The organism is Roseiarcus fermentans, from assembly GCF_003315135.1.
GTDB classification, from domain to species: Bacteria; Pseudomonadota; Alphaproteobacteria; order Rhizobiales; family Beijerinckiaceae; genus Roseiarcus; species Roseiarcus fermentans.
In genome coordinates this window covers 1-56,255 of sequence record NZ_QNRK01000035.1, presented here as the reverse complement: position 1 = coordinate 56,255, position 56,255 = coordinate 1, and the positions used below count along the sequence as shown (strand labels likewise).

Genomic DNA, 56,255 nt, shown 5'->3' with positions numbered 1-56,255 from the left:
GCCGGGCGCATCCAGCTCGCGATCGTTCCGATTTCGATCCTGGACTACGAGACGAACGGCCAAAGCACGCCGGCGGCGGAGTCTCTGTTGAGCCGGGACCCGGCGCGCATGGCGGAAGCGTGGGATCATCAGAGTTTTCGGGCACCCGCGTCGCAAGAGGCCCCCGCGCTTCTGCAGAAGAACAACCGAATCGCCGAAGAGATTGGGCTCAAGGGCACGCCGACACTCGTCTGGCGCAAGTCGGATGGGACGGCGGGAGAGATCGACGGCATACCGAAGAGCTGGGAGGCTTTGATCGCCGAGGTCGAGGGAGCGCACAATGTCTCCGCGCGCTGAGGATCGGGGCGGCGATGCGCGACCGCTTGGCGTTTTTCGCCGCATGGGGCGCGCCGCATTCGCACCCGGGCGCTTCCTCCGGATCGACGACAGCATGGCTGCGATCCGCCGGGATTTCGACGATCTCAACGCCGGCGGACGGGCAGGGGCCTCGCGCATACGGCTCGATGAGACCGGCGCGTTCGATCTCGACGCCTCTGGGTTTCTGCATGGCCAGCGGCGCGCGGCGTTCGAGGATGCGCTCGCCGTTCGGCAAGGGTCGACGGCTCGCAACGCCTGGATTTTTCTCGGGCTCGGCGCGCTGTTCTTTCTTGGCTGGCTCTACCGGCTCATGACAATGACGTGGACCGCCAATGCGACGCTGACCGCGTTGCAGTTCACGCCGGCCTGCGCGGTCTTCTTCCTGCTGGCGTTCCGGTTCGGGCTCGAGAACTACCAGATCCGGATGCGTCGCAAGGTCACGGTGATGGAATATCTCAGCGCGCCCGGCGGCTTCTGGCCGCGCTGACGCAGCCCTCGACCAAGCGGCTTCGCAAAAGGGCGGGCGGCGCCAATGGAGCGCCGCTCACGGAGTGCTCAGAAAGCGTCAGAAAGTGCCGGGAGGCCGTAGCGTCGATCCTCCGCCAGCCCCCGTCGCCCATTCCGCCCCCTCGTAGTCGGGGCGTGAGGCCTGCGAAGCGGGCTCGACCGGCTTCACGATCGTTCGTTGAAGGTCGTAGACGGGCGGCCGCCAGATCGCGTCGGAGGAGCCATAGGCAGCGTAGGGGTCGTACCAAGGATTTCGGACGGGGGGAGAGGCGAGGGCGGCGTAGCTGCCGGGCGTGCGAAGGTTGCCCTGCGCGCAGCCGGTCATAGTCATGGCGCCGAGGACGAGGGCGAGCGGATAGAGGGGTTTCATGATGGGCTCCTTGGGATCCGGAGCCCATCTTCAGGACGATCGGCGCGAAGACCACGCTGTGATCCGGCGTGGAAAAGTGACCCCTGAGGCGGGGGATCGGCGTCCAAAATTGGCTCTGACTCACTTTTGATGAAGTTGAGGCGCCGTTTCGCCTGGTTCGCAGGGAATCAGCGCCATGCCATCTCTCCACGCCTCAAAGTTGCTCCCGCCCGGGTTCTCCGCTGTCGCTACGTCTAGCGATCGCGACAGCGCCGCCATTACGATCCGTGCGACAGGCGCAATCAGTGCGTGCCCGTCCTGTGGCGTCCTTTCGGATCGGATTCATAGCCGATATCTTCGACGCTTGGCGGACTTGCCGATCGCGGGACAGCGCGTCGTCCTGAAGCTCCTCGCCCGGCGGTTCCGTTGTGACGCGGCTTTGTGTGCACGCCGCATCTTCACGGAACGCTTCGACTGCAACGTCCTCGAGCCATGGGCGCGGCGCACAGTTCGGCTCGATCAGGTCGTCCATTGCCTCGCGCTCGCCCTGGGCGGGCGCCCGGCGGCGAGCTTCGCCCGGCGGTTGAGCATGCCGGTCAGCAACGACACCCTGCTTCGCGCCGTGCGCAGGCATGGCAGCCCAAGTTTCCCGCCCCCCGCGATCATCGGGATCGACGACTGGGCCTGGCGTCGCAACCAGCGATACGGAACGTTGATCTGTGATCTCGAACGCCGAAAGACGATCGCGTTGTTGCCGGATCGAGAACCGGCGACCGCCGAGGCGTGGCTGACGAACCAGCCTCAGATCGCCGTCGTGGCTCGGGATCGAGGGGGCGGCTACGCGCTGGCAACCCAAAGGGCGCTGCCCAACGCGGTGCAGGTCGCCGACCGTTGGCATTTGATGGAAAACGCGAGCCACGCGTTCCTCGACGCCGTGCGCAAATCCATGCGCCAGATTCGGGCCGCGATCGGAGCGGCCACGATCAATCCGGCCCTGCTCACCGCGGCGGAGAAGCTCCAATATGAAGGGTATCTGCGCCGTGAAGAAACCAACGCCGCCATTCTTGCGATGGCCAAAGAGGGCGCGACGATCAAGGAGATCGTCCGGCGCACCGGTTACAGCCGCGGTCTCGCCCGAAAGGTGCTTCGTGGCCAGCGGTCCGACATCTTCCGCGTTCGCAGCAGCTCGCTCGATCCCTATCTCCCCTGGTTGGACGAGCAATAGATAGCGGGGCGTCGCAACGGCTCTGAGCTCTGGCGCTCGCTGAGGCGGCAGGGATTTCGCGGATGCCTTCGCGTCGTCAGCGAGTGGAGCGGACGGCGACGGCGATCGGAAAAGACAGATGCGAGCGCAATAAGCCGCACGCCGTCCGCTCGAACCATCGCCCGGTTGATGACGGTCGGGCGCGACCGTCTCACCAAGGCCGAGACCGTAACCGTCGCTGCGATTGAGGACGGCGTTGAACTTCTGGTCGAGGCGCGGGCGCTCGTGGAGGAATTCCAAGGCATGATCCGAAGACGGGCGCTACCGGAACTCGATCCGTGGATTGACCGCGCAAGGACGAGCCTCGTCGCGTCATTCGCGAACGGCGTCATGAAGGACAAAGCGGCCGTGAGCGCCGCGATCTCGACGGGCTGGTCAAACGGCCAAGCCGAAGGCCAAATCTGCAAGCTGAAGCTTGTCAAGCGCCAGATGTACGGGCGAGGAAAACTCGATCTGCTCCAAGCCCGCGTCATCGGCGCCGCGTAGCCGTCATCAAAAGTGCGTCAGAGCCAATGTTCGACGCCGATTGACAGACCACGCGGGATCTACGGGCGAAGCAACTCTTCCAGCAGCGCCTGAAGCCGCGCCTTTTTCTCCGGCTCGTCTTGGTAGCCGCGGAAAGGTTCGCCGCGCTCGATCGCATCGGTGACGTCCTTGGCCATGTCGCGCATTTCGGCGAATGCTGGTCGGTCGCTTCGGCCGGCGATATGCGCGTTGATGAGCCAGGTCGCGATCAGCCGGAAGAGGTTGAGACCCCACTTTTCGTCGTGGGTCGACTGATGGGCCGCCAGTTGCTCGGCAATCGCCGCCTGCGCTTGGTCGAGGGCGTCGGTACGCTCGGCGAGTTGGGCTTGAAGCGAGGCAAGCTGGGCCTCGAGAGCCGCCGCGCGCGCCTCATGGCGCTCGGCACCCGCTTTCCATTCAAGCGCCTCCGATCGAAACATCCGCGCTTTGCCCAGATTGTGATCCGAGGTGGATCGGAGCGTTTCAATAACGGACGTCAGCTGATCGAGGTAAGACTGCTCGACCTGAACGGGCCGATGACCATAGATTACCCGTGCGACGAGCTCCTTCGTCTCGCGCTCGTCTTCGGCAGAAGATCGACCTTGGCTATAGCCGATAAGATAGTCGCTCCCGAACATCACGCATCCTCGGGCTCTGGTGAGCCGCCGCCCATATCGGTTGTCGCCTGCAAAGTCGTGTCTAACCCCGAGTTCGGTGGCGAAGTGGTTGTTGAAGCATCGTCGCGTGTTGGAGATCCTAACAACTTTTGACTGCCCTGTCCTCCGCCGCTTCCCCCGCCCGACGTGAGTTGCTTCGGGCTGAGGCTTTTCCGCACCGTGGACAACGTCTCGTTGGCCCCGATCAAAGCCGCGCCTCTCGAAAACTCGTCCATGTCGACCCGGTTCGCAGACGAGAACCCGATCATGCGCGGGATGTGGTGCGGGATCAGGGTGATCATGCGGAACGATGCGATCGCCGCCACGACATGCGTGAGCACAAAGATCGACAGCAGAACGAAGAGGCCGAGCCAGTTAGTGACGAGCCAGCCGTCGCCGAGCACAAAGGCGGCCGCGATCCCGAACGACATCCGGATCAGCCATGAGATGCAGGTGAAGATGAAGTAGCCGAGGAAGAGCCCGATCAGCATCAGGACCGGCCGGAACAGGATGTTGAACAGAAGCTCGTAGCCGGCGAAGCCGCGCCCGTGCAGGCCGTCGCCTTCGAAGGTGAGATGGGCGAGCATCCACAAGGGGACAGCGACCATCGCCTCGCAGACGAGGATCAGGTAGCCGGCGACGCCGGCGATCCACATGACCCAGGGGATCATCGGCAGGACGAAGGCGATCGTCAGGCCCGGGATCAGCAACGCCATGCAGCCGATGAAGATCGGCGTCGCGAAGAACTGCATGAGGACGCTGAGGCTGAGGGTGGCGACGGCGCCCGCCCAGTTCATCGTGAGGGCGTTGAACAGGGTGGTGGCGGCCGTTCCGGTGGTGGTCGAGGCGATGCCGGCGAGGCCGAGCGCCGTCATGGCGACAAGGATCATCTGATTGCCGAGCGCGATCAGGCCGCCGAACGGATCGGCCCAGTTCTGCGCGGTTGGGGAGAGATTGTCGACGAAGCTCTGGAGGAGGGTCGGGGTGAAGTTCAGCGCCCGGAACAGCTTCTCCATCATGCCGCTGCCATCCGTTCCGGTGAACGTGCCGGTCAGGGTGTCGGCGTTGCCGCCTGGCGAGGTCAGGCCGTCGGCGGTCGCGACATAGGTTTTGAGCTTGTCGAGCAATGAGCTCGAGGAGGTGAAGAGGGGCGCGATGTCGGCCTCAAGGGACGGAGACAGGCCCTCGAAGCTCGGCATGTTGACCGTTGGCGTGCCGCTCGCGAGCGAAAGCGTGAGGCCGTTGAGGCGGGCGAAGCCGAGGTAATAGGCCGCCGCCGAGGTCCACCCGAGGGTCGACAGCTGCACTTCGTTCTTGCTCAGGCCCAGATTGCCGTTGCGGGCGTCGGTCGAGCTCAGGCTCGAGCGCAATTGCGCGGTGATCGCCTGCGCGGCGCTGGTCAGCTGCTGCGTGTAGGTCTGGGTCGCGCTCTGATAGAGGCCGAGAAGCGGCGACAGCGCACCTTGAGTCTTGTTCTGCCAATAGGACTGCGCGATCGAGTCGATCTGGGGCCTCAGCGAACCGACGATGCCTTCGAGAATCGAACGCTGCTGGGTCGCCATGTCGACCGTCACGCTTCCAAGTGTCGCCGGCGCGGCGGAGGAGTCGGCAACCGAAACCGAGCCGCATGTCGGAGACCCGGTCCCGTTCCCGGCCGCCAGCGAATAGGCGTAGGTGACGACGGCCCCCTTGCCGCTGTTGACGACAGTCGCGGACGGGGCGGGAACCAGGGTCGTGGCGGTCGCCTGGTTGATGAGGCTGCGGCAGAGTTCGTCCTCGATGAGGCCGAGGACGATGGTGCGGGTCCCGGGAATGATTGGATCGGCGATCACCATGGCGTCGGGGCCGATCGCCTGGACGGCGTTGGCGTAGAGGGTGCGCGCCATGCCGATTCCCCACCCGGCTACCTGCATCACACCCGCCTGCCCGACCGAGAAGCCCGACGACAGCGGGAACATCATGATCGCCGCGAAGCCGATCCGCACCGCGGCCATCGAGGTCATGGCGCTCGTCAGGATCTGCGCCGATTCGGAGACCCGGTGGATGTTGATGATGGTGAGGTAGCAGAGGAAGAACATGGCGAGCGCCATGACGAGGCCGGTGATCTGGCCGAGCAGGGTTCCGATCAGGGTGGCGGCGGTCCCGGTGTTGGTCGGCGGGGTTCCGCTGACCGGAAAGACGCTTTGCAGCATCTGCCAGGTCCAGTCATCGCCAGGATCGAGCGCCGACCAGCTGATGTTGAAGCTGGACGAACCCGTGGTCGAGGACGTCTGGGCGAGAGCCGCGTCAATGGACAGGAGGACGAGGGCTAGGGCGAGAAGGAGGGACCGGCGACGGATCATCATGGGCGGCCTCGGGGCTAGCGGATTATCCGAGGCTGCCGGATGACGGCGCGAACGAGACCCGTCCGAAAACGGAAAGAGTTGGCCGCGCGAAGCGCTCCGACTTCGAGAGCAAGGCCTATGGAAGGCCTATGGAAGACTACGGCCCGAAACGTGGGCTCGGCGAAGGGCCGCGCACGTCCGCGTCGCCAGTGAACGCCTGACGGATGGCCGTGAAGGCTTTTTCGACTGCCTCTCTGCCGCCCTCGAGCGCCTCGTCGAGAGCGTTCTTACCGTCCTTGAGCCCGGGGAGGGTCCTGGCGGCCGCGCCGATCTCCTGATCGAGGGTTTCGAGGCGGGCGAGGTTGACGTCGGCGCGCGGACGGGGCGCCGAGATCATGCCAGCCCGCGTCTCTGCGTAGCTTGAAAGCGCGCCCGACGCTTTCTCGTAGGCCGCCGCGAAGCCCTCGTCGTGAGAGAGGGCGACGTTGAACTCCTTGCGCAGATCCTCGAACGCGCCGCCGGGGCGCATTTCGGAAAGGACATGCTCGATGCCGCCATTGGCGCTGGCGGCGTCGCGGATCTTGGTGAGGATCCCGGTCGTTTCCTGCCGCTCAAGAGCCTCCAGCGAGGCAAGAACAGCGGTCCCGGCCTGGGAGGCGCCCTTGATCTCTTTCGCGTCGCGTCGCGCTTGCATGCGGTCGGCGGTGAAGACGTCAAGCTTGTCGCGGAGACCGCCGGCAGGGGAGGCTGCCTTCGCCGTGGCGTCCGGCGCAGTCGAGGCTGCGGTGGAGGCGGAGGCAGTCGCGCCGGGCGTGGGCGCCGTCTGCGGCGCGGGGACCCTTGCCTCGGGCCGGCGAAGGTTGTCGAGGATGCTTTTGACGGCGAGCCGATCAAGGAGGGAAGGCGTCGGCGCTCGCGCGTCGCTGGAAGCTGCGGCGTTGGAAGTTGCAGCCTTGGAAACCGCGGCGGGAGCCGCCGGGACAGGCGGCTCAGGGCGACGGAGACCGCCGGTCAGGGCTGCGGCGACCATCGCCGCCCCGTTCAGCGGGGCCACGCCCTGCGGGCTTCGCGAGGCCTCGTTCGGATGGTCCTGGGCTTTCGGGGAAGAGGGGACGACGGGGGTTAATTGGCCCTGCTGAGGCTTGACGCCGACGGCCGCGGAACGGTCCCGTGACGCGGCGTCGGCGGCGCGGGGCGGCTCAGGCGGGGACGCGGGTTCGCGCGGCGCCGGAGGCGAGATCGGCGTTTGCGCGGAGTCGGACGGTGTGGCGGGCGCGCGTTTCGTTGGGTCGTTCGCGGGAACTTTGACCGCTGGCGCAGTTGTCTGGAAAGGCGCCATCGCCGTGAGAGCGTCGATTTGCCGGCCGCTCGACGCGTCGCGATCCTCGGTCGGGTTGTCGTCCTCCGGTTGCGAAATCTTGACCGGTTCGCCGCTCAACGCGGCGATCTGGTCGGCGGGACCGACGCGACTCTCAGGGCCGGCGGGGAGGGGGGTAGAGGGAGCCGGGTCGGCCATGGAGATGGGGTCCTTTGTTCGGAGAGTGGAAGCGGGGTCAGTTGATGTTCGGCGTAGACAGGGGCGCGGTCGGCTGGAAATCGTGCTCGACGTCCGCCGCCATGTGCGCCGCTGACGTCGAAGCGTGCATGATCCCGACCCGGAGAAGCTGGGTCAGGAGATAGTTGGTCGAGGCGAGTTCGAGCGCGATCTCGCGATTGACCGAGGCCGGCGGCATCGCCTGCAATTGCGCGGCATAGTTCACGTCCGAGTAGCGGCGGTTGGCGTCGAGCATGAGGACTTGCAGCCATGATCCCGTGCCGACCGGCGTCAGCCCTTCGTTCTGCATCTGTGTCTGCTGGGCGCTGTTGAGGGGCACCGAGGGGGACTGGATTCCGACCGCGTAGTCGAGCACCTGGCGCGCGAGAGAAATCCTCGCGTTATAGGCGTGGCGACGAATGCTGGCGTCGCGGCCGACTTCCGACGTCAATTGGTCGCCGCGCAATGCGGCGGGGACGATCGGCTGGACGAGGTTGGTCACATAGTCGTTGGCGGCGGTCACGCCCGCCTGGCCGGAGAGCGTGCCGGTTCCAAACAGGGTCGAGGCGCGCTGGTCGGCGTTCGGGGTCGAGGAGAGGGAGCATAGCCCAGCCGTCGCCTCGGGCGGCGCGCAATAGCGTGCGAAATGCAGCTGCGCGATCGCCGCGATCGCTTGCGACTGTCCGTAGAAGGCAGGCTGGTTGGGGCCCGCTTCGCCGCGCGTGTCGGCGACGTCCTGGATGGACTGGGTGACTTTCCAGCTCTGGCCGCCGCTGACGGTGACGGTCTGACCGCTGTCGAGGGCGGCGCAATGAAGCGAACTCGTCGTGTGCTCATCGCGGATGCCGGCGTTGCGGATGTCGCGCTGGAAGCGGGCGTTAGAGGTCAGCGCGCCGTCGACAATCTGGCTCTGCGCATCGACCTGCGCCTTGGCGTAATTGGCGTTCTGGGTAAAGCCTTGCTGGAGAAGCGCGGTCACGCTTCCGAACTGGGCGCTCCCCAGCAAGGTCCCGAGCGGCCCCGTCGCGGTGAGTTGGTTGGTGATCGAGGTGAGCGTATTGGACATCGTCTGCTCGATCGCTTTGATTGCGACCTGCACGGCGTTGTTGGCCCAATCGAAGACCGCGATCTGGGCGAAGGCGGGCGAGGCCCCGAACACGAGCGCGCCAACCAAAACGCCCGAGGCGGACGAAAGCAGCAATCGGGATTTGGGCATGGACGCTCATCCTCAATAGAGACCGAGAAGGGATGTGATCGAGTAGCCGGTCGGGGCGACGGCGTTGCCGGTGATCGAGATTTTGCCGCTGCCTGTGCTTCCCACGCCGATCGACATGATCGTCGGGCCGCCGCCGCCGATCGAGATCTTCGGGCAGGAAAGGCCGCCGCCGAGCGTGCTGCCGCCGAGGAAGCCCATCTTGAATCCGGTGAGGGTGATCCCGCACTGCGCCTTGCCGATCGTGCTTTGCCAGATCGAGGTCAGCTTGCTGCAGATCTGGCTCTCGATGGCGTTCAAGAGGGTCGTCGGGTTGAGGAGGTTGATGACGACATTGAGGCCCGCGCCGTTGAAGAACTTGTCGAGGCAGGTGAAGTTCTTGACGCTCTGCGGTTTGGGGATGTCCGTGTCGTCGGCCGAGACTCGAGACGTCGCGGCGTTCGCGGCGCTCTGGATCAGGGTTGTGCAGGATTCGCTGCCGGTGGTCTGGGCGATCGCCGGGGATGCGGCCGCGAGCGCGACGGCGAGGAGGAGGGCGCGGGGGGCCTTCATGGGCGGTCTCCGGCGCGGTCAAGCGCAGCGGCCTTGCAAGCGCGTTGGAGCGCGGAGAGCCGGGGAGCCATGGTCACGCGCCGAAACAATTGCGTCCGCGCGATACGATCGGCGACGCCGGAGGCGGCGATTCCGGGCATCAAGGCGGCCGGCGCCCCGGAATCGCGGCCGCTCTGGCGTTCGAGGAAAGCGATCAGCCGCGAGGCCGTCAGTTGCGAAAGGACTTTTGCGGTTTTCGATACGGCCGGGGTGCGCGCGAAATGGCCCGCCATGCTCCGCCGCTCTCCGTCGTTCGCCCGCGTGATCGCGTCGGCGAGCGCGTCGAGCGCCTTGTCGATGTCGTCCGGCGGGTCGGTCGACGGGGCGAAAGGATAGCGCGCGTCGATCCAGTGGTCATGGAGTACGGGGTCGGTCATGGCGGTCTCTGCATCAAGATGATGAAGGCGAGCCTGGCGCATCGCGGCGCGAACGAGATCGGGCTCTCGTCAAGAAAGTTGGGGCTTCCTCAGCGCGGAGTTGGGATTGGCTCGATTGTCACCGCAGCGCCGACCACGGAAGCGGTAAGACCGAGCGGGCGGAGAGCGTCGGAAAGCGTGGGGCGCCACGCCTTGCCGCCTTTCCAGTCGACCGACGCGTCCCTATCGACCGTTTCGCCGAAAGCGACGAGAAAGCGGGCGGGAACAATCTGGCGGACGGCGAAGCGCAAGGGAACATGGGTACCGAAGCCGACGAGCGCAGGGTCGGGCGCGGCGGGTCGGATTTTTGGGTGAGGTTTTGGCCTCATCGGCGCTGTCGAAGGCGCCGCGGGAGTCGCGGCGGCGTCCGTCGCGGGCGGCGAAACCATCACGAATTCGGCGGTCGCCGGCGTCACGAAGCCGACAGTCGCCAGGATCAAGCCAGTCAAGCGCATGATATCCTCCATCGCACTGCAGGCGGTAGAGCGCTGCGGCGCGAACGAAGGTGATAGAATTTGGGTGGGATGAGTGCGGCTTCGGATCACGGAATTCTAAGGCGATGTGAATATCCGATCGAACCGTTATGGTGCGGCTCCGCCGGTCACGCTAAACGACGGCGATGAGCGGCTGAAGGGAGGGCGGATGGGTCATGACGCGTCGTGAAGGGGGCACTTTTGAGAACAGCGAGGCGTTTATCGAGGCGCAAGGAGCGTTAGGGCGAAAGATCAAGCGGCTGCGCGAGCAGCACGGACTCAGCCAGCGCCAACTAGCCAGCATCGCCGACGTATCGGGGCCGCATTTTGGGCTGATCGAGGCCGGCGTTGGTAATGTCAGCTTGCTCGTGCTGGTCAAGATCGCGAAGGCCCTCGGTGTTCCTGTGTCGGATCTGTTTGAGGGGATCGGCAGTTCGAAAAGCGCCATGGACAGCGCGATCGTGCGTCTTGCGGCGAATCTGGAGAAGGCCGTGGATCACCTCCGCCGCCGCACGGACGAGATTGCCCGCTTTGCCAACGATTTCGAGGACTTCATGCAAGCGTATGCGGAGCGCAAGGAGCAGGAAGAGCCGCGCCCGGCCGAAGGCGAACGCGACCCGGATGTCGTTCGGAAGAGGGGAAGACAGCGGAAAGCCAACCCCCCCGAAGAAGGCTGACCGCGCGGCCGGGGAGGCGCTCGCCCGGCGGCGCGTCCAAAGATTGCATAAAGCAGCGTTGGGAAGCGCTGCGCGCAGGGCGGTCCGCCTCCGCTGTTTCCTTCAAACACCCTCAGGCTGCGCACGCGCTCATGTAAACCCTTGCGGGTCGCTTCGAACTCGACATGACAAGCGGCGCGGCCTCCCGCGGGCGAACCCGGTCGAAAGACGGCGAAAGGGTCAGATCAGCGCTCCTCACTACGGCTCACGGCGGCGTTGGGCCTCGAATGGCCTGTGACCGAAAAACCACAGTTCCAGACAAATCATTGTTCCCTGCCAGGCGGGTCGCTCCGCAGACGGATTAACTACGGCCCGCAACCATCGCAAATGTAGATGTTTTATCTGCGTTCATGACGGTGGGTTGTCACGTGTTTTGCCGCTGCTTTTGTTTCTTCGGTAAAGTTGCGTGCTCGTTATGCCGCACATAGTGTGTCGTCATCGCGTCAGAAACGAGGCCCGCCATGCTCGCCGTCCATACTTTCGCCGATCGTTCTCCGATCTCTATCGTCAGCGTTGAGACCGTGCTAGCCGGCTGTTCCGAGGAGTCGCCGGTTTTCGTTCCCCCGAAGTGGTCTCGGCGATTGATGCGCCCCGCGGGCGATCCGGGAGGGCATGTGGCGACGCTCGACCTCTTGCTTTCGGGAATGGCGGGCGCCGGCCACGGGGTGGCGGCGCTCTCGTTCTATCTGGGGCTCGACGAAGAGGAAGTCCGCGAGCGAGCAGCGTCCCTGGGGCTTCCGGAGCCGGCGGAAAAGCCGCTTCGCCGGCCGGCCTCGGCGAAGCCGTGGTCGGTCTGGGATGTGCGTCTCCTGATCGCGCTCTGGCTCGATAATGTCTCGGCGGCGTCGATTGCCGCGACCCTCGGTCGGTCCCAATCGAGCGTCCATGGCAAACGCCGCTGGCTCGGCCTTGGCGTGCGAGACCGGAAGCGGCTTACGGAACGTCCAGTCGTCGAATGTCGGGCGACCGCTTTGCCGTGGAAGCCAACCTTCGACGTCGGCGCGATCGTCGCGCGGCTGTTCAGTCCGACGCACGGCCGATTGCCGGTTATTCCCGAGATGGATCCGCGTGTGCGGTTCCCGGTCGACGTCAAGTGGGTGCTTGGCCGGGACAAGGACAAGGACGAGCGGTTCTCCATCCTCGGCTTTGCGGGTTTGAAAGCCGCGGCGATCGCTGAGCGCATGCTGGTCGAGTTTGGCGTGCGTCTGACCGAGTCGGCGGTCAACAACCGGATTTCGCGGTTGCAGATCGTGCGCGATCGTCGCGACATGATCAGCGAATACGACGAAGGCGCCGTCGAGCGCCGCGCGGCCGAGGCGATGAAACGTCTCGGGGCGACGTTGCGCACATGCTCCGAACTCAATCGCTCGTTCTGGTGGTGCAAGGCGAAAGGCGGAAACCGTTCGACCTGCCGGGAATTCGGCACCAAGAAATTCCAGGCTCGCAAAGCCGAACGCAGCTGCTGCGAAGTGACGGCGCTGGCCTGAGCCGGTTGTTCGGCGCCAAGGGGGACTGAACGCCGCCGACGTGAACACCACGATTATCGACGCGCGGCCCTGACGCCTCGAACCTATGCGTTCGATCGCGGACATGACGGTGTGCTGCCATGTCGGAGCCTTAGGGGTTTCAGGAGCGGCAGAGTCCAACTGGCCGGCGCGTCTCATGATCTTGCTTGCCTGTCGACCTCACGCGCTGCGCCGAGGGCGCTTAAGCGTTGTCCACAAGGTCGCGATCGGCGCCGAGCGCGGCTCTGTTTTTTGCCTGCCCGACGTTCCTGTTCGCGCCGTGACCCCTGAGGCTGCAGCCCATGGAAAACCAGCGCGCCGCCGTCGCCCGAAAACTGTCCGATCCGGACTTTCAGTCGTCGCTCGTCAATAGGAGCCTCGGCCTCGTCATGGGCCTCTCTGTGGCCCTTGCGGCGTTCGTGATCCACGACGCCTATATCTGGGCCAATCCGCCGACGCCCAAATATTTCATTGTCGACGGCGAGCATGCGCCCCGACCGGTCGCGGCGCTCGACAGTCCGATCGTCAACGACGCGCAACTGCTCGATTGGACGGTGAAGTGGGCCTCCGCGCCCTACAACGTCAATTATCACGACTATCCGGAAGAGCTGAACACGGCGGGGCGTCACTTCACCTTGAACGGCTGGCGCACGTTTGCGGAAAGCTACATCAAGTCGGGCAATTACGAAGCCATGAAACAGGGCATGATGCTCTGCTTCGCGCAGGCGCAACGTGCCGCCGTCATCATCGAGACCAGGATCCAGTCGGGCGCGCTCGCCTACCGCATCCAGTTCCCGATCCTTCAGACCTGCCAGAACAGCCAGCAGGCCAACACCCAGAAGATGATGCTGACGGCGCTCGTCGTCAGGACCAACGACGAGGATCATCGCGACGGCATCGCGATCGATCAGCTCGTCGCCGAAGCCCGGTGAGGAGGCAGTGGTGATGTCGCGCAGAACGTTTCGCTTGGCTTGTGCTGTCGTGGCGCTGTCGTGCCCCGCATTCGCCCAACAATCTCCGCCGCAACCGGGCAATGCGTCGGCGCCGTCCGCCAAAGCCGACGTCGAGCAGGCGATCCCGCTGACGCCCGGCATGATCCGCGATCTCGGGCGACGGGTCGGCGACAACAGGCGCGCCGAGGAAGAGGTCAACACGGAGATCGCCTCGCCGATCAGCCGGCGCGTCAATGTCTCGTTTGCTCCGGGACAGTCGACGCCGATCGTGCGGATCGTCAAGGGCTACCCGACCGCGCTGAGCTTCTTCGACCGCACCGGCCAGCCGTGGCCGATCGAGTGGGACACCAACTCCAATCCGGCCGGACAGGCGAACAACGGCAATTGCAACCAGGGTCCGGCTGGCGGCGGCGGCCCTGCCGTCGCCAGCGCGGGTTTCTATGTCTGCACGCCGACGCAAGGCTCGAATGTCCTGCAGGTGGCCGCGGCGTCCTTGCAGCCGCGCGGCGGGCTCCTGGTTACGCTGAAGGGCGCGCCGAAGCCGATCTCGTTCATGCTGGTCGCGGGCGGAGGAACCTACGACGCCGATCTCACGGTGCAGGTGGGGGAGCGAGGGCCGAACGCCAAGGGTCCGGCGACCGGCCCGGTCGCGCCCGACACTGCTTCGCCGTTCCTGACCGCAATGCTCGATGGCGCGCCGCCCGCCGAAGCGGAGCCGCTCGCGGTCAGCGGGGTCTCGCCCGATGATCTGCGCGCCTGGAAGGTGGGGAACCGTGTGGTGTTGCGCACCCGCTTTGCTTTGATCTCTCCGGAATGGCTGGCCTCTCAGACCGGCGAGGGCGGCGTCACGGTCTATTCCCTGCCTGTCACCCCGATCGTGCTGCTCTCGCAGGACGGTCGAACGATTTCCGCATCTCTTTCGGAGCCATGACGTCAATGACCCTCATTCCTGCAAGCCATTCGCGTTTTGCGTGGTTCCGGAGCGGCCTTCTCGGCGGCGCCGGTCGAGGCGGCCCGCTGCGGCTCGTCGGCATCGTCTCGGTGATCGCTCTCGCCGTCGGCGTGGCGATCTTCGCTTCGACGCACAGCAATCGGTTCCTGCCGCAGTCCCAGGTCGTCAAGATGAAGCCCGGCAATCTGCTGCCGGGCGGCCTGCAGGGCACGCCGACGCAGGATGCGCTGCTGAAGACCGATTCGCAGGAAAAGGCCCACAAAGCCGAAGAAAAGCACGAGTCCTATACGCCGCCCATACCGAGCTCCTATCCGTTCAACGGCCCTCCGCCAGGCGAGGTCGGCGTGGGCGCGTCCCCGGACTTCCGACCGACGCTCACCAAGATCGATACGCCTCCCCCGCCGGCGATCGTGCCCGAACCGCCGCCGGCCTATACACCGCCTGAGCGGCTGTCGCCCGAGCACGAGATCAACGGCGCCCGCGTCGAGCGGATCGCCTCTGACGACAGCGCCGCCGAGGCGGCCGCCGCAGACGCGCAGGGCGCCCATCAGCAACGCCAGAAGGCGATCGGCGACATGCTGGGCTCCTGGAACACGAGGCCGCCGCAGACGACGGTCGTGCTGGAGCCGGCGGTCCTGAAGGAAGGCGCGGGGGATCCTCCGGCGCTCGGCAAGGGGACGGCAAGCGGGACGCTCCTCGAGAAGGTGCTGGTCCCGGCGGGGCGTGGCGTCTACGCCCATACGGTCGTGGCCGTCGATTCCGACACCAACGGGCCAATCGTCCTCGAAGCCGACACGGGACCGATCGCGGGCGACCGGATGATCGGTTCGTTCTCGAAGTCGGGCAACGACCGGCTGATCGTCAGGGTCGAGACGGTCGAGCATCGCGGCAAACCGCTCGAGGCCAACGGAATCGTGGTTGCGCCGGATTCGATGGAGGAAGCGGTCGCGACCAGTGTCGATCAGCATTATCTTGAGCGTTTTGTCTTGCCGGCTGCGGCGGCGTTCGTTCAGGGACTGGGGACGGCGGTCGCGATGGGGAACTCGACCACCACGGTCAGCCCATTCGGAGGCACGACGCAAACCTTTGGGCCTCTGACCGTCAAGCAGGAAGCCATGGTCGCCGGCGGCGCGGCGGCCCAGGCGGTCGGTAACGCCATGACCGCTTCGATCCCAAAAGGTCCAACCGTTCATCTGGCGGCGAATGTCTCGGTCGGGGTGATGTTCCTGTCGAACGTCTCGATCAAATAGATCGCGCTGTCAGACCGACATTGCGATTGGCGGCCCCGTGGTTGGGGCCGCCCTTTTTCTGTTCGGTCTTCGCGCCGTGCGCCGTCACCCTCGGGACTCATGATCTCGCTTGGGAGATGGCTCGATGAACGCGCATATCCGTTTGGTCTCGTCCGAGACTGTGGCTGAAGACGTCAACCATCATGACGCTCATGAGAACGGTGAAGGCCGCGACGAGGCCACGATCGGGCTTCCGGAGGAAGGCGGGTCGAACCGGAACGACATCCTTGGCGACGGCCCGCCGCCCCTCGTCGCCGAGCCCGAGGACCGCGCGGGCGGGGCGCGCAACGCCGAGAGAGGATCGAAAAAGGTTGTCGCGAAGCTGATCGCGCTCATCTGGCCGCCGAAGCCCAAGGCGTCCGCGCTTGTCGACTGGGAAGATAAGGGCGAGGGCGGAGGGGAGGGTGAGCCGAAGGAGGAGGCGCCGGCCAGCGCTGCGGAGGGGAGCCAAGGCCCTGACGGCGAGCCTGAGAACCCGGCCGACGCAGAAGGCGATCGTGCTATCGTTGACAGCGACCGTGATGGGGACGGCGCCGCGCTCGCCGCCAAAGCAAAGCGTCCGGTCCCGAAGCGCAAGGGCGCGCTCGCGGTGGCGCTTGTAGCCAGCGTCGTTATTCCTGCGCTCGTCGTCCTGAATTGGCCCCGGAGCGCGCCGCAACCCGTCGTTGAGCCTGGCATGCTGGCGGATGGACAGACGAAGGTGATGGCTCCGTCCGCCGCGCTGGCGACCGCGCTGCCGAGGGAGGAACCCAACGTCTCGCGCGACCGGCCGCGGGTAGAAGAGACGCGGCGCGACGAACTCACCAAAATGATGTCCTTCAAGGGCGGCGACAGGGCTGCGGACGGATCATCGCCGAAAGCCGACGCGCCGGCGGCGGCTCCGTCTGCAATCACCGCTCGCCTGAAGGCGGAACCCTCGCCCGCGACAGCCGCGCCTGCGGCTCAGCCGCCGGTCGTGGCTCAGGCGCCCGAGACGGCCAGCCCCGCGCCAGCGCATCCGGCATCCGAGAGAACCGCTGTTCCTCCGGCCGCCCCCGAAGCCAAAGCGCCGGGGCCGGCGGAGCAGACGAAGGCGGTGGACGTGGCGCGAGCCCTCGCACCCCTTCCAGTGACTCCGCCGCCCTCGGCGCTGATCGAGACGGCGAGAGCGGCTGACGCCGCGCAAGCGCCCGCGCCGAAGGCGGTCGACGTCGCGCGGCCGCCGGCGTCCCATCCGGCCACGCCGCCGTCCTTGGCGCCGACGCCTAGCGCTGTCACCCCTGCGCCGTCGGAACCCGGTCTTGGCGAAGCCGCGAAGATCGAAGTGCGACTGGCCGAGCTGGAGACGGCGGTGCAGGACCGTTCGAACGACGCGCGGGCGCGGCTCGAAGCGGAGAAAGCCGAAACGCATACGCTCGAAAGAATCGCCGAACTCGGGGCGCTGGTGACGCGCCTGACGGGGCAGGTGAAGGACTTGCAGGACAAGGTCCAGACCCTCTCGACAGGCGCGGAGGAAAAGTTCGCCGATCTGACGCGCCGGGTCGCGCTCGGCGAAGCCGATCGCGCCGTCGCGAGCGCGGAGAATGCCGGGTCGAGGGGTTCGGCGGCGTCGCCGAAGGAGAAAGGGTCGGCGAATGGTTCCGAGGCTCAAGACCGGACGCACATGAAGGTCGCAGCCGCGGACGTGAAGCGCACGTATCGCATCCAGGCGGCCTCTCCGGGACTCGCCATGCTGACGGCGGTCGACGGCAGTCCTGACGACAGGCCGGTCGAAGTGGCGATCGGAACGGAACTGCCCGGCTACGGCAAGGTCGTGAGCATCGAACAGCACGGCGAAGCCTGGGTGGTGAAGGCCGATCGCGGCTCGATCGAGTAAGGGGCCGGGATCCATGCAAGGGCTCGTCGATTTCGCCAGCCAGATCGGCGAGGTGTTCGCCGTTCTCCTGCCAACCTTCGCCTATCTGGCCGCCCTTGGGTGTTTTCTGTTCGCGGCCTGGGGCTTCTGGATGCAGGCCCAGCCGCACAATCCGTTCCGGGGCCAGCCATGGATACCGTTCGTGTCGCTGTTACTCACGGGCGCGTTCGCGAGCTTCGACAAGATTCTCTCCATGGCGCTCGCCTCGGGGGGATCGAGTCTCTCGGCCTCGATCACGTCGCTGTCGAGCTATTCACCGCCGAGCGTGTCAGCCACTTCGTCCCTGATGGGCTCGACGCCGAGCGCGACGCTCGTGAACGTCGTGACGCTGTTTCAGGGGTTCTTCCAGAGTTTTGGGGCGATGTGCGCCTTCTTCGCGCTGCTCTCGTGGCGCGCGGTGATCAACGGCCATGCCAACCGAAGTCAGATGGGTTGCGTGGTGCAGTTCGTGTTCGGGATCATGCTGATCAACATTCTCGCGATCACCAATGCGCTGATCGCGATGTTCGTCGCCTGAAGATTTTCTCCAAGCCGTCGCTTTTCTCGCACTTGTTCGCGCCGCAGGCGGCGAACCTTGGCTCCCGAGGGCAAGGCGGAACGCAATCGACCCTCTGATTCAAACCCTGGAGCAAACTCGTGACACATCGTTCGTTCATCAACCCAAAGGCGCGTTCTCTCGGTTCCTGGAAGGTCCTTGTCGGAGCCTCGGGGCTCGGCGGCTCCATGGTCGCCAGCAATGCCGCCTTGGCACAGGCCGCCGGCGGCACGATCGGCGCGCAGGTCCAGACCATGGCGCAGGAGTTCTCGACCGCCGGCGGCTTCGCAGCCTCGACCGCGATGTATGTTGGCGCGCTGATCTGCTTCATCGCGGGCGCGTGGTTCCTGTGGCAGTCGCGCCAGCCGGAGAACCGCGAGGCGGGCAAGGTGGCGGCCGGCGCGGCGGGTCTCGTGCTGACCGGTCTTCTCGTGACCGGCGGCGCGTGGATCAACAAGGCGGCTGAGACCGCGACCGGCACGGCGGCCTCGATCTCGAGCACCGCTGGCGCCGTAACGTTCCCGTAAGGCATCGGGAAGAGGGTCGCCAACGTGCGCCTCGCGCCGCTCGTCCTCTCCGTTCGCGAAAGCGGTCGAAAGGCTGGCTGCGCCCAAAGCTCCTGTCCCTTCTGCGGAGTGCGCTTCGCAGAAGGGCAGGAGCCTTTCCTCTGCCCGGACGGGAGCGCAGACTTCTCATGCGCCCCCTGCCACCTCGTGCGTCATCTGGAACGAGATACGATCGCCGAGGAAGCCGTGCTGATCTGGCTACCGGAGATGACGCAAGCGGCACTCAATGCTCTGGCTCATGGCGCGCACAAGCGGCTGGCGCGCGAGGGCGCGCTCCGCTGGGCGAGTCCGTTCGCTCTCACCCCTGATGAGGTTCCCAATGGTGCGCTCGAAACGATCCGCGCGCTCGAGGCGCGAAGCGTCGAGGCGGAAACGCGGCTTGGCGCATCTTCGCCCCGCGTGCTCGGCGCCGCGCTCATGCGCATGAAGCCCAGACTTTATGAGGATCGCGCCCGGTTGCTCGGGGGCCTCAGGCTTTGGCCCCGTGGGCGGTTCTTTGTCGACGGCGAGGACATTTATCCGCAGCTGATCGCCGATCGCGTCGCGGCTTGACCGCGCGCGACCATCCAATATTTCCCGGAGGAGTCGGATGCTGAGCGCCGTTTCGAGCTTGTTGGCCAGCCTGTCGCTGGCGCTGAAGCAGCCGCTCGCCGGGTATTGCGACGTCGAGACCACCCATGGCGACGCGCTGGTCACGAAACAAGGGGATTACTGCACCTTCATCCGAATCGGCGGCATGAAGCGCATGGCGACGCGCGACGACATCACACGGCTCTCCAATGCGCTTCGCCTCGATCTTTCGGGAGCCCTCGAAAGCAAAGGCCATGCGATCGTCGGCTGGTATCTCTCCGATCCCGACATGGCCGCGCGCGAGATCGAGCGGATCAACATGGACTCTTGCCGCCGCGTCGGGCGCGAAGTCGGTCTCGATCTCTCCGATATTCTTGACGAGCGGCTGCGTCTCTGGAGCGAGACGATGCGCTGGGAGACCTCCTGCTTCATCCTGTGGACGCGCCGCGCGGTCCTAACGAAAGAAGAGTTGAAGCAGATGAAGGAGGAGAAGGCGGCGGCCGCGAAAGAGGTCCCGCGGATCGGCGACGCGCAACGCTTCTTCCTACGCTCCGAACTGATGGCGGCGCATCATACCGGGTTCGTCAACCGGGTCATGGCGGCGCTTCGCGGGGCCGAAGTCTCGGCGACCGAACTCTCTGCGCGCGACGCGCTCGTCCTCGCGCGCGAGGCGCTCTACCGGGAGACCGCGGGCTCGCAATGGAAGCCGACCCTGATCGGCGACAAGGTCATGCCGCGCCTTCCCGAGGACCACGTCCAGAATCCGAGCAAGGAAGGTCTCCTGTGGCCATCGCTGCGCAGCCAGATCTTCCGGATCGACGCCGTGACGCACGGCGGCCAGCGGGTCGAGATCGGCGAGAACGAATACGCAAGCGTCGACATGATGATCGGGCCGGAAGATCCGCGGCCTTTCGTCGAACTCGCGAGCTGGCTTGGCCAGGATCGGCTGCCGTGGCGCTGCTCGTTCATCCTCGAGGGCGGCGGTAAGGCGGGCATGGCGTTCAAGGAGGTCGGATCGTCGTTCCTGTCGATCTTTCCGGCGAACCGCGACCTGCAGCGCGCCTTTGCGTCGCTGCGCAACTTACGCGAACAGGAGAACCACATATCCGTCAGGCTCCGCGCCTCCTTTGCGACCTGGGCGCCCCTTGGCGAGACGCGGAAGCTCAGGCGTCGGGCCTCCACGCTGGCGCAAAGGATCGAGGGATGGGGCAATTGCAAGACCGCCCGCGTCGCCGGCGATCCGCTTGATGGCGTGATGAGCTCCGTGCCGGGCCTCGCGCTCGCCTCGACCGGCAATCCCTCGCTCGCCCCGATCGGCGAGGCGTTGCCGCTCCTTCCGTGGTCGCACACGATCTCGCCCTGGGAGCGGGGATCGGTGCTGTTCCGCCTGCCGAACGGAGCAATCTGGCCTTACGATCCTTCCGGCGGCTTGATGCGGCCGCTGGTGATCGACATTTTCGTGGCCCCCCCGGGCTCCGGCAAGTCGGTGCTCGCCAACACCATCAATATCGGTCTCTGCCTGTCCTCGGCGGTCCTTGGAAGCGCCAAGGCGAAACTGCCGCTGATCGGCAAGCTCGATATCGGCTCGTCGGCGGAAGGGTTCGTACGCCTGATTCAGGAGGCGGTCGGGCCGGAGCGCCGGCATGAGGCGATCTATACGACGATGCAGTTTGCGCCGGGCTACGAATTCAACGCCTTCGACCTTCAGGTCGGCTGCGAATACCCGCTGCCGCTTGAAAAGGCCTTCTTGCAGAACTTCCTCGCGCTCCTGACCCTGCCGCCGGAAGAGACGCGGCCGTTCGAGGGCATGGCGCAGATGATCTCGCTGGTGATCGACGAGGCCTATCGCCGCTGTACGGAAGTCCCGGACGGCGCGCCGAAGCGCTACCGCAAGGGCGTCGAACCGCTGGTCGACGGGGCCATCGCCAAATATCACATCAAGCTTGAGGGCGCGGATGCGATCTGGCGGGACGTGGTGACGGCGCTTTGCGAAGTCGAGGAGTTCCGTCTGGCCGAGATCGCGCAGCGGTACGCCGTGCCGGCGCTCGAGGACCTGATCGCGGCGTCCCGCTCCGAACAGGTCCAGGACATGTTTTCTGAGCTCAAGATCCAGACCACGGCGGAGACGGTCTCGGCGGTGTTCGAGCGCTACATCTACGATGCGATCCGCAAGTATCCGACGCTGAACCAGCCGACGAAGCTCGATTTCGGGTCGGCGCGGATCATCGTCCTCAACCTTCAGGAAGTCGCCCCGACCGGCTCGGCGGCGTCCAATCGCCAGACCGAGATGATGTATCTTCTCGGGCGGCATATCCTCGCCCGAAACTTCTTCCTGCGGCCGGACTACGTGCATCACGTCCCGGAAGCGGTCCGGCCTTATCACGCGAAGCGCTTCCGGGAGGCCTACGAGACAGTCAAACGGCTCGACTATGACGAGTGGCATCGCACCCAGGGAAGCCCGCAGGTGCGCGCTCAAGCCGAGCTCGATTCGCGCGAAGGCCGCAAGCACAACATTCAACTCGGTTTCGCGAGCCAGCGTCTCTCGGACATGGGCGATGCGCTGATCAGCCAGTCGACCGGCCGGTTCGTGCTGCGCGCCGGCGACGAGCGCGAGGCCGAGGAAGTCATCGAGCGGTTCAACCTGACGCCGGCGTCGGCCGCCGTTGTGCGCCACGGCCTGCATGGACCAGGCCCCAAAGGCGCGCCGTTCCTGGCGATCATGCAGATCGACAATTCCAAATACGAGCAGCTGCTCGTCAACAATCTGGGACCGATCGAGCTCTGGGCGCTCTCGACCACGCCCGACGACGCGGCGTTGCGCAATCGTCTCTATGAGGCGGTCGGATTCCAGGAGGCGTTGCGGCGCCTCGCCAAAGTGTTTCCGACCGGGTCGGCGCAGAAGGAAGTCGAGCGGCGGCGCTCCGAGCGCCTGCGGGGCGGCGAGATGGAGGCGCACGCCACACAAAGCGTGGTCGAGGGGCTGACCGCCGAACTCATCGACGGTCGCGGCGTCGCCCTCATGTTGCGGCCGCACGACGACATGGCGGCCGAATACGCCGTCGCGGCGCAATAAGGGCCAGGGCGTCAAGTCGCGTGCGAGATGCCCGCCTAAAGAAACCAGCGATAGGCCAAATTGAGGTGGACCTCGTCGCACAGTCGCCGTTCGGAGCGAATACCGAAGCAGTAGCCGACGATCAGCATCCGGATCATCAGCTCGGGATCGATCGAAGGCCGACCCGTCTCGCTGTAATAGGGCTCCAGATGCGCGCGAACCTCCGAAAGGTCGACGAACCGATCGATCTTGCGAAGCAGGTGATTGTCCGGGACATGCCGCTCGAGGCTGAAGCCGTAGAACAGCGACTCCTGCATCACTTTCCGCTCGCCGATCATCGCGAAAGCCCCAGAATCATTAAGAAAACTGAATCAGAGCCGAGTCTACGAAGCAAGCGAGTTTTTCAACAATATCCGTCGAGACCGGGCTTTGCGGGCCGCTAGGATTTTGAGGCGTCCGCCGCGGAGAAACCGACTAAACGACTCCGTGGTCAGGACCACGTCGACCGGCCAAGCGTAGGCGCTCCGCTACCGGCTGTCGTCTCCGCCGCGCCGCAAGATAAAGTTTCGGCGGCCCGTTCTTGTTCGCGCCGTGGGCGACGAGGCTCCCATTTCGAGAAGGGACCCGGTGACCATGATCCTGAGTTCAAAAGTGCGATTGGCCGGCGCCGGACTTGTGGCCCTGTCGCTCGCCGGCTGCGGTGTGACGCCGGTCGCGCCGAATGTCGATACGCCCGGCATGCCGAACGCCGAGGTCGCCCTGCAAAAGAGCATGGACGACACGGCGCGCGAGATGGCCCGGATCGGAGCGATTGAGCCGAGCGCCGCCGTCGCATCGAAGCCGGCGGTCGTCGCGGGCGAGCTCGACCGCGTGGTTTCGATGCAGTGGAGCGGCGCGCTCGACGGCGCGGTCAGACGCCTCGGCGAGACGATCGGCTACCGCACGGCTGTCACCGGCAACGCGCCGCAGGCGGGCGTCAATGTCGCGGTCGATCCGGCCCCGCGGCGCGTCTACGACATCCTTCACGGCCTCGGCGACCAGGCCGGCGACGCCGCGACGGTGCGCGTCGATGAACAGCATCAACTCCTCGAGGTCATCTATCATGGCTGAGCGTCGTCCCTTTCTGCTCGCGGCCGTCTCCCTGGCCGCGCTCGGCCTCACGGCTCCGGCCGAAGCCGCCGACACAGCGACGTGGCCTGCTCCGGCGCAACCCTATCTCGCGCCCGCGCCCGCCGCGGTTCCGGTCACAACCAATGCGCCTCCGGCTCGCGACAACAGCCTGATCGTCATGCCGATCCCGCCGCAGCCGTCGCCGGCGACGGTCGACGCGGCGGCCCGTCAAACGGGCAATCCGATCAACAAGCCGGTCACGGGCGCTTCGATCGAGCCGGAAGTGGTCGGCGGCGACCGGCCGCTGTCCCTCGAGTCTCTGCAGGCGACGAGGGCGGGAAGCGGGCTTCAGGCGGAGGGGCTGGAGCCGGGGCGTCAGGACATCCTCTATCAGTCGGGCCTCGCCTATGGCGCGCGGGGCGGGCTCGCAGCGCGCGCTTTCGCCATCAATGAGATGCTGCGCCGCTACGAAGGCACGCTCGATAGCGTCTATAATTTCGATGACGTGATTCAGCGGCGGCCGGGCAGCCAGATCATCATGCGCCCGCCGGTCATCTCGGAAGCCGAAATGGCGCTGGCGCTCGGCGACGGCGGCCAGATCGCCCGCGAGACGGCCTGCGTCTATTCGATCTCCAAGCTGGCTCAGCTCGGTTCCGCGCCGCCGAACTGGCGGACCTACCTCGTGCGGACCTGGGAGCAACCGAGCCGTCCCGCAGACGCCGTGCTGCCGCGCACCGAGCAGGAGGTCCAATACTGGAACAAATATGTCGCGGAAGGTTGGGGCGAGGGCGAGCGGCAGGCGGTCGAAATCTTCCTCAACGACCTTGGACGGCTGCAGCGCGACATCACCGGCATGGCCCGGTACCGGGTGCTGCTGCGCGCCGGCGTCGTCGCCAAACCGAACGTCGCGACGAAGCAGAGGATCGTCGACGGCGGCGGCGGCGAACTGCGGGCGGGCGACCGGATCGTCACCATCACGGCGCAACCGGGCCTCAGGGCGGACGCCGGCGTGTGGCGCGGCGCGCGCCATTGCCCGAAGTGAGGGGGACGACCCAATGCTCGATCGCCCCTCCCGCGAGCCCGAGACTCCGCATGACCCTTATGCCTGGGTCGATGCGGGCGAGCGCTGGGTGAAGGAGCCGCGCCGCGCGGCTCCCGCCCTCGATGCGTACCTGACGCACGCCCACCGGCTCGGGGCGGAACAGGTGATGTTCTCGACCTTCCAGCCAGCGTCCTTTCGACTCTGGGGGCGGAACCGCAAGGTCATGACACGCGACCCGCTCGACGAGAACGACGCGAGCCTGATCGTCAATCACCTCTACGGGGCGGACGGGATGGCGCGGCTTCAGGGCGGCGGCGACATCAACGTCATGTACCAGATCGGCTCGCCGCGGAAAGGCACGCTGCGCTTTCGCTGCAACGTCACGGCGATCATCGCGAGCCGGGGCGCGGGCGCCAATGTCGTCATCCGCCCGGTTCGCGATCTGCCTCAGCCGCTCGGTGAGCAGAATGTCGAGCCGGAAATCCTCGCCCACTACCGGATGACCAAGGGCATGATGATTGTCTCGGGCGCGACCGGATCGGGAAAGTCGACCCTGATCGGCGCGATGACGGTCGAGAAGCTCCGCGATCCCCACGCCCATCGCAACATCATCGAATGCGCCGAGCCGGTCGAATTCCTGCTCGATCGCGTCCAGAGCGTAACCAGCACCATCTCGCAGAGCGAGATTCCCCGCAACGTAAAGTCCTTTGAGGACTTCATGGCGGGGGCGATGCGCCGCCAGCCGACCGACATCATCATCGGCGAGTGCCGCAAGCCCGAACATATGATCGCGACCATCCAGGCGGCGATCTCAGGTCACGCGACGGCGACGACGATCCACGCGGAAACGGTGCCGCTGACCATGCAGCGCGTCGCGAGCCTGCTTCCGCCCGCCCAGCTCAAGGATGCGATGATCTCGTGCGCCCAGGCGCTGAGGCTCGTCATCAACCAGCGGCTGGTCAAATCGAGGGATGGCAAGTGGACGCCGTTGCGCGAGTTCCTCGTCTGCGACGCGCTTTATCGCAAGCGCTTGGCGTCCGCCCGCGCCGACGACTGGCCGCAGATCACCGCCGAAGCCGTCGATGCTCAGGGGCAGTCCTACACGAAGGCGATCGAAATCGCCCTGGCCGAAGGCCGGATCGACGAAGAGACGGCGGAAAAGGTCCGCCAGGAAATCGGATAACAAAGCAATTGGATAGGAGCAAAAGCGATGTGGCGTGACACCGGGCGACCGGTCAGGGTCGTCTTTCTCGACGCGCGGGCCTGTCTGCCGCTGCTCGTCTTCGTCGTCTACTGGAGCTGGACGACCTTCTACATCGCGGCGACCGGCGTGATCGTCTTCTCGGTGATCAGCTGGGCCGGGCTCACAGTCCCCTCCACGCTGAGAATGATCCGCCGCGCCTTCGTCGGCCCCTACCGGCCTGCGGTCCCGGCCTGGAAGCGGCGGAGGTTCGCATGAGCGCGATGGAGACGGCGCTCTTGAAGACGCTCGACGTCCTCTTTGTGTCGCAGGTCGTTCGGGCGCTGCTGAACGAAGCTGGACGGCAAATCCTCGTCGAGGACGGGCAACGGCAGGATCTCGTGCCGATCCCATTCGATACGGCCGCTGCAGAGGACGGTCTTCTGCCGGTCTTCCTGGTCGCTGGCGAGGCGATCTGGCGGGACGTCACGGGCCGGGGTTTCGAATTGAAGCTCCAGCGCGACCTCGGCGCGCTGCTCTCATGGCGGATCGAGGCGATCGAGGCAGAGACGTTCTCGTGCGTCCTCCTCTCGGTGATGGAGGCGATTGCTCAGGTCGCGGTCCCTGAGGGGGTGATGGTCCTCGATCTCGCGCGCGTGTTCGACGAGGCGACCGCCAGGGCAGAAGCCAGAAGGAGGCTGCCGTGAAGGGCGCTCGCATGAAATGGCGTCGAGATGCTCTCTCCAGCGTGGCGCTCATCCTGGCAATGATCGGCCCGATCGGGCTCGCCTCGGCAAAAGCGGACGAAGCCATGATCGAGGGCTGTCTCAGGGCCGCGGCCGAATTGCATCAAGTCCCGGCCGGGGTGCTGGTGCTCCTCATGAGCGTCGAGGCCGGCCGCCTCGGAGAGGTAAGCCAGAACACGAACGGCACCGTCGACATCGGCCCGATGCAGGTCAACGACACATGGGTTCGAAAAATCGCCGGGCATTGGCGCGCGTCGCCTGACGCCGCCTATCGAGCGTTGCGCGACAATTTCTGCGCCAATGTCGAGGGCGGCGCGTGGATCCTGCGCCAGGAGCTCGATGAAGCTCATGGCGATCTCTGGAAGGGGGTCGCCCTCTACCACTCGCATGACCCCGTCCATAAGCTCGAATATATGCGGCTCGTCTATGCGCAGGCGATGCGTCTCAAGCGCGAGTCCGCGCGGGAGCTGGCGAGCGCCGATCCCAATGGGGGAGGGCGCTGACCATGGCGCGGTCTCCCCGCGCTCCGGGCGCGATCGGCAGCGACGACTACACCGGCTTCAGCCTGATCCTGATTTGCGTCGGACTCGCGATCCTCGGTTGGGCAGGGTGGAAACTGTGGCATGCGGAAATCAGCGCGGGCGCGCTGATCGTCGCTCATCGCGAGATGCAGGCGATCGCATGGTTTTCGGATCGCTTCTCCCGGGCCGACATCGGGGTTGAGCGCGCCGATCCGACCGGCGTCCAGTTCAACGATCTCGTGCGACTCTATCGCAATATCGGGGCCGAATTCCTCTATCCGGCGATGGCGCTTGTTCTCGGGCTCGCGGGGCTTTGCTTCGTTCGCGCCGGCAATGCGAGGTTCACGCGCGCCTTCGACCTCGAGAAGCTTATGGCGGAACAGGCGAAGACCTCGCGTAGCACGGCGGCGTATGTCGGTCGGCGCTTGACGCTCTCGGGCGTCCGGGCGGGCGACCCGCGTCCCGCTGATCCCGCGCTCCATGTTTCCGAATGGATCGCCAGATACGCGCAACGGGATGGCCGTTTCCACGAGGCGAGCGCGAGACGTGAGCTCGTCCGCCAGCTGGGCGCGGAGTGGAAAGGGCGCTCAAGCGCCTCGCCGACGGTGCGCTGCGTTCTGGCGGTCTTCGCCCTGCATGGCGCTGAGCGGCGGGATGAGGCGGCGGGCCTTCTCGGCCTCCTGTCGGAGGGCTTGCCCGTCGACAAGACCGACAGCGGCGACGGTCCCAACGAACCGCTCCCCTTCGATCCCAAGACGCTCGCCGTCGCCGATCGGGTTCTGGCGGAGACCAAGGCAGCCGTCTGGGCCATCGAGATCATGGACGCGCATCACTTCACCACGCCCGGTCTGATGTCGGTCCTGAACGCGGCGCGCTCGAGGAGCGGCGTCTTGGCCCCGGCGCAGTTCGCATTCCTGAAGCTCGTCGATCGCCGGCTCTGGTACGCCCTGCATGCGCTCGGGTTCGAAGCGGACGGCCTTCTCGCTCATCCCCATCCGAGCCAGCGGGTCGAGGCGATCGGCGCCAGCGCCCATTGGGCGGCCGAGCGCGCGGTCGGCGCGCCCATCTCGACGCCGGAGTTCGACGCGGCGATCGCGGCCATTCGGCCGAAGACGGTCGCGAAGGCGGTCGAAACTTAGCCCGCTTCTCGTTCGCGCCGTGCGCCCGCACGCTCTGGCCCATGAGCGCGCCGGCGCTCCCTTCATGAAAGATGAGGTCACGCGATGCTGGTCAAGGATTATGCGAGCGTCGAAGCGGGGATCGACAAGGGCGACCCGCCGCGGCTCCTGATTGAAATTGCGCTTCGTCCGGCTTTCTTCGCCGGACCCGTGGCCGCCTGCGACCCGGGCGAAGTCCAGCGCGCAGTCCGCGAAGGGTTCCGTGAGGTTCTGTCGCAATTCGAGCTCGAGCGGCTCGCCAGGACGACGAAGCCGCCGAAATCGCGGGCGAGGCGATGGCTCGGCCGAGCCTTCGCATTCACGCTCTGCGCGGCGATCGGCAGCGTGACGACCCTTCTTCTGTCGGCGTCCCATACCGCGCCTCAATATGCCGTCGAATCCTTTGCGCCGCCGCCCCCCGGTCAGGCGGCGCCATCGATCGAAGCCTCGAGCCCGTATTCGCAATCGACCGGCGCGCCCGCGACGTCGAGGGCCGCCCCGGCCGCGCCGCCGACGGGTCCGGCGACGTTCGGGCTGCACGAACAGTAGGGCCAAGCGGAGGACGAGGCTATGACGCAGCGGGAGATCGTCGGGCCGCAGGAACGGTTCGAACGCTCGGGCGCCCAACGCCTGCGCGACATCCGCCCAATCACGACCCGCCTGTGGTCGGCGATGATGAGCGAGTTCTCGGGCGTGGTCCTCGCCGGGGGAGCCATGGCGATGTTCGTTGAGCCGGCGCTCGTCAATTTCGTGACGCCGGCTTCGCTCCTCTACGCCGGGATCGTCATGAGCCGTCGCGTGACGCTGCCGCTGCGCCTGCCGCAGACTGCGGGTATCAGGGACTGGAACTATCCCTCGCCGGTCGGCCGCCGCCCGCGCATGGCGGCAGGCTCGATCTATCTGGGCCACGATCTCAAGGGTAGGGAGCTTTGGATCTCCTCCGAGGACGGCCGCCAGCACGCGACCGTGCCGGGCACCACCGGGGCAGGCAAGACGACGGCGCTGCTGTCATTCCTGGCGAACGCGCTGACCCACGCCTCCGGCTTTGTGCTGGTCGACGGCAAGGCGGACAACAAGCTCTACGGCGAGGTTCTGGCGCTCGCCCGTCGCTTCGGCCGCGAGGATGACGTTCTCTGCCTCAACTTCATGGTCGCGTCCGGCGTCAAGGACTCGAACACCTTCAATCCCTTCGCGGTCGGCAATGCCGACGCCATCGGCGAAATGCTGTCGAGCCAGCTCGGGGAATCGGCGCCGGGGGACAGCAACCAGGTTTTTCGCGATCGCGCCGTCGCCCTCGTCGGTACGCTGGCGCCGGTCCTCGTCTGGATGCGCGACCATAAGGGCGTGCCGCTCAACATCGAGACGATCCGTCTCGCCTTCGAACTGCGCTGCATCTGGAAGGTGGCGATGAAGCGCGCATTCGAGGTCCGGAATCCCTCGACCGGCGAGAAGACGGACATTCCGGTCCCGAATATGCCCGAGGACATCATCTACCCGCTGAAAGCCTATCTCGGCGAATTGCCCTCCTATGATCTGACCCTCGACTGGAACAAGCAGAAGACCGAGGAGCCCTCGAAGCAGCACGGCTTCGCCCAGTTTTATTTTACCCGCACGTTCGAACTGCTCGGCGTCTCGCTCGGTCATATCTTCAAGGTCGAGCAATCGGACGTCGACATGCGCGACGTCGTGCTGAACCGGCGCATCCTCGTCGTGAACCTGCCGGCGCTGGAAAGCTCGGACGAACGGCTGGCCGCGCTCGGCAAGATCGTTGTCGCTTCCCTTCGAGGCATGATGGCGCAGATGCTCGGCGCCCGCCTCGAGGGAGACTCTGAGCGAATCGTCGCCAACAAGCCTGGGATGGGCTCGGCGCCGTTCCATGTCGTCCTCGACGAGGTCGCCTATTACGCGACGAGCGGCATGGACCGCATGCTCGCCATGGGGCGGGGCCTCAACTTCATGTTCTGGCTCGGCTTTCAGGAAGTCTCAGGGATCTGGGCGCGGCTCGGGGAAAAGACCCAGTCGCTGTTCGGCAACGCCAACCTGACGATCGCGATGCGGCAGCAGGACGCCAATCGCACCCGGCAATGGATCGAAGACACGGCCGGCAAGACCTATGTGACCCAGGCGACCAGCTATCAAGGCGGCGGGACCGGCGAATATGCCGAAACCCGCTCGGCCGAGGTCCGCGAGGTCGCGGGCGTCGACTGGCGCGATCTGCAGAGCCTGATCGAGGGCGAGGCGATCATCCTGTTCGGCGGACGGCGCATCTACGCCAAGCTGTTTCACGCCGAGATTGATACGCGCGGGCCGATGCGGCTGAACCGCCCCGTGGCGCTGGCGCAGCCCGACGTCGAATCCCTGAAGGCTGCGAACGAGCATATCGGCGCAGTTCTGAAGGCTCTGGAAGGCGGACTCGGGACGGGGAAGACCAAGCGTTCGGCGACGCTGGCCGCGATGCTGGGAGCCTTCCAGCACGCGGCGGCCGCGGGGCAGGGGGGTGAAGCCTGCGTCGAGGCGGCGCTCGAGGCGGCGAAAGATCGTCCGATGGCGCGCGACGAGATCGAGACGCTTGCGCCGGCCTCGCCGCTCGAAGCCATGCTGACCGCCGCCGCCCGCCGTCCTCCGCAAGCCCCTCACGGCCCCGTCTCAGCGTCGGTCGGGGAGCCAGCCGAGGCCGCGCGCGAGACGCTCGAAAGCATCGAAACGAGCACGGGAGCGTCGCGGGCTGGCGCCCGTGCGGCGGCGACGGCGCTGCTCGCGGCGGGGCAGGCGATCGAGGTGGCCTCCGGATCGGGCGGGGCGCCGCAAAAGCGCGTGCGGGAGATCGAGATCGTGCGGCAGATCGAGGCGCTCTCAGAGGATATTCGGGCTGATGGCGCGCTTCTGTCGGCGGGAGACGCGCCGACGGCTGATGCTCAAGTCGAAGCCGACGACGAGGCGGCGCCCCGGTCTCACGGGGCGGCGCCATGAACGTGTTTCTCGATGCGCTGTCGGACGCCTGAAGTCAGATGACGGGAACGCTGGCCTACGTCGCGCAGGCGTTTGGTGAGAATTCGCGAACGGGCCTCGCCGCGCTCCTCGAGCGCCCGGCCGCCCTGTTCTATGTCGTGGGGGTCGTCTCGGTCCTCGCCCTGGCGCTCAGGGGCCTCAGGGCCGAGAACCGGGTCGGCTATCGACGCGGCCGGTTCCTGAGCGCCAACGAGAAGATTTTTCTGCGGACTCTCGATGCGGCGCTCGGCCGCGGCTATCGCGCGTTCGCGCAAGTGCGGTTGGCCGAGATCGCGAACCCTGCCGACAGCGCCAACGTCCACCTTCGCCGCCGGGCCCTCAACGCCGTCATGGCGAAGAGCGTCGACTTCGTGATCTGCGACGTCCTGACCCTCGATCCGGTCGCCGCGATCGAAGTCGATGACCGCAGCCATCTCCTTCCCGAACGCCGCGACCGCGACGCGTTCGTCAACGCGGTCTTCGCGGAAATCGGGCTGCCGTTGCTGCGGGTGAAGGCGCAGCGAACATATTCCGTTGCTGAATTGCGCGCTCTCTTCGCCCGCGTGGACCTGTGCGTCCCACCTCCAACTCACGGAGCACCTTCATGCGACTCCTCATCCTCGCCGGACTAGCCGTCGGCGCGATCGCGGTCTTTGAGCCCCAGCAGGGCTCCGGACTCGTGCGGTCCGTGGTGCATGGATTCGGCTAGGGGATCGGGCGCGAGATCGCGCATAACATGTTTGGCCCTCGCCATTGGTGGCGGCGATCGCGGAGTCGCCTGGAACGGTGGAAGAGGACGGGAGAGCGGACCTCCAGCAGCGGATCGGAAACGGCAAGGATCCGCCCGGAGCCGGTGTTCGTCGCGAGCACTCCAACAGGCGGTGTCGACGTTTAGCGGTCCTCGCGGATCGCCGCCTCGTAAGCGGATTGGGTACGAAAGCGGGCCTTGCCCTACACGTGGAATCCGCCTGAAGCAGGCATACATCAAGACGCGATTAGAACATCGAGAAGGGCAGATCGGGATCATTCTAGGCCGCCACTCGCATCAACCGGAGCTGCAAAGCGCTCGAAATAGGACATACCGAGCAGCGCTCACTGGGTAAGCGCTTTGACCATGAGAACGGCCGAGGCCGGGCACAAGCCGGCCGCCTGGCGCGTCGCGAGAATCTCCGACGGAGCGCTCTTGCGATCGATTGCCGTAAACCCGAGTCTTTCGAAAAAGGCTCGCGCGTCCGTCGTCAGAAGAAACGCCCGCCGAACGCCCCCACGCGCCGCGGTCATTAGCAAATGCTCGACGATCCGCCGGCCGACGCCGTGGCGTCGGGCGCCTGCATCGACCAAGATCGAACGGACAAGCGCGCTCTCACCGCAAAGCTCCAGTCCGCCATACCCGATGACGCCATCGCCTTGGGCGAAGGCGTAGAGGGTCAAGCCCTCGGCATCGAGGTCATCATCCAGGAGACCCGCGGCGCGCAAGGCTCTGCCCAGGGTAGCCAACTCGCCGCGCGCGACCGGCGCGGCGTCAAGGTCATCGCCGATACCATTCGTCGTCGTCGTCGCCGGGCCCCTCACTTCCCGCAGCAGGTCGGCGCACAGCAGGCGCCGACGGTCTCCGCCGTGCTAGGGCCGGGCTTCTTCGCGCGTACGAACGCGCTCATGAACTTGCCGTCGACGGTGGGCGCTATGGCGTCCACGTCGACGCCCTTGCCCGACAGGAACTCGCGCGCGTCGTCGACCTTGTAGACGCGGGTCGGCTCGACGCCGATGGCCTCGAAGCCGGCGACGGCAAGCTTGATGCGGTAGTCGCTTTCATCGAGCGCGCCGGCGCGGAGCCGTTTATGGCGGTCAATTGCGCGGCGATTCCGTCCGACCTCCTCGAAAGCGAGGTGTTCGGCCACGAACGGGGTGCCTTCTCGGGCGCCCATCAGCGTCATCTGGGATACGCGGAGCGCGCGCGAAGCGGAATTCTGTTCCTCGACGAAATCGCGGCGATGCCGCTCGCGCTGCAATCGAAGATGTTGCGGGTCCTCGAAGAGAGGTCGTTCCACCGGGTTGGCGGCGAGGCCTCCGTTCCGCTCAGGGCGCGCATCGTCTGCGCGACCAGCGAAGATCTGGTTGAGCAAGTCCGTCGCGGGGCATTCCGGGAAGATCTGCTCTATCGCATCAACGCGGTGACCGTCGTGCTGCCGCCTCTTCGCGAGCGTCCCGAAGACATCTCATGGTTGCTCAATCGCTATTTTTCACTGTTCGCAGCGCAGGAGGAAACAGAGTTGCGGGGGATCAGCTCGATCGCGGAAGGAGCCGCGTTGTCCCACCCGTGGCGGGGCAACGTGCGCGAATTGCGAAATCGGCTCGAACGCGCGATGACTCTGGGAACCGGTCCGTGGCTGATGCCCGGCGATCTGTTCCCCGAGCTGCGCAATGCGGCAGTCGAGGCCGGTCCGAACCTGCCGCTTGCAGCGGTGCGCGATGCGGCGGAGAAACAGCAGATCCTGCGGGTGATCCACGAGACGCGCGGCCACCTTGCCGAGGCGGCGAAACGGCTCGACGTGTCTCGCACGACGCTGTGGGAGAAGATGAGACGCTACGGGATCGAACCCGACCGGGCGATCGGGTGACGCTTGTGGACGGGCCGGGCCGCGCCTCGCGTCGCGTCGAACTGGGCGCCGTCGGTGACTTGTTCGGATTCCCGAACGTCCGGCTGGTGAAAGCGTCCGGAGTTCCGCACGCCGCTAGGGTGGGCCAGCCTCTAACTATCTGGTTTCCTTGATCTGTTGGTCGGCGGAGACCGCGGCATAGCTGTTGCGTGCAACTTCCAACGTTCGAAGGAACGATGGGAGGAACGTATGAAGCGATGCGATCGCCAGGTTGATATCGGCCGTCGGTGGTTTCTTTCGGGAGGGGCTGTCGCCGCCGCGGGCGCCGCCGCCGCCACCGTCATGCCCCAGAAGGCGGATGCGAGCCCACAGCTTGCGCGGCTGCGCTATCCGTCGAACCGCCTCGCGAACGTCGCCGACCTCAAGCCCAACGAGCCTCTGCAAGTGGCCTATCCGGACAAGGACGCACCCGGCGTCCTCCTCAAACTCGGCAAGGCCGTCCCCGGCGGAGCCGGCCCCGACAGCGACATCGTCGGCTTCACGACGACATGCCCGCACAAGGGGTTTCCGCTCGCCTACAATTCCTCGGACAAGACCCTGAACTGCTCTGGCCATTACTCGCGCTTCGACGCCGAAAACGGCGGCCAGGAAATCTGGGGGCACGCGACCCAGAACCTTCCCCAATATCAGCTTCGGATCGACGCCAAGGGCGACATCTACGCCGAAGGCGTCGACGAGCTTCTTTATGGCCGTCTCTCGAACGTGTTGGAGGGCTGAACCATGACTTTCAAGCGCAATATTGATCGCCTTCCGATCATCCCGGCGGATGCGAAAGAGCACAACGTCACCTGTCAGTTCTGCATCGTCGGGTGCGGCTACAAGGCCTACACCTGGGGCATCAATGATCAGGGCGGCGTGAGCCCGAACGACAACAAATTCGGCGTCGACCTCGCGAAGCAGCAGTTGCCGATGACGCCTAACTGGTACTCCCCATCGATGTACAACATCGTCAAGCAGGATGGGAAGGACGTCCACCTCGTCATCAAGCCCGATCCGAACTGCGTCGTGAACGCGGGGCTTGCGTCGGTCCGCGGGGGGCGCATGGCGGAGGAATCCTATTCCGAGGCGCGCTCGACGCAGCAGCAGCGCCTCACCGAACCGATGGTCTGGCGCTATGGGCAGATGCAGCCGACGAGCTGGGACGATGCGCTCGACCTGGTTGCGCGCGTGACCGCGGCGGTGATCGACGCGCAGGGCGAGGACGGGCTTTTCGTTTCCGCCTTCGACCACGGCGGTGCGGGCGGCGGCTACGAGAACACGTGGGGGACCGGGAAGCTCTATTTCGGCGCGATGAAGATCAAGAACATCCGGATTCACAATCGCCCGGCCTATAACTCGGAGGTACACGGCACCCGCGACATGGGGGTCGGCGAACTCAACAACTGCTACGAGGACGCCGAACTTGCGGACACGATCGTCGCCGTCGGCACAAATCCACTGGAGACCCAGACCAACTATTTTCTGAACCACTGGATCCCGAACCTTCAGGGCGGGACGCTCGACAAGAAGAAAAAGCTGATGCCGGATGAGCCGCACCCCGCCGCCCGGATCATTTTTATCGATCCGCGACGCACAGTGAGCGTCAACGCGTGCGAGGTCGAGGCCGGCAAGGACAATGTGCTTCATCTGGCCATCAATTCGGGCACCGACCTCGCCCTGTTCAACGCCCTCTTCACCTACATCGCCGACAAGGGCTGGGTGCAAAAGGACTTCATCGAGAAGAGCACGCTGCGCACGCCCGTCGACCGTCCGCCCCTGTTCCCGGCGCGCGGCAATTCGCCTGCAATGCCTGGCCATCTCACCAGCTTCGAGGGCGCCCTCGAAGGGTGCAGGATGTCGATCGACGATGCAGCCAAGATCACCGGTCTGAACCCCGCCGACATCGTCAAGGCCGCCGAATGGATCGCCATGCCGAAAGAAGGCGGCAAGCGGCGACGCGCGATGATCGGATACGAGAAGGGCCTCATCTGGGGCAACGACAACTACCGCACGAACGGCGCCTTGGTGAACATCGCGCTCGCGACCGGCAACGTCGGTCAGTTGGGTGGCGGCGTCGTGCGTCTCGGTGGCCATCAGGAAGGCTACGTGCGTCCCGACTATCCAGGATCGCGACCGGCTCCCTACATCGACCAGCTCATCATGGACGGCAAAGGCGGCGTCCACCACATCTGGGCCTGCGACCACTACAAGACGACCCTGAACGCCGACCGGTTCAAACAGAACTACAAGAAGCGGACCGACATCGTGAAGGACGCGATGTCCGCGGTCGCTTATGGCGATCAGAAAGCCATGGTCGCAGCCATCGTGGCCGCAATCGGTAAGGGTGGGCTGTTCGCGGTCGACGTAGACATCATCCCGAGCAAGATCGGCCAAGCTTGCCACGTCTGGTTGCCGGCCGCGACGGCGGGCGAGATGAACCTCACCTCGATGAACGGTGAGCGCCGGCTGCGCCTGACGGAGCGCTATATGGACCCGCCGGGCGAAGCCATGCCCGACTGCCTCATCGCAGCCCGGCTCGCCAACAACCTGGAGCGCGTCTTCCGGGAAATGGGCAAGTCATCGGAGGCCGACAAGTTCAAGGGTTTCGATTGGAAGACCGAGGAAGACGCCTTCACGGACGGCTATCACGGCAATGCCAAGGGCGGCCAGTTCGTCACCTATGACCGGTTGCGCGCGATGGGCACCAACGGCGTCCAGGAGCCAGCGATCGCTTTCGACAACGGCAAGCTGGTCGGAACGCAGCGCCTCTACACGGATGGCGTGTTCTCCTCGGAGGATGGCAAGGCCCGGTTCATGGATGCGCCGTGGCGTGGGCTCGAGGCGCCGGGCAAGGAGGAGGAGTCGAAGAAGTTCGCGTTCCTCATCAACAACGGCCGCGCCAACCACGTCTGGCAGAGCGCCTATCTCGACCAGGAGTCGGACTTCGTCATGGGGCGCTGGCCGTATCCGTTCATCCAGATGAATCCGGACGACATGAAGGAGCTGGGCATTTCGGCGGGCGATCTCGTCGAGATCCACAACGACAACGGAGCGACGCAGGCAATGGCGTATCCGACGCCAACCGCCAAACGCAAGCAGACCTTCATGCTGTTCGGCTTTCCGATGGGCATCCAGGGGAACGTCGTCTCGCCGGGCGTCAACGAGCTCATCATCCCCAACTACAAGCAGACGTGGGGTGATATTCGGAAGATCGCTTCCGTGCCCGGCGCCGCACGCGGTACGAGCTTCAAGTCTTGGGAGTACAAGGCCTGACGATCGCTGGATTAGAGTCGGCTCGGGCGACGGCACGCCCGAGCCGATCAAACAACAAAGGCCCGACCCCTCCTACATGGGACGTAGAGCGGCTCGCGCCGGTCCGACGGGGGGTCTGGGTTGGGCGTGTCGTGTCCGTAATCTTCCAGCGAGGTCAATCATGGCAGAGCAGATTTCGATTGGGCGTCTGCGAGACGCGACCCTCGTCGACCCCCATGGCCGCGCGATTACCTACGTTCGCGTGTCGGTGACGGACCGGTGTGACTTTCGCTGCGCCTATTGCATGGCGGAAGAGATGACGTTCCTGCCAAAACGCGAGCTTCTCACGCTTGAGGAGCTTGACAGGCTCTGCTTGGCGTTCGTCGAGATGGGAACGCGCAAGATTCGAATTACGGGCGGAGAGCCTCTGGTCCGCCGCGGGATCATGGAGTTGTTCCGTTCATTGTCCGGGCATCTCGAAGCCGGAACGCTTCAAGAAGTCACCCTGACAACGAACGGCTCACAACTGGCGCGGTTTGCCGGAGAACTCGCAAGTTGCGGCGTCCGCCGGGTCAACGTGTCGCTTGATACGCTCGATCCTGGGCGATTCAAGGCGATCACGCGGCGTGGGGATCTCAGCCGCGTCCTCGCCGGCATTGACGCCGCACAGCGAGCTGGCCTTGCCGTGAAAATCAACGTCGTCGCGCTCAAGGGGGTCAACGAGGACGAGTTCGAACCGATGATCCGCTGGGCGCATGTGCGCAACATGGCGATCACATTCATCGAGGTCATGCCGCTCGGCGAGATCGAGGCCTCGCGGTTCGATCAGCATTTGCCGCTGACGAAGGTGCGCGCGGAACTCGCCCGCCATTTCACCTTGCACGAGACGGATCACCGCACGGGCGGCCCCGCGCGCTATGCGCGGGTGGGCGAAACCGGCGGCCTGATAGGATTCATCACTCCGCTGACCCACAATTTCTGCGAGGCCTGCAATCGCGTGCGGGTCACCTGCACCGGAACGCTCTACATGTGTCTGGGGCACGAAGACGCTGCCGACCTACGCAGCCCCCTCCGCGCTTCGGAAGGGAACGATCTCCTCAATGCGGCGATTCGCGACGCGATCGCACGAAAGCCAAAGGGGCATGATTTCGATATCAGCCGGGCCAATCTTGGCCCCGCCGTAGCGCGCCACATGAGCGTGACTGGCGGATAGAGAAGTTCGCGGAAGACAATCGCACAGCGACTTCTTGCCGCTGCGACGGTAGAATAACTGATTCGCACGGTCCTCTCCGTCATCTGGATCGCCTATTACGGTTGCGGGGTCTACTGTGCAGGTCTTCACGTACCAACTCCACCGCGAAGGGCAGAAGAGGGTCGGATGCCGCCCGTTCGCGAAGCCGTCGAGCGACGACCGGAATGTGCGCAGTGCGGGCGCTCCCGAGGGCCGGCCAAATTCGCGCTAGTGGCGCTTCCTCCCTGTTCATGGTGCCGAACTGAATGTCCGCAATTTGTGTGTGAGGACGGTCCTTCAGTTCGGTCATGCTTATAGGCTGGGACCGTTAGGGGATGGCGAACGCGGACTTGGAGGTTGCGGTTCAGCGGAACCGACCGCGTCGGCCCGGAGTCGAATGACCGCGGCGACGGCTCTCGCGTGTTCGGCGATAAGGTCTGCGGCCTGCTTCAGGCGCTCGAACGCGACCTCGGCAATGGTTTCGAGCGCGACGCGTTGCTGAGTGAATGCCTCGCGCGCAAGGCCGATCTCGTAAGCCGCCTTCATCTGGCCCCCTGCATCCGGCCGCGCTCGCGCCTTCTCGACCTGGTTATGCGACGAAAGCCCCATCTCGACCGCCTGGTCGTGGCGACGATGCGCCTTACCGGCGAGGTCGAGCGCCAGCGCCTTGTAGGGCTTGGCAGAGGCGTCCTTGGCGACGCGCTCCCATAAATCATCCTCGGTCATCGGCGTGACGTCGCCGAGCGCCCGGGAGCGTTGGACGGCGGCGTGGACCGCGGCCTTGGAAATCAGCGTATGCGTGCGGCCGGTGGCCCGGCTCTCGGCCGTATAGGTCTTGAAAGCCGACGTGGCCCCGGTTCCATGGGGCAAGGCGTTGATGTGCTCGCCTTTGGTGCTCATGCCTTGCGCCGCGTCGATCGTGAAGGCGCGGCCGAACCCCAGAAGGAGCCGTCCGGTCCTCTGGTCCGAGAGGCGCTTCCAGTCGATCTCAGCGGTCTGGCCGCGCGCATTTCGAAGAACAAGGCCGGCGCCCGTTTTGCGGACCACCTCGACAATATCGCCGTTGTTTCCGATCGTCGCGCGCTCGCCATCGATCTTGGCCACGGTCTTGCGATACATGCGCAGCCGGTCGCCGGTGGCTACGGCCAAATCAAAGAATTCAGGCTTGTCGCCGCGATAGACGACGGCCTTGTAGGTCGCCTCGTCTGTGCCGATCTCCCCGCGGGCCTTGAGGCGCTCGCGAATCGCCCGGCTGATGTCGGCGGCCTCGGCGTTGGTGAGGGTGGTCAGCGTGACCCCGTAGCTTGGATCCTGCGCCTTCAGGGCGTCGTCCCGCTCGATATAGAGGTCGGCGATCTGGCGCACGACCTGATCATAGTCGCCTTCGAGGAGGCGGGCCGTTCCGTCCTCCCGCTTCATGGCGAAGGCGGTCGCGGCGTCGCCGTCGCGGAACTGCGAAGCAATCTTGCGGTCGCGGTCGTTCTTCTGGCGAACGGCGGTCAAAACCTCGGGCAGGGCGGTCTTGGGCAGAACGCGCTTCAGGAGCGCGATCGTATCGCCGGCGTCGATCGACTGGACCTGCTCCGGGTCGCCGAGCATCTTGATGGTCATGCCGGTCTCGGCCTGCAGTTCGAGGAGGCGCAGCATCGGGCGAGGGCCGATCTGGCTGATCTCGTCGACAACGAGGACGGTTTTGGCGTCGGGGCGGAATTCACCCGTGTCGATGGCGTTGAGGAGCGGCTGGAGCGCCCACGTCTCGTCGACGCCGGCGTCCTTGAGGGCGTCGGCCTGCCGCCATGCGGTCGACATGCCGACGATTGTTCGTCCGTCCGCGTGCCAGGCCTCCACCAGGGGCTTGAGGAGCGTGGTCTTGCCCGATCCCGCGACGCCGGTGAGGAGGGAGAGCTTGCCGCCGCCGCCCAGCGCATGGATGGCGGCCCGCTGCTCCCTCGTAAACCGGATTCCTGCATCCCCGGCCTCAACGGCTTCCATCGCGCGCCGGATCGCAGCGTCCGAGAGCGCGTCGGAGCGGTCGAGCGCCGCGAGCCTGGATTTCTCGGCGACGTCGCGCTCAATCCGCAGCTGCTCGGTATGGCTGAACCGGATTTTGCCTTCGTGGACGCCGAAAACAAGAGCGACGGAATTGCCGTCATGGATGAAGCCGCGCTTCTCGATGAGATCCACGACGGCGTCGACATCATCCCGCCCGCCCGTCGCCCCGGCCTCGATCAGGCCGCGGGCGGCATGGACGCGCAGCCGCTCGGCGTCGAGGACCGCCGCCGTCTGGAATTCCGCCGAGAGCGCTTCCGACGCCAGAGCGTAGGCCGCCTCATGGCGCTGGGCCCCCGTCCGCAACACGGGCGCCGCCGCGTCGAGGACGGTTTTCGGCATCCAGCCAATGGCGGCCGCTTGTTGCCGCCAGACCGATTGCGCCTCGTCCTTGCTCTTGCCGAGCCGTCCGGCCGCGCTTGCTTCGTGCAGGAGCTGCTTCTTGCGCTCGAGCGAGAGCTCGTCCCACTCCATGGCGTTCTCTTTGGCATAAGCCTTGGCGTCGCCGATCACCTGGCGGTCGCGCTTGGAAAAGGTCGCAACCGCGCTTTCCGGGATATCGAGAGCGACGACGGCTTCGCCATCGGCGTCGAGCCCGACCCGGACGCCGAGCGCCCGGAGCCGGTCGGCAAGCCGCGCCTGGAAGATCGCGCCGTACTCATGGACCTTGTGGGCGGTCAGCGCCTTCGAATCGATCGAGCCGACTCTTCCATCATCCGTGACCACGAGGTTCGGGATGAAATTGTGGAGATGATAGTGCGGATCTCCGGCGATCGGCGCGTCCATGAGATAGGTCGCCCCATCGGGACCGTTCTGGACGGCAAGGGTCGGCCGCGCGGCGTCATGGGCGAACGTGACCCAGCCGATCTCGCCGCGCTCGGAGCCTTTCTCGCCCGCATGCCCCTTCCTCGCGACGCCGAGGTCTCGCGAGGCGTAGCGGAGCGCATCGTCGCTCGCGGCATGGATCGCGTTGCGGATCATGAGCCGCTCGGCTTCGCTCGGCGCGAATTCCGCCGCAAGCGACACGGATTTGTGGGGGGCGAACACGAAGTCAAAGCCGGAATTCTTCCGAACATGCTCGCTCCAGTCAGCCCCGTTGTCGGCTCGCCTCGCCTCAAAGAGGGCGTCGAGCTCATCGTCGCGGGGGTCCGCCCGGAGCTTGCCCACGCCGAGCGCCGCCGCGACGCGTGGCGACATATCCGGCCGCCAGTTCGCCCGCTCGCCCCGGCCGGTATAGTAGGCGGTCAGGCGCTCGCCGGTTTCGAGATTCCGGCCATCGATGGCGACGCCGTGGACCTTGAGGGTCTCAGGCTCGGGCTTGTCCTGGGTCATATAGGCGCGGATCAGCGCGCCTTCGCTTGCGGCGGAGACTTTGGCGAAGTTGAGCACGTCAGGATCGTCCGGCGCCGTTCGCGGGGGCTCCGTCGGCCGCGGAGACGGTTGGGTCGAGGCGGGTGACGATTTCGAGGGTCTGGCGCATGAGGCCGGCGAGCGCCGCCTGTTGGGTGATGAGCCGCGACAGAAGGTCGGCGAGGGAAGGGCCTTGCTCTTCGGGCCGCTCCGGGGTCAGCACTTCGATCATGTGTGCGATGAGGTTGGACAAGGTTTCGACCTGTCCCTGAAGCGAAGTTCCATTCACGAGCAGGGCGTCTTGCGCGTGATCCATCTTGTCGACGATTTCGCGCAGACCGATCAGGTCGTCGCCGATTCGGGTCAGGCTGGCGTCAAGGGTATCGCGGGGCGTGGCAGCGGCCATGAACATGAACCTCCGGTCTGGAAAAGGCTGACGAGGGGTTTGGCGGCGCACGGCGCGAACGAGAAATGGCGACGCTGGCGAGGCAGGGCGCTTCGCCGGCGTCGTGTTCGCCGAGGGGCGGACGGTCAATTCGGCAGGCCCTCGGCGAAACGCGGTCATGAGAGGTGAAACGGTCGGACGGATGAGGGTTGGGCTCTGTCCGCTTCCAGGAATCGATTCGCGAGCCAGTCGGCGATCTGGAGGTTGAAGGCGAACTCCTTTGCCGACCATTCGCGGCGTGACCAGCGCGGATCGTAGTCCGATTCATGCAGGCCGGGCCAGCACGAGGCCAGGCCCGTGACGGCGTGGCAGAGCACGCGGTGGTTGTGGGCGAGGTAATCGCTCGGGTGGATCGGGCCGCCCAGCAGATAGCCGACGCCGAAGCCCTTCGTGATGACGTCGGAAGTTCGGACGCCGAGGAGCTTCGCCCAGACGACGACCGGATCGGGATCGTTGGCGGAGTAGCCGCAATAGCGCCCGGTCTGACGGATGGCGGGAAGAACCTCGCTCGTCACCCACTTCCGGAAGCGTTTAGCCTCGGGCTTCCGGCTCGTGAAGATCAGTCCATAGAGCCCCGACTCGTTCACGGTCAACATTTCTTGGGGGCCGCCAAGGGTACGAACAGTAGTCGTACCCTGTTCGTCGTCATCGAGGCGACTGACCGCCTTGCTCGGATCCGAATGTTCGAGGATGTCGCATATGTCCTTGGCTACGAACCAAGCCTCACCGTTTTTGATGACGCTTCGCACTAGGCTCTCGTCGAACGTGAATTCGACAGGCAGGTTCTTCGGGTTTGCGGCCGCATCGGCCATTTCGTCGAAAGACATAAACGGGTTCCTTTTGACGGGCTTGTCGCTCGATCATGAGAGCGGACAAGAGCGCTGGGAGCGGTTTCGCCGCACGATCGGCCGAGGCGGGATTGCCTTGGCCGCGAAGGAAGCGTGGGCGGCAACGGCGCGAACGAGAAACGTGAATTGGAGAGTTTTTTCGCGCCGAACCGGCAGGCCGAAGGGCGGGCCTGCCACAGTGAAGGGATCGGGTGAGCCGCGCAGAAACGCGCCCCCAGACCGCAGGCGCTAGGGAGGCCGTGGAAGAGCGCGGGTTTCCGAGGCTGCGTGGGCAGCGGGATTGGCTTGCAGCCGCTCAGTGGCCTTCCTAGGGGCGCTGCGCGGCTATTCCCATCTTCACCCTCGGGTCGGCCACTTCATTTCGGCAAGCGGGCTTGCCTGGGTCTTCAGGCGAGGCCCCTTTCGCGCCGCGCAGCGGACCGCACCAACGGTGCATTGGTCCGTATAGGTGTTTTTTCGTCGCTTCTCCCGTGGCGCTGCCGTGGCGAAGCTGAAACGCTGCGCGTCTCGCCGTGGCGTTGCCGTGGCGCAGCTGTAACGGTCCGGCGGCTGCGTCGGCCAAAACTTTCTCCGACTTCTTCGCGCCGGCGTCCTCTACCTCTCAATCGAGCGGGCGTTGCGAGGGTCAGTCCTCGCCGCCACGGGCACGTGGACGGGCGACCAGCAGCCGCTGTTCGCGCCGTCACCTCGTATGGAGTGGAGGATGAGAAACCAGGCAGCGAAGACGGACGTCATCCTGAACGGCATCGCGCGCCCTAAGACGCGCTCGTCGCTATTCTGGTGGCTCTTCGACAATCACGCGGCGATCGCGCAGCGGGCCGAGGGGCGCCGGTTTGATTGGACGGAGTTGTGTACAACCTTTCGTGACCAGGGACTGACCGATCTCGACGGCAAGGCGCCGACAGTCCGCACAGCGCGCATGACGTGGTGGCGCGTCCGCAAGGAGCACGCGCGGATCGAGGCGCTGCGCGCCGCCGAACGCGCGGAGCGCGAGAGGCGGGCGGCGGCGAACCCGCGGCGCGACATGCCCTCGCAATTCCGCAAGGGCGACTATGGGCCGCCCCTCGCGACCACGGCGGAAGCGGCGAGGCCGAAACTGCCGGCGACGACGGTTGAGCAGGCGAGTCGCGGGTTTCAGCTGTCCACGGCTGAGGGCGTCGTCGTCACGCGCGTCAGTCGGGTCTTCAAAACAGAGAGAGCGACTCAGGACTACGTCTTCAAGGAAGACGGGATGATTGCCGCGACAACGGCTCGAGCCAGCGCTTTGAAAGGGAAACAGCAGCTCAATGTGAGAGGCGGCCGCCCGATCAACGATTTGTCTGAGGACTATTACGCAAGGCTTGGACTCAGGAGTGAGGATCTATGAATATCCACGCGATTGAAGAGATCAAAGACGCTGCGCAAGAGCGGCTGCCCGTGTTGGCGGTTCGGTTCGGCCGGGGCAGGACCGGGGGGACGACGGTCCTGGACTTCCTGATCCAGCGAGCGCGTCGGGCGGAGCGGGTGGTGGGAATCGCCGATGGCGATACTCATAACGCGACGCTCGCGCATCTTTATCCGCCTGGCGAGCCGGGCGGAGCGATCCAACCGCGGGGGAGCGATGTTGGCGACGTCGCGGAGTGGGTGACGGAAGTCACCAGTCAGATGGCGGCGGAGCAACAGTCGATGGTCCTCGACATGGGGGGCGGCGACAAGGTGCTGTCTGAGCACGCCAAGGACCTGAATCTGCGAGAGTTCTGTGAGGCCGCCGGCGTCCAGCCGCTGGCGATCTACTCGATGGGACCGACCATGGAGGACTTCGATCATGTCATGAGGATCTATGAGAAGGGATATTTTCGTTCGGATCGATCGGTGATGGTCCTGAACGAAAGTCTGGTTCCGGCAGGCAAGGCGCCGGGCGGGATGTTCGATTTCGTCTATGCGCAACCGCGATTCGAGGAGTTGGCGGAAAGCGCCCGGACCGTGACCATGCCGAGGCTCGCCTGCATGAAGGCGATGCGCGACGAGGGGCTGACTTTCTATGAAGCGGCCGAAGGCAAGCGAGGCAAAAGCGGCCGACCGATGTCGCTTGGCCATCAGTTCATGGTCAAGACCTGGATCAACCGGATGGAAGAGAACCTGTCCGAGGTCAAGGACTGGCTGCCATGAACGGGGCGCTCGCTCTTCCGGACCGCCTCGCGAGATTTCGCGAGGCGGCCGGAAAGATGGACGAGGCCCTTCGGGAGGAGGGCTTCGACGAGCACGGCTCGCATGCCATCTTCGTCCGCTGGCAACGCGAATCGGTCGAGGGCCTTGGCGGCATCCTTCTCGAAGCCGAGAAGACGATGGGGGAGCGGGTCGAGACCGCCTGCGCGCGGATCGAAGAGTCGTCGCGCCGGTTTCGTGACGACGAGTTCAGGCGCGCGGAAATTCTGCTGACAAGCGGGCAGGAGGCGCTGAGCATGGCGCGCCAGGCGGCCGACACGGCGGCGGCTACGGGCGAGCGCGCCGAACAGGTGTTCAATGCGTCGGTGGCGAAGATCGCGAGGGAACTGTCGGTCAAGCTTCTGGACGAATGCCAGCAATGGCTCGTCCTGAAACAGACCCAGCATAATCGGCGCGACGCACGGCGGCTGGCCGTCGGCGTCGCGGCGGCGGCGCTGGCGGTGTTCGTCGGCGGCTACGCGACGGCGGGATGGCGACAGGACAAAGAGACGGAGGCCGAGCGGTCCGTGGTTGCGGCGGTCGAGCGGTGCTGGAAGAAGCCGGTCACGTTGCAAGACGCGAGCGGCGCGGCGATCGAAATGTGCCGCCTTCAGGATCTTGTGCCGAAGCAGGGCGGATAGCAGACGGCTCGTGACAGAAAACGGCCGCCCGTTCCGGCAAGGATCGGGCGGCCGTCCCTTTTAGTCGAGCCAGTCGGCGACGGGCGCGAAGTTTTCTTCCATGCGGTTCAGCTAGGCGGAGAGTGCGGGATAATCCGCCACTGCGCCCGAAGCGCCGTCCCGGCGCAGGGCGCGGATCGCGTCCAACGCCTCAGCGTCGTCAAGATGAGGCATCGTGACGATCCGTGCGCCATCGGCTTCAGCAGCCGCGACGATGGGATTGGCGAGGATGGGAGCGAAGGCGGCGCGGGCCTTGTCCGCTTCGAAACCCCACTCATTCATGACGATAAGCGTGCGCGGGGGCTTGATGAGGTCGAGGATATAGGGAAGTCGGGGGAGGCTGTAGGCGTCTGGAGTCATGAGATAGACGGCGATGAGATCGACGCCGTTTTCTTCAAGGGTCTCGGCGAGTGGCAATTCGGCGAGCCAGTCGTCGAACAGCCAGAACCCGAGCTCGAGCAGGGCGGAGCGCCGGGTTGCGACCGCGGATTCGATGGTTTTTTCGAACCATGGCGGTTGATCCCCTCTGAACGCGGGCGGGACGAGGACGCTCTTGTAGAGCGGCGCCACGCCGGGATTGATCGTATCGCCGTCGATGATGTCGAGTTGCGAGCGACGTTCGGCGGCGCGGTCGATGAACCAGCGGGACCAGAAGCTTTTGCCCGTTCGGCCGGAACCGATCGGGAGAATAAGCTTCGCCCGGTGGCGCTCGGCGGCGTTCGTGTTGTTGGCGAGAAGGGTATCCGATGGCATGTTGCGTCTTCCTTTCAGGTTGAGACGCAACAGGAGACCGCGCCACGGCGCGAACGAGAAATGAGGAAATTGCTTTTTCGACTCCGACTGCGGGAGCGCCCGCCTGCGCGCTTTGCGCTTGGCGAAATTGGGGGGAACCGCGCGACGGTTCGTGACGATCTCCGTGCGGCCTTGCGGGGAAGGGAGGGGGAACGCCCTCCCCTCCCAGCGTCAGCGATCGTGACCCGAGAGGGCGAAGACCGGCAACGGGCTTCGTGAGCGGCGGAAAGCCGCGAGTAGATCGCGGCCCCGAAGGGGGGACGCCCGACATCCGAAGGATCTCTCCGTCGCCGGACGCAGGATTGGGGGTTAGCCCCATCCCACATGAGTCGCTCCGATTTCGACGCCCTCATTCACGAGATCGGAGAGCTGGGCGAGCTTTTGCTCGATGTAGCCGTCGGCCCGGCCACAATCGATCACCAACATCGTCCCCGGCTTCCTCATTTCGGTGACGGGGATGGCGGGGGAAGCGTGGCCGAGGCGCTTGCGCCGGGCGACGATGACGAGCGCCCGGAAGCAGGGAATCGGCCAGGGGCGTTCGGAGAAGGAGTCTTCGATGCCGAGAGCGTCGAGGACGTCGGCGGCGTTGGCGTTCGAGAGGGAGAATTCCCTGTCGTCATGGCCGGGCAAGAGGTCGAAGCGTTGGCCGGAGGCCTTCAAGAGGGTGAAGCTGACGGACATCGAAGGCTCCTTTTCAGGAGAGCATGCGGCTCTGCTGCCGCAGGGAAGAGGGGCGGGGACCTTTCGGTCCCCGCCGGGGGGCGTCAGCCCCCGAAGGCGCCGATCTGGGCGGTGGCGGCCTTCTTCTCGACCTGGGCTTCGGCCGGGGCTTCGTAGGCCTTCCAGTCGTCGCCGGTCAGGTCCTTGTAGGCGTCGATCGCGCCGTGGGCGGCGGCGAGCAGGGCGTAGGCCTGCATCGCCATGTCGGCTGCGAATTCGCGGGTCCGCTGCGCCTTGCTTTCGAAGCCGATCGGGGACCCGTGTTCGTCGTCGCCGCCGTCTGCGGCCCGGGCGGTCGCGGCGCGGGCCTCGCCGACCTTGGTGGAGTAGAAGCGTCCCGCCCCGACTGCGGAGCCGACGAGGGCCCCGACGATGCGCTGGAAGTGCATCTCGGTCGCCTTGTCGTTGAGGGAGCCTTCGAAGGCCTCGGCCATCCGCTTGAGGGCGCTCGCGTGCTCGGCGCGGATCGCGTCGTAATCGGGGACGATGAGGCCGAAGGCGGCAGCGACGTTTTCCGCGACGCCCTCGTGGGGGCAGAGCTGGAGGGCCATCTCGAAGGTGAGGGCCTGGCGGGTCTCACGCTTGGGGGAGGACTTGGAGCGGTTGGAAGCCATCTCGGTGATCCTTTTTCTCGCGCCGTGGGCCGCTGGCCCATCGCCAGCGCGTTCCCTTCGGTGCGGCACAAAAAAGCCCGGCCCGGGCGGCCTGCACCCGAAGGGCCGGCGCGCATGCGGAGGACGGCGAAGGGCGGCGAATTTGCCTCGCGAGGAATTCGGCTTTAGCCGAAGGGGAAATTCGTTGAACGCAGCCGTTGCTGGCCGAACGGGTTGGGCTTAAGGCCGCCCATAACCGAGGGGAATGAGCTGGCGATGGGCTCCTCTTGCGGCCCGTTGTTGGCGCGAGAAGAAGGATCACCGAAATGGCGGCGCGCTGACCCGCAACGTCCCTCCCGCGATCCGGACCTGCTTCTGCCGCCGATCCTAATGGCCCTCCTGTTCTGCCCCCTTTTCGCGAGGGCGTATGAATCGCGGAGAATGTCGCCTCGCGGGAAACTGGCTCATCGTCGACGACAATGACGTGGGTCGCTCCTCGCGGAGCTCATGCCCTCATGCGGATGGCCGTCGTTGGCCGCGGAAGCTTTTCCCTCGACGACAAGGTGGTCGATGCTCCCGCGTTGATCGTCGGTGAGCGGCCCATCGCGGCTCTGCGGTCGGGGCGGGATGTTTCTGCCGCTCGTCCATCAAGGTCCGAGCCCCTTGCGCCGTATCCGTCCCGGCTCGCCTGCAGGAAGGCGCCGGCGACGAACGTGGACCTGCGCCTGAAAGCAGCCGGAAACGGACCCGACGATCGCGCTGACAGGGCTCTTGATCATGCAGGCTTACGCCCTGCTCGCCGCCTTCCGTGGCGCATTCGGCGCGGGCATTTCAAGGGCCTGACCGGTGATGACCGGACGGGCTGCGCCGCCTGCTGGCGCCGGCGAAAGGTGGTCGTCGCTGAGCCGCGCAGAACCTTCGTGGGGTTGACGCCCCTGGCGGGGAGCGAAAGGGCTCCGCGCCGTCCGATCACCCCGGAAGGAACTCTCATTCCTGCCGGGGTCGATCTGCGCCAGGACGGCGCTCCAGAAGGCGTATAGCTTCCGGGAGCGGGCGCGCCTCGCGCGCCGCAATTCCGCTTCGGCCCGCTTGATTGCGTTTTCGGCTCCGAAGCGCGCGATGAATTCGGGGATCGCGGAGCCGAGGGCGCGCTTCAGCAGGCGCTCTTCCTCTCGTGAGGGAAGCAGGTTGCTATCGATCTCGGACAGGGGGTCCCGCACCGGCTTTCTCAGCAACCGTCTTCATAGAGCATCGGAACGAGATGTCGAGGGTCGTGACGGAGGACGAAAGGGGGGGCCTCAGCGGCGAGCCCAAGCGTCCGGCGTCGAAGAAGCGGTCGTCAAAAAACCGGTCAGGCAGTGGTGGGCGGCGGCCGGTCGTTGTCCTCGACCGGCTGCGCCTCGAAGGCGAGGCCTTCGTAGAATTCGGCGAGCGGGATCGCGAGGCCGATTTCCGGCATGTCGAGCGCGTCGTCGTCCTTCAGGATTAGGGCGCTCCACCCGTCCTGGGCCCGGACAAGGACGGTCGCGCCGATACGCTCCTGCTCGAGCATGACGTAGCGCTTAAGGGACGGCGTCGCCTGGTACTCGCGGGCCTTGACGATGCGATCCTTGGCGGCGGTGCTGGGGCTCAGCACCTCGAAGATCACCACGGGATCATGAACGACCTTGGCGGTTTGATCGACGCGCGAGCACACGACCATGCCGTCCGGGTAACGAATGTGGTCGTCAGCGACGCGGATCTTGAGATCGCTTCCGTAAAAGCGGCAGGGCTTGCCCCTGAGCCTTCCTCCGATAGCGACTGCTAAGTTTCCCTGAATTGTGGCATGAGCAACCGTGCCGCCAGTCATGGCGGAGGGTTCGACGCCATCGAATTCGTAGCGCAGTTCCTGCCGGTCCTCCCATTCGAGGAATTCGGCGAGCGACATCGGCTTTCGCACGGCGAGGTTCATGGCGAGCATTGTAGCACGTTTCCTCATCTCCTTCAGCCGGGCGACGCGGAAGGACAATCGGCGATGCGGGGTTAGAGGACTTGGGGGAGGCCGAAGCCTCCCCGGTCGGAACCTGTCAGAACGGAATATCCGAGTCGTCGACGGGAGGCCGGCGGCTCTCTTGCGCATCCGCGCCATTGTCCTCGCCGTGGTTCGGCCCTTTGCTCAGGCGCTCGATCCGCTCGCAGGCAAGCGTGACGCCGTAGAACGTCTCGCCATCCTTTTCCCACTTCGTCTGGCCCATCGAGCCGGAGGTGAAGATGAGATCGCCCTTGACGATGTTGCGCTTGACGTAGCCGCGCGTGCCCTCGCCGAAGACAGTGACTTCGTTCCAGCGGGTGCGCTCGACCCATTCGCCGCTGTTGTCGCGGCGGCTGAAGCTCGAAGCGACGCTCACGCGCAACGTGGAGCCGACCTGCTTGATTTCGCCAACGCGGCCGATGATCGTGAATTCCGCGATCGTGTTCATGTCTTCAGTCCCTTTTCAGTCTCCCCCTGGGCCTTCGGCTCATGCCGTCGGTCCCTCGGGGTGCGGCTCACGAAAAGCCGGGCGAGGCAGGCCAGCACCCGCGAGGAACGAGCGGGCCGGAGCGTTAAGCGGAGGAGGGTGAAGGGCGGCGATTTTGCCGCGCGAGGAATTCGGCCGTCAGGCCGAAGGGGAAAATCGTCGACCATGAGCCGTTGCGGCGTGGATCGGCTGGCTTAAAGCCGCCAGATGACCGAGGGCCCGCACGGCCATGAGCTGGAACGCCATGCGTCTCTCTCGCTCCATTTTCTGTCCGTCTCCTGCTTTTTCTCAACATCTTGTGTTGCGCCTTCTCCGAACCCCAGCTAATTGTTCATGGTCTGTTCGACTGGAGGCCGCCATGCGTTACGAGACGATGACCCTGGGCAGCAATGTGATCCGGTTCCCCGTCGAGCTGAGGGCGAAGCCCTCGATCGATCTCCTGATCGAGGTCGCGCCGGATTCGCGTGAGGTCGAGCTCATCGCCGAAGCGTTCGGGTTCGAACCGCCCGACCCGGATGGGCGGAGCAAGGCGGATCGCGCGATGGCGGAGACGATCGCGAAGACGGATTTGCCGGCCGATCCGAAGGAGCGGCGGACAGCGTTGAACGCGATGCTGAGGCCGCTCGTCGATCGTGCGGTCGCCGCCTGCGGGGAAGCGCGCCAGACGGCGCTGCGTTCGGATGAAGCAGGCGAGAAGCTTGCCAGCGCGCAGATCGAGGGCGGCTATTGGCTGGCTCCGCTCGAGGACGCCGCCAATCATTGGGCGGTCGAGTCCGCGCGGCTTCAGCTCACCGCCTATGAGGCCGCAGAGGCGGCTCATGGGGCGGGCCGGGCGATCGAGTTCGCCAAGCGCGGCGAGCCCTGGCGCCCGTCCAATGTCGAAGAGGACGTCGACGCCCTCGTCGCCGCGCAGAGGGCGCTCGCCCGATAGAGCGGCGCTTCTCCCTTTTGGGGAGCGCGCCTCCCGACACGCCGCGCCCCTGAATAAAGGGATACTTGTTCGCGCCGTCGTCTCCGACCCTGAACGTCAGGACGTTCAGGGAGACGGGATATGGGAACGGGATGCCAGTCGCCTGTCTTGTGGCGGCGCGGGAGCGCCGCCCGGACGGACAGGCGGACGACAGGGGAATCGGCGCAGTTGCTTTGGCCGCTGCTTGCGCCGCTCGGGCTTGGCCTTGTGATCGCGGGAGGCGAGAGCTGGGCCGATCCGGCGATCGTGTCGCCGAACGGCCTGCCGGTTCAGGTCAACCCGACCTTTCCGGAGCCGGGCCTGCCCGCGTTCAGCTTTCCGCAGGGTGGCCTGTCGGACACTGGCGGCGTCGCCGACGCCGTGACGATCGGCGGCGGCTCGGGGAGCGGGTCGGGCTCTGGCTCCGCGAGCCTGGGTTCCTATAGCGGCACGGGTTCTGGAGTTGCCGGCGCGATCATCGCGACGGGCTATGCAGACCTTTTGGGTCAGAGCGTCGGCACGGGACAATGCGTCGCGCTCGCGCAGGCGTCGTCGGACGTCGGTTACACTTCGACGTGGTCTCCCGGCGCGCAGGTCGAGGGCGAGACCGACATCGCGGTCGGCACGGTGATCGCGACGTTCGGCAGCGACGGCACATACACGAACACCTATGGGCAGTCGCATACGGCGATTTATCTCGGCCAAAGCGACCAAGGCATTTTCGTCGAGGATCAGTGGCTTGGGCAGGCGGCCGGGACCCGCTGGATACCCTGGACCACTAGCAATTCCTATGAATCAGGGAGCAAATTCTATGTCGTCACGCATAGTTAAGGGCGTCGCGGTCGTGGCGACCTGTCTTTCGGCGAGTGCGGCGTTCGCAATCGAACCTTGTCATCGTGGCGTTCCGGCAATCAGCATCGAGCAAGGGCAAGGGATGCCTGCGCCGGGTTACATTTCGCCGGACGCGGGGACATTTCACCTGGACGGCAAATTGCAGGAGCAGCGGTGGCACAATCTGCACGCCGCGATCCGACCGCTTAAAGTGATCTGCCGGTACGCCAACAAGGTCGTGCCTGTCGTCTTGCCGGATACGATCGATACGTGTGTCTGGGACAACGACGAGCGGCGAGTGCGCTGCTTCTGACCGAACCGCGGGGCGAGCGCGCGCGCTCGCCCCGCCGCCTCGACGGCGAAGTGGCGCGCTGAAGCGCGCCCAGCCTCAACGCGACCGCCGGCTGCGCCGCGCACCCGTGGGCCGGTCCCGCCTGCCCAAAGCCAACGCACCCCAACCCGCCCACGCAAGCAGGGAAGGGTGCATTGAGGCGCGCCCATCCGGGGTCGTGGACTTTTCTTGCTCGACCGTGAATTTCGCCGTTCTTGTTCGCGCCGTCGCAGCGAACGATGGGGCCTCTTGTTTTGGAAGGAGGCTTCATGTTCGGGAATACGCCCTTGGGGCTTTGCCGCGCGAGCGGGCCGCCGCGCAGCGGGCGAATGCGCTTGCGACTGCGATGCACGACGGCAAGCGTTGTACTCGGTATCGGGGTTGGCGCGATAGGGGCCCATGCTGATCCCAGCCTCGTGCTTCCGAGTGGATTGCCGGTGCAGGTCCACCCGACGTTTCCCGAGCCGGGTCTTCCGGCTTTTTCGTTTCCCGCCGGCGGCTCGTCCTCGTTGGGCGGATCGAGCGGCAGCGTTGGCGACGGAGGGAGCGGGAGCGGGGGCAGCGGAAGCACCGGCGGCAGCGGCGACGCCTACAACACGATGATGGCGCAGGATTGGGGCTCGCAAGCCGCCGATGCGGCGGCTGCGATGGGCGTGAGCGCGACGGCGCTCGCGGCGACCTGCGTGATGGAGTCGAACTGTCAGAATGTCGGCGCCGCGTCCGGGAGCAGCGCGACCGGTGCGTTCCAAATGATCAACTCGACCTACACCGCTGATATCAGCGGGGCGGTCGCCTACGATCCGGGCATTGCCGGCAGCATTGTTTCGGGGCTCGCGGGACAGATGGATCCTGCCACGGAAGCGTATGCCGCATCGTATGAACTGCGAAGCGACGCGCTCCTGTTGCAGTCCAACGGCATAGATAGTCCTACGGTACTCGCCGTTCGCGCCGTGTATCAGTTCGGCGCCGGGTCGGGACCGGCGGTCGCGACCGCTAACGACTCCGAAAATATCGCCGAGCTGACGGGCCTGAGCGGGGCGTCACTCGCTGCAAATGGTCTCACGAGTTCAAGCTCGGTCGGGGATTGGCGGGCCACCATCGTCGCAAAACTCGGCTCGGCGACAGCAAATCAAACAGTGCTGGCTCAATAACTTGGAGAGCGTCATGAAGGCCGTTGTTTTCGTTTCATGCATCGTGGCGTTGCTGACGTTCAGCAAAGCCCATGGACAGCCGGAGGGCGAGATCGTATCCGGTTTTCAGTGCGTCGGGGTCAATATCAAGGGATTGCAGCTAAGCCAGGATGATCTCCGGACGGGCGCAAGATTCGCGTTGATCCTTGATGCGCCAAGGGACGACGCGAAACCGGTAAGACGGATCTCTACCATAATCTACATTGCGTGGCCGCCCGTCATCGAAAACGGATATGTGAAGGCAATGAGCTACGATGGCACAACAGGATGGCTTGAGCAGAACGCCGTTCGTCCCTTGCGAAGAGCGGACGGAACCACAGGTGGTTGCACTCTTCGGCGGCGTTCGGATGGTCTGATCATGTTTCATCTGGAACCCGGCCTCGGCATCAATAACTAAACGAAAAAAGCCCGCCGTCCCTTCCAGAGGGAGGCGGGCTTCCTGTCGGTTCGGTTTGGGACCGTCAGGTCAGTGCTAATAGGCTTCAGCGTCCGAAAACGCGCCGCAGATCGACGAGGCTCGGCGCATGGGCGGCGGCATAGAGATAGCGCCGCCATGCGGTCCTGCTCCAGCGCGTCGGATCACATAGGCGGGGATCGCGGCGGCTTGCTGCGCGCTCGCAATCGAGGATGAGATCGATGGCCAAGCGATCCGCCTGAGCTTTGAGGCGCACGGATCGGGAGGATCGATTAGCCCGGTCCATGACGCGCCTCCTTCTCGCAGAGAAGGGCGCGCGTCGGGCAACCTCGGGAGGCGGCTCCGATGGTGCGGCGGAGTCGAACGCCTCGGCGAAAGGTGGCTTCGATCAGGCGCTTTGGATTGGCGTCCGGCTTGGCGCCCTGAGGAGGCTGTCGGCGAGGCCGGAGGCGATGCGGTTTGGCTGGATCATGGCGAGCGCTTCCCAAGCAAAGGCGAGCGCCAGGCGTGACTGGCGCTCGCGTCAGGTTTTGGGACAAGATCGGCGGTGGGCGGAGGGTTAGGCCGCTGCGGAGCGTCCGCGCGGCGCGGGGCGTGAGCGGGCCGGCGTCACGGAAGGCTCGTCGTCGACGTCGCGGTCGAGATGGGCGTTCTCGTCGGCGGCGCCATCGTCACCCACGCCGTCATCATCGCGCTCTTGTTCGGCGCTGAGATCGCCTTCGCCCTCGTCGGAGACGTTGTCTTGGCGTTCGCCCTCGCCGCCGGCGTCGCCGTCGATGTCCTGAGCGTCCTCGCCGGGATTGATGGGACTCCACGAATAGTCCCGCGGCGTTTCGGCGTGGAGCGCGAGCTCGGCCTCGGTCAGAGCGAACAGGGCCGCCGGATGCACGTAGGTCGTGCCCGACGCTTGCTTGATGACTTCGGCACGCGTATCCTTTGCGCGCGGGCGCGGCAGAACGCGTAAGGCAGATCCGACCTTCTCGATCCCGGCCTTCGACAGGCAGCCGAGGAAGTCTTCAGTCGCCATATTGCCGACATGCGCGTCGGCGCCGAGGGCGTCGCCCGCGATGCGCGCGACAAGCCCGCTGTCGCTTCGCCCGATCGAGCACGAGAGGACGGCAGAGAGCATCTGACGGGCGACGACGCGCAGGCGGTCGGCGTCGTGGGTGAGCCGGCCGCCCTCGGTAATCGACTGGACGAGCTTCGTCCGGGTCGAGTGCGTCGGGCGATCGGACTGGACGGTGACGTTCTTGGCGTCAAAAGCGAGGACGAGCAAGCCGATCAGGGTCATGTCGTCGCACGCGTTGACCTCGAGACTCTTGACCAGCGCCTCGGTGCGCAGTGCGCCAATGATCTCAGTTCCTTTCTGGGTGATCTCCGGACGCGTCTTCTTGGGCGTCGGCGCGTCGTCGCCTCCGCCGATCGAACGATCCTTGCCCTTCTTCACGTCGGGCTCGGAGACGCGGAACACCACTTCGTGGATCGTGCCGTCGCGCGGATGGATCGCAAAGCCGACCTTGTCGCCCTTCTTCGGTTTCGCCCAGGTGCGCTGCGCCCGTGGCGGCAGTTTCTCGCGGCCGTACTCGTCGATCTCGATCGAAACGCCGTTCTTCGGCATGTTTGCGTCGACCCATGCGCGCTGGGCGGATACGAAGGCCTCGCCGTCTATCGTGAAGCGATTGTCCTCGTCGCCCTCGGCGAAAAGATCTTCCTGCCAGACGATGGCGAAGGCCTCGCGCTCGGCCTCCCCGAATTTGGCGTCCCTGGCGAAGAAGCGTGTCTTCTGCAGCGCTTGGGCTATCTGCCACCATAGAGCGCCCTCGCCCTTCCTGGGCTTGGACTTCTTCCATACGGCAGCCTGATCCTCGCGCGACGCCGAGGCGATCGTCCGCAGTTCCTGTTCTTTCGGCATGTCGCCCGCGCCGATCTGATCGAGCATGGCGGGGTTGACGGTGGCGAGCAGGCGCAGCTTGCGGATCTGGCGAACGGGTATGGCCAGCGCGGAGGCGATCGCCTCTTCCGTCCAGTTCTCGGAAGCGAGGCTTTCGATCGCGCGCCAGAGGTCGACGCTCGCCATTGGAGCGCGGACGACATTCTCGCTGACCGCCCGCATATGGTCGTGGTCGTCAGGTTCTTTGACGAGGATGTCGATCTCGGGGAGGCCGATCGCGATGGCGATGCGGACGCGTCGCGCGCCATAGGCGGCCCGAACTAACGAAACGGCCACCAGATACGCATAAGGGGACGAATAGAGAACGTTGCGCCGTGTGGGCCGCGGAACTCCGCCGAGAATCGCT

At 65.6% G+C, this 56,255-nt stretch carries 54 protein-coding genes and 2 pseudogenes (1 of these 56 running past the window's edge); 35 read left to right on the top strand and 21 right to left on the bottom strand.

Annotated features, from left to right (window positions below; translation table 11 throughout):
* Positions 1-336, top strand: the end of a protein-coding gene (locus DFR50_RS24560; protein ID WP_113891911.1) for a hypothetical protein. Its footprint begins 558 nt before the window's first position; only the last 336 of its 894 coding nucleotides appear in the window; the start codon falls outside the window, past its left edge; it ends in the stop codon at positions 334-336.
* 94 nt (positions 337-430) lie between these two features.
* Positions 431-844: a hypothetical protein gene (locus DFR50_RS24555; RefSeq protein ID WP_147262901.1), complete on the top strand. Its 414-nt coding sequence runs from the start codon at positions 431-433 to the stop codon at positions 842-844.
* Between the two features lie 78 nt (positions 845-922).
* Here the strand turns inward: DFR50_RS24555 and DFR50_RS24550 are convergent, their stop codons facing one another.
* Complete coding sequence (locus DFR50_RS24550) at positions 923-1,234, bottom strand: hypothetical protein (RefSeq protein WP_113891909.1); 312 nt, start codon at positions 1,232-1,234, stop codon at positions 923-925.
* 175 nt (positions 1,235-1,409) lie between these two features.
* On the opposite strand from DFR50_RS24550, the pseudogene DFR50_RS24545 reads away from it, so the two are divergent.
* Positions 1,410-2,963, top strand: a pseudogene (locus tag DFR50_RS24545) (ISL3 family transposase).
* 59 nt (positions 2,964-3,022) lie between these two features.
* Here DFR50_RS24545 and DFR50_RS24540 read toward each other — a convergent pair.
* The 7 genes from DFR50_RS24540 to DFR50_RS24510 form a co-directional block, all read right to left on the bottom strand.
* Positions 3,023-3,619 (bottom strand): hypothetical protein, encoded by a 597-nt coding sequence (locus DFR50_RS24540; RefSeq protein ID WP_113891908.1) that lies wholly within the window; start codon positions 3,617-3,619, stop codon positions 3,023-3,025.
* Positions 3,619-5,982, bottom strand: a complete 2,364-nt coding sequence (locus tag DFR50_RS24535; RefSeq protein WP_113891907.1) for a DotA/TraY family protein — start codon at positions 5,980-5,982, stop codon at positions 3,619-3,621. The genes DFR50_RS24540 and DFR50_RS24535 overlap by 1 nt, the downstream gene beginning before the upstream one ends.
* A 136-nt stretch (positions 5,983-6,118) precedes the next feature.
* A complete protein-coding gene (locus tag DFR50_RS24530; protein WP_147262900.1) occupies positions 6,119-7,477 on the bottom strand; it encodes a hypothetical protein in 1,359 nt (452 codons plus the stop codon).
* Between the two features lie 37 nt (positions 7,478-7,514).
* Positions 7,515-8,711 carry a hypothetical protein gene (locus DFR50_RS24525; RefSeq protein WP_113891905.1) on the bottom strand — a complete coding sequence of 399 codons (1,197 nt, stop codon included), beginning with the start codon at positions 8,709-8,711 and terminating at the stop codon, positions 7,515-7,517.
* Between the two features lie 12 nt (positions 8,712-8,723).
* Positions 8,724-9,260 carry a hypothetical protein gene (locus tag DFR50_RS24520; protein WP_113891904.1) on the bottom strand — a complete coding sequence of 179 codons (537 nt, stop codon included), beginning with the start codon at positions 9,258-9,260 and terminating at the stop codon, positions 8,724-8,726.
* Positions 9,257-9,676, bottom strand: a complete 420-nt coding sequence (locus DFR50_RS24515) for a hypothetical protein (RefSeq protein WP_147262899.1) — start codon at positions 9,674-9,676, stop codon at positions 9,257-9,259. Before DFR50_RS24515 ends, DFR50_RS24520 begins: the two co-directional genes overlap by 4 nt.
* An 89-nt stretch (positions 9,677-9,765) precedes the next feature.
* Entirely contained in the window at positions 9,766-10,260 is a 495-nt protein-coding gene (locus tag DFR50_RS24510; protein WP_147262898.1) for a hypothetical protein, read from the bottom strand.
* Between the two features lie 104 nt (positions 10,261-10,364).
* Here DFR50_RS24510 and DFR50_RS24505 point away from each other — a divergent pair, with 104 nt between their 5' ends.
* From DFR50_RS24505 to DFR50_RS24460, 10 genes are all read left to right on the top strand, one after another.
* Complete coding sequence (locus DFR50_RS24505) at positions 10,365-10,865, top strand: helix-turn-helix domain-containing protein (RefSeq protein WP_113891901.1); 501 nt, start codon at positions 10,365-10,367, stop codon at positions 10,863-10,865.
* Between the two features lie 839 nt (positions 10,866-11,704).
* Positions 11,705-12,391: a hypothetical protein gene (locus tag DFR50_RS24500; protein ID WP_210209030.1), complete on the top strand. Its 687-nt coding sequence runs from the start codon at positions 11,705-11,707 to the stop codon at positions 12,389-12,391.
* A 320-nt stretch (positions 12,392-12,711) separates the two neighbouring features.
* Entirely contained in the window at positions 12,712-13,341 is a 630-nt protein-coding gene (locus tag DFR50_RS24495; protein ID WP_113891899.1) for a DotI/IcmL/TraM family protein, read from the top strand.
* Positions 13,342-13,354: 13 nt separating this feature from the next.
* A complete protein-coding gene (locus DFR50_RS24490; RefSeq protein ID WP_113891898.1) occupies positions 13,355-14,293 on the top strand; it encodes a DotH/IcmK family type IV secretion protein in 939 nt (312 codons plus the stop codon).
* 5 nt (positions 14,294-14,298) lie between these two features.
* Positions 14,299-15,564 carry a DotG/IcmE/VirB10 family type IV secretion system protein gene (locus tag DFR50_RS24485; RefSeq protein WP_113891897.1) on the top strand — a complete coding sequence of 422 codons (1,266 nt, stop codon included), beginning with the start codon at positions 14,299-14,301 and terminating at the stop codon, positions 15,562-15,564.
* Between the two features lie 1,342 nt (positions 15,565-16,906).
* Positions 16,907-17,458: a hypothetical protein gene (locus tag DFR50_RS31640; protein ID WP_147262896.1), complete on the top strand. Its 552-nt coding sequence runs from the start codon at positions 16,907-16,909 to the stop codon at positions 17,456-17,458.
* Between the two features lie 13 nt (positions 17,459-17,471).
* Positions 17,472-18,014 (top strand): hypothetical protein, encoded by a 543-nt coding sequence (locus DFR50_RS24475; protein ID WP_113891895.1) that lies wholly within the window; start codon positions 17,472-17,474, stop codon positions 18,012-18,014.
* A 206-nt stretch (positions 18,015-18,220) separates the two neighbouring features.
* Positions 18,221-18,559: a hypothetical protein gene (locus DFR50_RS24470; protein ID WP_210209029.1), complete on the top strand. Its 339-nt coding sequence runs from the start codon at positions 18,221-18,223 to the stop codon at positions 18,557-18,559.
* Positions 18,560-18,583: 24 nt separating this feature from the next.
* The gene (locus DFR50_RS31635) at positions 18,584-19,150 is read left to right on the top strand and encodes a hypothetical protein (RefSeq protein ID WP_147262895.1); all 567 of its coding nucleotides are present in this window, start codon (positions 18,584-18,586) and stop codon (positions 19,148-19,150) included.
* 37 nt (positions 19,151-19,187) lie between these two features.
* Positions 19,188-22,241 carry an ATP-binding protein gene (locus DFR50_RS24460; protein WP_113891892.1) on the top strand — a complete coding sequence of 1,018 codons (3,054 nt, stop codon included), beginning with the start codon at positions 19,188-19,190 and terminating at the stop codon, positions 22,239-22,241.
* A 41-nt stretch (positions 22,242-22,282) separates the two neighbouring features.
* Here DFR50_RS24460 and DFR50_RS24455 read toward each other — a convergent pair.
* A pseudogene (locus DFR50_RS24455) lies at positions 22,283-22,558 on the bottom strand (transposase); the annotation flags it as partial.
* Between the two features lie 295 nt (positions 22,559-22,853).
* Between DFR50_RS24455 and DFR50_RS24450 the strand changes: the two are divergent.
* From DFR50_RS24450 to DFR50_RS24405, 10 genes are all read left to right on the top strand, one after another.
* Complete coding sequence (locus DFR50_RS24450; protein WP_113891891.1) at positions 22,854-23,330, top strand: DotD/TraH family lipoprotein; 477 nt, start codon at positions 22,854-22,856, stop codon at positions 23,328-23,330.
* Positions 23,323-24,372, top strand: coding sequence for a type IV secretory system conjugative DNA transfer family protein (locus tag DFR50_RS24445; RefSeq protein ID WP_113891890.1), 1,050 nt, complete (start codon positions 23,323-23,325; stop codon positions 24,370-24,372). Before DFR50_RS24450 ends, DFR50_RS24445 begins: the two co-directional genes overlap by 8 nt.
* A gap of 13 nt (positions 24,373-24,385) precedes the next feature.
* Positions 24,386-25,555, top strand: coding sequence for a type IV pilus twitching motility protein PilT (locus DFR50_RS24440; protein WP_113891889.1), 1,170 nt, complete (start codon positions 24,386-24,388; stop codon positions 25,553-25,555).
* A gap of 27 nt (positions 25,556-25,582) precedes the next feature.
* Positions 25,583-25,831, top strand: a complete 249-nt coding sequence (gene icmT / locus DFR50_RS24435) for an IcmT/TraK family protein (RefSeq protein WP_113891888.1) — start codon at positions 25,583-25,585, stop codon at positions 25,829-25,831.
* 20 nt (positions 25,832-25,851) lie between these two features.
* Positions 25,852-26,259, top strand: a complete 408-nt coding sequence (locus tag DFR50_RS24430; protein WP_147262893.1) for a hypothetical protein — start codon at positions 25,852-25,854, stop codon at positions 26,257-26,259.
* A gap of 11 nt (positions 26,260-26,270) precedes the next feature.
* Positions 26,271-26,801: a lytic transglycosylase domain-containing protein gene (locus DFR50_RS24425; protein ID WP_210209028.1), complete on the top strand. Its 531-nt coding sequence runs from the start codon at positions 26,271-26,273 to the stop codon at positions 26,799-26,801.
* Positions 26,802-26,803: 2 nt separating this feature from the next.
* Positions 26,804-27,958 carry a secretion/conjugation apparatus DotM-related subunit gene (locus DFR50_RS24420; RefSeq protein ID WP_113891886.1) on the top strand — a complete coding sequence of 385 codons (1,155 nt, stop codon included), beginning with the start codon at positions 26,804-26,806 and terminating at the stop codon, positions 27,956-27,958.
* 84 nt (positions 27,959-28,042) lie between these two features.
* Positions 28,043-28,525 (top strand): hypothetical protein, encoded by a 483-nt coding sequence (locus DFR50_RS24415; protein WP_113891885.1) that lies wholly within the window; start codon positions 28,043-28,045, stop codon positions 28,523-28,525.
* 21 nt (positions 28,526-28,546) lie between these two features.
* The gene (locus DFR50_RS24410) at positions 28,547-30,946 is read left to right on the top strand and encodes a type IV secretory system conjugative DNA transfer family protein (RefSeq protein ID WP_113891884.1); all 2,400 of its coding nucleotides are present in this window, start codon (positions 28,547-28,549) and stop codon (positions 30,944-30,946) included.
* A 38-nt stretch (positions 30,947-30,984) separates the two neighbouring features.
* Positions 30,985-31,596: a DUF2726 domain-containing protein gene (locus tag DFR50_RS24405; RefSeq protein ID WP_113891883.1), complete on the top strand. Its 612-nt coding sequence runs from the start codon at positions 30,985-30,987 to the stop codon at positions 31,594-31,596.
* A gap of 460 nt (positions 31,597-32,056) precedes the next feature.
* On the opposite strand, the gene arsN2 is transcribed toward DFR50_RS24405, so the two are convergent.
* Positions 32,057-32,536 carry an arsenic resistance N-acetyltransferase ArsN2 gene (gene arsN2, locus DFR50_RS24400; RefSeq protein ID WP_281017314.1) on the bottom strand — a complete coding sequence of 160 codons (480 nt, stop codon included), beginning with the start codon at positions 32,534-32,536 and terminating at the stop codon, positions 32,057-32,059.
* Positions 32,533-32,862 (bottom strand): class I SAM-dependent methyltransferase, encoded by a 330-nt coding sequence (locus tag DFR50_RS24395; protein ID WP_245428107.1) that lies wholly within the window; start codon positions 32,860-32,862, stop codon positions 32,533-32,535. The genes arsN2 and DFR50_RS24395 overlap by 4 nt, the downstream gene beginning before the upstream one ends.
* Here DFR50_RS24395 and DFR50_RS24390 point away from each other — a divergent pair.
* The 4 genes from DFR50_RS24390 (at position 32,803) to moaA (ending at position 38,065) form a co-directional block, all read left to right on the top strand.
* Complete coding sequence (locus DFR50_RS24390) at positions 32,803-33,582, top strand: sigma 54-interacting transcriptional regulator (protein WP_113891882.1); 780 nt, start codon at positions 32,803-32,805, stop codon at positions 33,580-33,582. The two genes, DFR50_RS24395 and DFR50_RS24390, sit on opposite strands and share 60 nt — an antisense overlap.
* A 228-nt stretch (positions 33,583-33,810) precedes the next feature.
* The gene (locus DFR50_RS24385; RefSeq protein WP_113891881.1) at positions 33,811-34,338 is read left to right on the top strand and encodes an arsenate reductase (azurin) small subunit; all 528 of its coding nucleotides are present in this window, start codon (positions 33,811-33,813) and stop codon (positions 34,336-34,338) included.
* 3 nt (positions 34,339-34,341) lie between these two features.
* Positions 34,342-36,873, top strand: coding sequence for an arsenate reductase (azurin) large subunit (locus DFR50_RS24380; protein WP_113891880.1), 2,532 nt, complete (start codon positions 34,342-34,344; stop codon positions 36,871-36,873).
* A 160-nt stretch (positions 36,874-37,033) separates the two neighbouring features.
* Positions 37,034-38,065, top strand: coding sequence for a GTP 3',8-cyclase MoaA (gene moaA / locus DFR50_RS24375; protein ID WP_113891879.1), 1,032 nt, complete (start codon positions 37,034-37,036; stop codon positions 38,063-38,065).
* 330 nt (positions 38,066-38,395) lie between these two features.
* Here the strand turns inward: moaA and mobF are convergent, their stop codons facing one another.
* The 3 genes from mobF to DFR50_RS24360 form a co-directional block, all read right to left on the bottom strand.
* A complete protein-coding gene (gene mobF / locus DFR50_RS24370; protein WP_113891878.1) occupies positions 38,396-41,521 on the bottom strand; it encodes a MobF family relaxase in 3,126 nt (1,041 codons plus the stop codon).
* Between the two features lies 1 nt (position 41,522).
* Complete coding sequence (locus DFR50_RS24365; protein ID WP_170153377.1) at positions 41,523-41,888, bottom strand: hypothetical protein; 366 nt, start codon at positions 41,886-41,888, stop codon at positions 41,523-41,525.
* A 155-nt stretch (positions 41,889-42,043) separates the two neighbouring features.
* Positions 42,044-42,754, bottom strand: a complete 711-nt coding sequence (locus tag DFR50_RS24360) for a BRO-N domain-containing protein (RefSeq protein WP_210209027.1) — start codon at positions 42,752-42,754, stop codon at positions 42,044-42,046.
* Between the two features lie 724 nt (positions 42,755-43,478).
* Between DFR50_RS24360 and DFR50_RS24355 the strand changes: the two genes are divergently transcribed.
* From DFR50_RS24355 to DFR50_RS24345, 3 genes are read left to right on the top strand one after another with little or no spacing between them, the layout of a single operon-like run.
* On the top strand, positions 43,479-44,141 hold the full coding sequence (locus tag DFR50_RS24355) for a hypothetical protein (RefSeq protein WP_147262891.1): 663 nt from the start codon (positions 43,479-43,481) through the stop codon (positions 44,139-44,141).
* Positions 44,138-44,923 carry a hypothetical protein gene (locus DFR50_RS24350; protein WP_113891875.1) on the top strand — a complete coding sequence of 262 codons (786 nt, stop codon included), beginning with the start codon at positions 44,138-44,140 and terminating at the stop codon, positions 44,921-44,923. The genes DFR50_RS24355 and DFR50_RS24350 overlap by 4 nt, the downstream gene beginning before the upstream one ends.
* A complete protein-coding gene (locus tag DFR50_RS24345) occupies positions 44,920-45,600 on the top strand; it encodes a hypothetical protein (RefSeq protein WP_113891874.1) in 681 nt (226 codons plus the stop codon). Before DFR50_RS24350 ends, DFR50_RS24345 begins: the two co-directional genes overlap by 4 nt.
* A gap of 111 nt (positions 45,601-45,711) precedes the next feature.
* On the opposite strand, the gene DFR50_RS24340 is transcribed toward DFR50_RS24345, so the two are convergent.
* From DFR50_RS24340 to DFR50_RS24315, 5 genes are all read right to left on the bottom strand, one after another.
* Entirely contained in the window at positions 45,712-46,392 is a 681-nt protein-coding gene (locus DFR50_RS24340) for a hypothetical protein (protein ID WP_113891873.1), read from the bottom strand.
* A 348-nt stretch (positions 46,393-46,740) separates the two neighbouring features.
* Positions 46,741-47,112: a hypothetical protein gene (locus DFR50_RS24335; protein ID WP_113891872.1), complete on the bottom strand. Its 372-nt coding sequence runs from the start codon at positions 47,110-47,112 to the stop codon at positions 46,741-46,743.
* 83 nt (positions 47,113-47,195) lie between these two features.
* A complete protein-coding gene (locus DFR50_RS24330; RefSeq protein WP_113891871.1) occupies positions 47,196-47,765 on the bottom strand; it encodes a hypothetical protein in 570 nt (189 codons plus the stop codon).
* Positions 47,766-49,095: 1,330 nt separating this feature from the next.
* On the bottom strand, positions 49,096-49,695 hold the full coding sequence (locus DFR50_RS24320) for a Uma2 family endonuclease (protein WP_113891930.1): 600 nt from the start codon (positions 49,693-49,695) through the stop codon (positions 49,096-49,098).
* 115 nt (positions 49,696-49,810) lie between these two features.
* Positions 49,811-50,203, bottom strand: a complete 393-nt coding sequence (locus DFR50_RS24315) for a single-stranded DNA-binding protein (RefSeq protein WP_113891869.1) — start codon at positions 50,201-50,203, stop codon at positions 49,811-49,813.
* 397 nt (positions 50,204-50,600) lie between these two features.
* Between DFR50_RS24315 and DFR50_RS24310 the strand changes: the two genes are divergently transcribed.
* The 5 genes from DFR50_RS24310 to DFR50_RS24290 all read left to right on the top strand — a co-directional run bounded on the left by DFR50_RS24310 (position 50,601) and on the right by DFR50_RS24290 (position 53,940).
* Entirely contained in the window at positions 50,601-51,173 is a 573-nt protein-coding gene (locus DFR50_RS24310; protein WP_113891868.1) for a hypothetical protein, read from the top strand.
* A 207-nt stretch (positions 51,174-51,380) separates the two neighbouring features.
* Entirely contained in the window at positions 51,381-52,022 is a 642-nt protein-coding gene (locus DFR50_RS24305; RefSeq protein WP_113891867.1) for a BPSL0067 family protein, read from the top strand.
* A gap of 13 nt (positions 52,023-52,035) precedes the next feature.
* Complete coding sequence (locus tag DFR50_RS24300) at positions 52,036-52,335, top strand: hypothetical protein (RefSeq protein WP_147262889.1); 300 nt, start codon at positions 52,036-52,038, stop codon at positions 52,333-52,335.
* Positions 52,336-52,790: 455 nt separating this feature from the next.
* A complete protein-coding gene (locus tag DFR50_RS24295; RefSeq protein ID WP_425376091.1) occupies positions 52,791-53,504 on the top strand; it encodes a hypothetical protein in 714 nt (237 codons plus the stop codon).
* 13 nt (positions 53,505-53,517) lie between these two features.
* Positions 53,518-53,940 carry a hypothetical protein gene (locus DFR50_RS24290; protein WP_147262887.1) on the top strand — a complete coding sequence of 141 codons (423 nt, stop codon included), beginning with the start codon at positions 53,518-53,520 and terminating at the stop codon, positions 53,938-53,940.
* An 85-nt stretch (positions 53,941-54,025) separates the two neighbouring features.
* On the opposite strand, the gene DFR50_RS32280 is transcribed toward DFR50_RS24290, so the two are convergent.
* Both DFR50_RS32280 and DFR50_RS24280 read right to left on the bottom strand, forming a co-directional pair.
* The gene (locus DFR50_RS32280) at positions 54,026-54,187 is read right to left on the bottom strand and encodes a hypothetical protein (RefSeq protein ID WP_170153376.1); all 162 of its coding nucleotides are present in this window, start codon (positions 54,185-54,187) and stop codon (positions 54,026-54,028) included.
* A 330-nt stretch (positions 54,188-54,517) separates the two neighbouring features.
* Positions 54,518-56,255 (bottom strand): hypothetical protein (locus tag DFR50_RS24280; RefSeq protein ID WP_113891862.1); only part of this gene is annotated, 1,738 nt, incomplete at its 5' end.

Excerpts from the sequence above, each read along its gene's own strand:
- DFR50_RS24555 (WP_147262901.1), top strand. The coding sequence starts at position 431 with ATGGCTGCGATCCGCCGGGATTTCGACGATCTCAACGCCGGCGGACGG.
- DFR50_RS24550 (WP_113891909.1), bottom strand. The coding sequence starts at position 1,234 with ATGAAACCCCTCTATCCGCTCGCCCTCGTCCTCGGCGCCATGACTATG.
- DFR50_RS24540 (WP_113891908.1), bottom strand. The coding sequence starts at position 3,619 with ATGTTCGGGAGCGACTATCTTATCGGCTATAGCCAAGGTCGATCTTCT.
- DFR50_RS24535 (WP_113891907.1), bottom strand. The coding sequence starts at position 5,982 with ATGATGATCCGTCGCCGGTCCCTCCTTCTCGCCCTAGCCCTCGTCCTC.
- DFR50_RS24530 (WP_147262900.1), bottom strand. The coding sequence starts at position 7,477 with ATGGCCGACCCGGCTCCCTCTACCCCCCTCCCCGCCGGCCCTGAGAGT.
- DFR50_RS24525 (WP_113891905.1), bottom strand. The coding sequence starts at position 8,711 with ATGCCCAAATCCCGATTGCTGCTTTCGTCCGCCTCGGGCGTTTTGGTT.
- DFR50_RS24520 (WP_113891904.1), bottom strand. The coding sequence starts at position 9,260 with ATGAAGGCCCCCCGCGCCCTCCTCCTCGCCGTCGCGCTCGCGGCCGCA.
- DFR50_RS24515 (WP_147262899.1), bottom strand. The coding sequence starts at position 9,676 with ATGACCGACCCCGTACTCCATGACCACTGGATCGACGCGCGCTATCCT.
- DFR50_RS24505 (WP_113891901.1), top strand. The coding sequence starts at position 10,365 with ATGACGCGTCGTGAAGGGGGCACTTTTGAGAACAGCGAGGCGTTTATC.
- DFR50_RS24495 (WP_113891899.1), top strand. The coding sequence starts at position 12,712 with ATGGAAAACCAGCGCGCCGCCGTCGCCCGAAAACTGTCCGATCCGGAC.
- DFR50_RS24490 (WP_113891898.1), top strand. The coding sequence starts at position 13,355 with ATGTCGCGCAGAACGTTTCGCTTGGCTTGTGCTGTCGTGGCGCTGTCG.
- DFR50_RS24485 (WP_113891897.1), top strand. The coding sequence starts at position 14,299 with ATGACCCTCATTCCTGCAAGCCATTCGCGTTTTGCGTGGTTCCGGAGC.
- DFR50_RS24475 (WP_113891895.1), top strand. The coding sequence starts at position 17,472 with ATGCAAGGGCTCGTCGATTTCGCCAGCCAGATCGGCGAGGTGTTCGCC.
- DFR50_RS24470 (WP_210209029.1), top strand. The coding sequence starts at position 18,221 with ATGGTCGCCAGCAATGCCGCCTTGGCACAGGCCGCCGGCGGCACGATC.
- DFR50_RS24460 (WP_113891892.1), top strand. The coding sequence starts at position 19,188 with ATGCTGAGCGCCGTTTCGAGCTTGTTGGCCAGCCTGTCGCTGGCGCTG.
- DFR50_RS24450 (WP_113891891.1), top strand. The coding sequence starts at position 22,854 with ATGATCCTGAGTTCAAAAGTGCGATTGGCCGGCGCCGGACTTGTGGCC.
- DFR50_RS24445 (WP_113891890.1), top strand. The coding sequence starts at position 23,323 with ATGGCTGAGCGTCGTCCCTTTCTGCTCGCGGCCGTCTCCCTGGCCGCG.
- DFR50_RS24440 (WP_113891889.1), top strand. The coding sequence starts at position 24,386 with ATGCTCGATCGCCCCTCCCGCGAGCCCGAGACTCCGCATGACCCTTAT.
- icmT (WP_113891888.1), top strand. The coding sequence starts at position 25,583 with ATGTGGCGTGACACCGGGCGACCGGTCAGGGTCGTCTTTCTCGACGCG.
- DFR50_RS24425 (WP_210209028.1), top strand. The coding sequence starts at position 26,271 with ATGAAATGGCGTCGAGATGCTCTCTCCAGCGTGGCGCTCATCCTGGCA.
- DFR50_RS24420 (WP_113891886.1), top strand. The coding sequence starts at position 26,804 with ATGGCGCGGTCTCCCCGCGCTCCGGGCGCGATCGGCAGCGACGACTAC.
- DFR50_RS24415 (WP_113891885.1), top strand. The coding sequence starts at position 28,043 with ATGCTGGTCAAGGATTATGCGAGCGTCGAAGCGGGGATCGACAAGGGC.
- DFR50_RS24410 (WP_113891884.1), top strand. The coding sequence starts at position 28,547 with ATGACGCAGCGGGAGATCGTCGGGCCGCAGGAACGGTTCGAACGCTCG.
- DFR50_RS24405 (WP_113891883.1), top strand. The coding sequence starts at position 30,985 with ATGACGGGAACGCTGGCCTACGTCGCGCAGGCGTTTGGTGAGAATTCG.
- DFR50_RS24390 (WP_113891882.1), top strand. The coding sequence starts at position 32,803 with ATGGCGGTCAATTGCGCGGCGATTCCGTCCGACCTCCTCGAAAGCGAG.
- DFR50_RS24385 (WP_113891881.1), top strand. The coding sequence starts at position 33,811 with ATGAAGCGATGCGATCGCCAGGTTGATATCGGCCGTCGGTGGTTTCTT.
- DFR50_RS24380 (WP_113891880.1), top strand. The coding sequence starts at position 34,342 with ATGACTTTCAAGCGCAATATTGATCGCCTTCCGATCATCCCGGCGGAT.
- moaA (WP_113891879.1), top strand. The coding sequence starts at position 37,034 with ATGGCAGAGCAGATTTCGATTGGGCGTCTGCGAGACGCGACCCTCGTC.
- DFR50_RS24365 (WP_170153377.1), bottom strand. The coding sequence starts at position 41,888 with ATGGCCGCTGCCACGCCCCGCGATACCCTTGACGCCAGCCTGACCCGA.
- DFR50_RS24360 (WP_210209027.1), bottom strand. The coding sequence starts at position 42,754 with ATGTCTTTCGACGAAATGGCCGATGCGGCCGCAAACCCGAAGAACCTG.
- DFR50_RS24355 (WP_147262891.1), top strand. The coding sequence starts at position 43,479 with ATGAGAAACCAGGCAGCGAAGACGGACGTCATCCTGAACGGCATCGCG.
- DFR50_RS24350 (WP_113891875.1), top strand. The coding sequence starts at position 44,138 with ATGAATATCCACGCGATTGAAGAGATCAAAGACGCTGCGCAAGAGCGG.
- DFR50_RS24345 (WP_113891874.1), top strand. The coding sequence starts at position 44,920 with ATGAACGGGGCGCTCGCTCTTCCGGACCGCCTCGCGAGATTTCGCGAG.
- DFR50_RS24340 (WP_113891873.1), bottom strand. The coding sequence starts at position 46,392 with ATGCCATCGGATACCCTTCTCGCCAACAACACGAACGCCGCCGAGCGC.
- DFR50_RS24335 (WP_113891872.1), bottom strand. The coding sequence starts at position 47,112 with ATGTCCGTCAGCTTCACCCTCTTGAAGGCCTCCGGCCAACGCTTCGAC.
- DFR50_RS24330 (WP_113891871.1), bottom strand. The coding sequence starts at position 47,765 with ATGGCTTCCAACCGCTCCAAGTCCTCCCCCAAGCGTGAGACCCGCCAG.
- DFR50_RS24320 (WP_113891930.1), bottom strand. The coding sequence starts at position 49,695 with ATGAACCTCGCCGTGCGAAAGCCGATGTCGCTCGCCGAATTCCTCGAA.
- DFR50_RS24315 (WP_113891869.1), bottom strand. The coding sequence starts at position 50,203 with ATGAACACGATCGCGGAATTCACGATCATCGGCCGCGTTGGCGAAATC.
- DFR50_RS24310 (WP_113891868.1), top strand. The coding sequence starts at position 50,601 with ATGCGTTACGAGACGATGACCCTGGGCAGCAATGTGATCCGGTTCCCC.
- DFR50_RS24290 (WP_147262887.1), top strand. The coding sequence starts at position 53,518 with ATGAAGGCCGTTGTTTTCGTTTCATGCATCGTGGCGTTGCTGACGTTC.